Genomic DNA, 55,840 nt, shown 5'->3' with positions numbered 1-55,840 from the left:
CAACCAGATCGGTCGAGAACTGGGCGGTGTGCTCGACGGTTTCCATGTTCATCACGCTGCCCACGTAGAACGTGCCGTACTTGCCCTGTAGGGCGTCCATTGCGTCAGGAGTGTTTGGCCAACTGGCTGTAGGCGGTGGTGAATGCTGCCGCGCCGCGCAGGAGCTGCTCTCGCTCTCGGTTGCTCATCTGTTCGGTGACGCGACGGAACTGTTCAGCGCGCTTGGCGACGACCTCGTCGAGGATCGCCTGTCCGGCGTCGGTCAGTTCGAGGACGGTGGCGCGCCGATTGTGGGGCGCCACAGTGCGGGTGATGAGGCCGGCCTCGGCGAGTCGGTCGCTGAGGCGGCTGGCGCTGGACGGAACGAGGTCGAGATCCTCGCCGAGTTCGGTAACCAGGCTGGGGCCGAGCCGCTCGAGTGATTGCAGCGCGCGAAGCGTGGGCAACCCGACGCGTTTCTCGATCTCCTCGAGCACGACAACGTTGAGCGCCAACAGCCCGCGCGTCGCTCGTTCGAGTTCGACGGCGTATCGGGTGTCGGGTGGCGCGTTACCCACGTTTGTCACCCCTGTCCTCGGGCACCCAATAGTTTGTCCAGCCTACATCTGCGACGCATGACATGCGGTGTGCATAAATCACCCGTTTGCACATCATCCAAACTGGATATGTTGTCTTTAGGCAACTAAATGGCGCTGGAGTTGCTCAGATTCCCGGGAATTGGAGACACAAGTGGCACAAGATACCCGCGGGCCGATGCCGCCCGAGACGGCCGGTATGCGTCGCATCAGCCTGAATGCACCGCACTGGCAGCAGGGCCGCCGGTTGCTGCTGGCCCAGGCGGCGGTCACTGGATTACTGGGCGTGGTGGGTCTGATAGGTGTCCTCGCTCGACCGCAAACGGATGGGTGGCAGCCGCTGGGCGTGCCGCTGACCCCGGCGCTGAGCATCGTTCTGCTCGGCATCGCCGCGGTGACGCTGGTGGTGCTGGCCCATCGGCGAGCGGCGACGGTGTTCACGCTGGTGATGACTGCGGTCGCACTCGCGCTGATGATCATCTGTGCGGTCGCCGCGGCCCACCGCGACCCCGGTCCCTTGGGTTTCACCGCGCCGGCGATCGTGCTGTGGTCGATCCTCTTCTGCTACAACATCGGCTCCGCCATGTGGCTTCTTCCCGATCAGATCGAGGGACCCACCTGGATACCGCAACGGCGGTCGCATCGCTGAGGCTGCGATTCCAATATGGCACAACGACTTACAAGGAGATGACATGTCCGACACCGTCGGTGACGTCCTACTCGCCCGGTTACGCGAATGGGGCGTCAAACAGGTCTTCGGATTTCCCGGAGACGGAATCAACGGGCTGCTCGCCGCCTGGCAGCGAGCAGACGACAACCCGCAGTTCGTTCAAGCCCGTCATGAAGAGATGGCCGCGTTCGAAGCCGTGGGCTTCGCGAAGTTCTCCGGTCAGGCCGGCGTGTGCGTGGCGACCAGCGGACCGGGCGCGGTACACCTGCTCAACGGGTTGTACGACGCGAAGCTGGACCACGTCCCGGTGGTTGCGATCGTCGGTCAGACGGAGCGCTCGGCGATGGGTGGCTCGTACCAGCAGGAGATCGATCTGCTGAGTCTGTTCAAGGACGTCTGCAGCGAGTACGTCCAAATGTGCACGGTCCCCAAGCAGTTACCGAACCTGATCGACCGCGCTATCCGGATCGCGCTCAGCGAAGGTGCGCCGACGGCGATCATCGTGCCGTCCGACGTGTTCGAGCTGCCTTACGAAGCACCGGGCCATGCGTTCAAGCAAGTTCCCTCCAGCCTGGGGATGTCGGAAGCGCGGGTGGTGCCCGACGACGATGCCCTGCGCCGTACCGCCGATCTTCTGAACGCCGGGAAGAAGGTCGCCATGCTGGTCGGGCAGGGCGCCCGCGGGTGTGCTGCCGAGCTGACCGAAGTGGCGGACCTACTGGGTGCGGGTGCGGCAAAAGCCTTGCTCGGCAAAGACGTTCTGCCTGATGACCTGCCCTGGGTGACCGGCTCGATCGGATTGCTCGGCACCACCGCCAGCTGGCATCTCATGCAGGACTGCGACACGCTGCTCACGGTCGGCTCGAATTTTCCCTATACGCAGTTCCTGCCCGAACTCGACCAGGCCCGCGCCGTGCAGATCGACCGGTCGGGAAAGTGGATCGGGATGCGCTACCCGTACGAGATCAATCTCGTCGGTGACGCCAAGAGCACCCTTCGTGCGTTGATCCCGTTGTTGGAACGCAAGACCGATCGATCCTGGCGCGAGAAGGTCGAGAAATGGGTGGACAGTTGGTGGACCACCGTGCAGCGGCGGGCGATGACCGAGGCCGACCCGATCAATCCGATGCGGATCTTCTGGGAACTCTCGGAACGGTTGCCGGACAACGCCATCATCGCCGCCGATTCCGGCTCGTCGGCCAACTGGTATGCCCGCCACCTGAAGTTCCGTGGTGATGTCCGCGGCTCGCTGTCCGGCACACTCGCCACGATGGGGCCCGGGGTGCCCTACGTCATCGGTGCCAAGTGGGCGCACCCCGACCGGCCTACCATCGCGTTCGTCGGCGATGGCGCGATGCAGATGAACGGTATGGCCGAACTGATCACAATCGCCAAGTACTACAAGCAATGGACCGACCCCCGGCTCATCATCGCTGTTCTGCACAACAACGACCTCAACCAGGTCACCTGGGAGATGCGGGCGATGGAGAACTCACCGAAATTCGAAGCGTCGCAGAACCTTCCAGATGTCGACTTCGCCGGCTTCGCGCGTAGCCTCGGACTGCACGGCGACAATATTGATGACCCCGCCGCGCTGGGCGGTGCGTGGGATCGCGCGCTGGCCGCGGATCGGCCCACCGTGCTCGACGTCAGGTGTGACCCCGATGTTCCGCCGATTCCACCGCACGCGACTTTCGACCAGGCCAAGTCCCTTGTCGAGGCGGTTCTCGGCGGCGATGAGGACAGCGCGGGCTTCATCAAGCAGGGCGTCAAACAGAAAGTGCAGCAATACTTTCCCGGCGAGAAGAAGGTCCGCTCATGAATCCCGCGCGCGCCGCGCTGCACGCCATCCGAACCGGACGATTCGAACGCTCGTTGTCCGCGTTGACCGCCGCCGGTGCCGCGGTCACCACCGCCGAGATCTACTTCTCACACGACGGTGCCAGCTTCGGCAACCGGATGATGTACTGGCCTGTTGTCGTGGTTCCCACCGCGATCCCGGCCGGGCTGGCTGCCTTCTTCTCCCGTCGCGCCGCTCATACGGTGTTGCCCGCGGCCAGTGCGCTGATCGTCGCCAACGGCCTACAGGGCACCTACCTGCATTGGCGTGGAATCCAGCAGAGGCCGGGCGGATTCACCAAGTACAACGTGGAATCCGGTCCGCCGGCGTTCGCGCCCCTGCTGGCGTCCCTGGTCGGCGGGATTGGACTGCTGGCCGCCCTGCTGCGTCGCGAGCACCTGCCCGGTGACGGAGTGCGCTGATGTTGTTTCGCCCAACCCATTATCGCGCCGTCACTCCACAGAATCGTGGTCGATTCGACGGTTTCGATGTGCTGGCTCAGGTCGACAAGTGGGACACCGTCACCGCCGGTGTGGTTCTCGCGCGGCTCGCCCTGCCGTCGATGCTGGCGTTCTTCACCGTCGACGAGGTGGCCGTCGCGACGCCGATGCTCGATCTGCTGCTTGCGCAGGACGCCGACCCGAAGATTCCGGTACTGGAGTTGATCGACGCCCGGCTGGCGGCGGGGGAGACGGACGGGTGGCATTACGACGACATGCCCGAGGACGGTCAGGCATGGCGTGAGTCCTTGGCCGCGTTGGATGGTGACGCCCACAATCGCTGTGGCGCCGGTTATGCCGACCTTGCCGGCGAGGATCAGGCACGCGTACTGCAGAACATCCAAGACCTGTCCGACAGCGGTGACGACTGGCACGGCTGGCCGGCCGGACATGTCTGGAGCCTGTGGACCCGGTATGCCTGCACGGCGTTCTACTCGCATCCTTGGGCGTGGAACGAGATGGGGTTTCCCGGGCCGGCCTACCCACGCGGATATCTGAATCCCGGTGTCAACGCCCGGGAATCGTTTGAGATCGCCGATCAACACAGTGCCGATCCGGTCCCCTTCGCCGCGCGCGTAGAACGTGCGCGCCGTGCGGATGCGGCTCTCGTCGAGGGGGCGACGGATGGTTGACGCCGGTGCCGTCCGCGACCGGAACGCCTCTGCCTGGTTACTGCCCAACAACGGGGTCCGCACCAATCACCGGCTGCGGTCGGACATGCGTCGCTATCCCGAGGACGACGAGGTCGACATCGTCATCGTCGGCGCCGGTGCAGGTGGCGCCACTCTCGGGCAGCGACTGGCCCGCGCGGGCTGGAGTGTGGTGCTGCTCGACGCCGGACCGTTCTGGGATCCGGACAGTGACTGGGTCAGCGACGAACGCGGCTCGCACCGGTTGTATTGGACCGAACCCCGTCAGATCGGTGGCGCCGACCCGGTACCCCTGGGCTCCAACAACTCCGGGCGTGGCGTCGGCGGATCCATGGTGCACTATGCCGGCTATACCCCGCGGTTTCATCCGTCCGACTTTCATACCTTCAGTTCCGACGGTGTGGGGGCTGACTGGCCCATCGACTACGCCGACCTTCGCCCCTATTACGAACAGATCGAGGCCGAGTTGCCGGTGGCCGGTCAGGACTGGCCGTGGGGTGACCCGCACAGCTATCCGCACAGTCCGCACCCGGTCAGCGGCAACGGACTGATCGCCCTGCGCGGCGCGAATGCCATGGGCATCGACATGCGCGTCGGGCCGGTCGCAATCCCCAACGGCCGCTTCGGGAACCGGCCGCACTGCATCTATCGAGGCTTCTGTATCCAAGGCTGCAAGGTCAACGCCAAGGCCAGCCCACTGATCACCCACATTCCCGATGCCCTCGCCAACGGTGCCGAGGTGCGTCCCGACGCCCACGTCAGCCGCATCCTCGTCGACGACGACTCCGGGCGCGCCACCGGTGTGGAATATCTGCATGCCGGTGTGTTGCACCGTCAGCGTGCCCATGCCGTCGTGATCGCCGGTTACTCCATCGAGACACCGCGGTTGCTCTTGCTTTCGGCGACCTCCCGATACCCAGGCGGACTCGGCAACGATCACGACCATCTGGGTCGCCACCTGATGGTGCAGGGGGCACCGCAGGTGGCGGGTCGCTTCTCCGACGAGATCCGGATGTACAAGGCTCCGCCACCGGAGGTCAGCACCGAACAATTCTACGAAACGGATCCCGGTAAGCCGTACCGCCGCGGGTTCTCCATCCAGACTGTCAGCCCGCTGCCCATCACCTGGTCTGAACATGTTGCTGCGCAGGGGCATTGGGGCGCGACCTTGCGAGAGTACATGCGCGACTACATCCATTGGGCCACGCTGGGTGCCCTGTGTGAACTGCTGCCGCTGCCTGACAACAGGGTCACGCTGGCCGATGAGAAGGACCGGCACGGCTTGCCCGTCGCACACTTCGCCTACAGCCAGTGCGATAACGACAGGCAGCTCATCGAGGCCGCGGGGACGGTCATGTCGGATCTACTGCTGGCGGCCGGCGCCGAAGAGGTCATGACGGTCAACCGGTACGCGCATCTGGTCGGGGGAGCGCGCATGGCGGCACGGCCACAAGACGGCGTCATCGATGCCGAGCACCGGGTGTTCGGGGTGGACCGCCTCTACGTGGTGGACGGAAGCGTCATGCCCACCCAGGGTGCGGCCAATCCTGCGTTGACGATCATGGCGCTCGCAGGCCGTGCCGCCGACTTGATGAAGAACCACGCCGTCCGATCGTGACATCAGAAGAGTTGATTACCAATGCCTTTGACTGAGATCGACCGTCTCGAGGTAGCTGTCTACACGGTGCCGACCGACGGACCGGAAGCCGACGGCACGCTGCGATGGGATTCGACGACGGCCGTCGTCGTTCACGCCTACGCCGCCGGCGCGGTCGGACTCGGATGGACCTACAGTTCGCCGGCCGCGGCCGCGGTCATCACCCACAACCTGCGCGACGTCGTCGTCGGCCGCGACACCGCCGATGTCCCCGGCACTCTCGACGCGATGACGCGTGCATGCCGCAATTTCGGCAGCCGCGGTCTGGTGGCGCAGGCGGTCAGCGCGGTGGACATCGCCTTATGGGATCTGCTGGGTCATCTCCGTGACCTGCCGCTGTCCACGATGTTCGGGCGCTGCCGGGATGCGGTTCCCATCTACGGATCGGGTGGTTTCACCAACCTCGACGACGACCAGCTCGCCGATCAGATCAGGGTGTGGCGCGCGGCCGGATGTGCGGCGATGAAGATCAAGATAGGCCAGGGTTGGGGTAGCGACACCGAGCGGGACCTGGCCCGGGTCAGGCGATTACGGGAGCTGGCCGGTGACACGGTGGAGCTGATGGTGGACGCCAACGGTGGCTACTCGCCGGGCCAGGCACGCCGGGTCGGCGCCGCCCTCGATCACCTCGGGGTCACCTGGTTCGAGGAACCGGTCAGCAGTGACGACACCGATGGCTTGGCTGCCGTGCGTGGCGCGGTGCGGTGTGATGTCGCCGCCGGCGAGTACATCGCTGATCGCTACGACGCCCGCCGACTCGCGCCGGTGGTGGACTGCCTGCAACTCGACGGCACCCGGTGTGGCGGGTACACCGGCTGGCTCGCCGCCGCGAGCATCGCGGCAGCGCACAACCTCGACGTCTCGGCTCATTGCGCGCCCGCCGTCCATGTCCCCGTCGCGGCCGCGATACCCCGACTGCGCCACCTCGAGTACTTCATCGACCACACCCGCCTCGAGGCTGAATTGTTCGACGGCGTGCCGGTTCCCAGTGGTGGCCAGTTGCCGGTGAGCACGTCGCGCTGCGGACACGGAATGAGCCTGGCGGCAGCCGCCGAACAGTATCGGCAGGCGGCATGAAGCGGTACCGAGTCATCGAAATCCTGCGTGCCGCATGGGGTGTGGCACTTTTGATCGCTCCCGACCGAGTGCTGCGAGTCACCGACAGCGGCCCCGTCGACACCCCGGGCCGCACAGTGACCCGAATCCTCGGTGCGCGGCAGTTGACCCAAGCGACGCTGTCCGGTCTGCGACCCAGCCCCGAGGTGCTGGCTATGGGCGTCTGGGTGGATACCGTGCACGCGCTGACCGCATCGGCGCTGGCGCTCGGTGACCGGCGGCGTGCGCGCGCCGGTTGCACAGACGCCGCGATCGCTGGCGTGTGGGCGGGCGCGGGCTATCACGAACTCAGGAAGGGGCGCGCGACACCGCGCGATCATCAGCGGGTCAGGGACCGATTGGCAGACGTCGTCCTCGACCACGCACCGGGTGGGCGGCGTCTGCGCGGCGAGGTGAACCGGTCCCGGTCTTGACAGCGCGAAGCCGCCGAAAGACATGATGGGGTGATGGTGACCTCAAAGGAGCAGCGCAAGACCGTCGGAGCCCGGTGGGAGTTGTTCACCTGTGCGCGACATGGGCACGTCACCTATGCGCCGGACGATGCCGCCCTCTCCGAGCGGCTGAGCGGCACGACCGGGCTTGGCGAAGTCTGGCGCTGCCTGCGCTGCGGCGCTTTCGTCGTGGGACCGCCGCATGGCCGCGGTCCGGCGGACCACGCGCCACTGGTCCTTCGGGGACGGGCGTTGCGGCAGGCGTTCATCCTGCGGGCCCTGGCCGTCGAACGTTGGATCAGGGCGCTGCTGATCGCGCTCGCCGCGTGGGCGGTGTGGAAGTTCCGCGGCGCGCAGGGGTCGATTCAGGCTGCGGTCGAACGCGACCTGCCGCTGCTGCGGTCCTCGGGTATCAAGGTCGATCAGATGACCGCCGTGCACGAGCTCGAGAAAGCGTTGGCCACCAAGCCCAGCACGCTGATGCTGGTGTTCTTCGCGCTGCTCGTCTACGCCCTGCTGGAGCTCATCGAGGGGGTCGGACTGTGGTTGTTACAGCGCTGGGGCGAATACTTCGCCGTGATAGCGACCTCGATCTTCCTGCCGCTGGAGGTGTACGACCTTGCAGTCAAAGGCAACACGTTCACGCGCGCGGGTGCGTTCGTGATCAACGTGGCCGCCGTCATCTATCTGCTGGTGTCCAAGCGGCTCTTCGGCATTCGCGGCGGGCGCACGGCCTACGACGAGGAACGCCGCGGTGAGCAACTCCTCGATGTCGAGCGGGCCGCGCTGGCCTGACGGTCGGGCTTCGCTGTGCCGGGTCGTATCGCAGATGCTGCAGTTTCAGATCCGATTTAATAGGGCTAGCTGAGAGACAGCAGGGCCACTTGCCGGAATGGGGGAGCACATGTCGGAGGCCGGATTTCCGATACCCGCCAACGAGCGCGAACGGCTGAATGTTCTTGCGGATTACAACATCATGGACTCGCTGCCGGAACAGGCCTACAACGACTTCGCGAAGCTGGCGTCGGCGATCTGCGGTACACCAATTGCGCTCATCACGTTGTTGGACGAGCAGCGTCAATGGTTCAAAGCCAACATCGGCCTCGGCGTCAGCGAAACTCCGCGCTCGCAGGCATTCTGCGCACACGCGATCATGAATCCCGACGAGGTGATGACCGTCGAGGATGCCCGCGCTGACGAACGCTTCGTGAGCAACCCGCTGGTGACCGGAGATCCGGGCATCCGTTTCTACGCGGGCGCCCCGCTGGTGGCGCCGACAGGGGAAGCGCTGGGCACGATCTGCGTGATCGACCGCCAGCCGCGAACTCTCACCGAGACCCAGCGCGAAGCCCTTGAGATCCTCTCTCGCGAGATCATCGTCCAGCTCGAGCTACGCCGCAGCATCGAAACTCTTGAGCAGGCGGTCCTCGATCAGGAAAAGTACGTGGAATTGCTGCAGGAGTATCAGCGAGATATCGAGAAGGTGCGGGTGCACCTGGAGTCTCAATCGGTCACCGATGTATTGACCGGGGTGAAGAACCGGCGTTCATTCGACATCACCCTCGAAGAGGAGTGCATGCGGGCGCAGAGCCGCGGCAACACCGTGTCGCTGGTCATGATCGACGTCGATCACTTCAAGGCGTTCAACGACGACTTCGGGCACCCGGCGGGCGATGAGGTGTTACGCGGGGTTGCCCATCTGCTGCAGTCCGAACTCAGGGTGTCCGATTCGCTGTTCCGTTACGGCGGTGAGGAATTCGCAGTCGTACTGCCCGAAACCACCTGCAAGGGTGCCTTCGTGCTCGGCGAGAGATTCCGCCGCGCCATCCAGCGGGCGCCGTGGCCCAAGCGTCCGATATCGATCAGCATCGGCGTCGCGGCGGCGGGTGGTGACGTCAGCACGCCCAGTGAACTTCTTCAGGCCGCGGACCGCGCGCTCTATCAAGCCAAACAGAGCGGACGGAACCGGGTAGTCATGGCGTCCGACGACGCCTAGAACGTCTGGCCATTGGCGTATCGCTGCCTGCGGTAGAACCGGCCCCTTGCCGCGGTTGCGGCTCTTGTACGTCGGCAGCTGCGAATCGCAGTTCGGGCACACGAGTCGCAGGTTCTCTCGCTGATTGTTGGTCGGGTCGCCGTCTATGTGGTCGAGGACGAAGGCCAGGTGCAAACCAAGCCACAAATTGGACCCTCCGCAAATCGCGCAACAACCCGACTGCGCGGTATTGAGGTAGTTCCGAATGTAGTGATTGCGAGTAGTGCCTACGAATGCATCGCCGGATTCGAGCCAAATTCGTGTGCTGGCTTCCTGACGGGCCAACTGCTGACATGCATTGCTGCAGTAGATCTTCTGGCTGCGCTTGGTGAGCTCGGATCCAAAACGGCGACACTGCCTCATGCGCATGACGCTACGACGTGCTACCGACAAACCGGCCGCCGCTTCGAGGCGGTATGGAGCCCCCTATCGGGATTGAACCGATGCCATCCCGCTTACAAGGCGGGTGCTCTAGCCACTGAGCTAAGGGGGCATGGCGGACCCGTGAGCCCGAACCGTCTAACAGAGTAGCGAAGTCACTGCTCGTCGTCGTCGATGACCAACCGCTCGCTGCGCACCCGTTCGGACCCGACCGGGCGCGGCGGTGTGTAACTGCGTCGGCGACCCGGGATCGGGATGCGGTCGGCGATATTGCTCAGCGGGTTGACCACGAGGCTCAGGGTGGTGACCGCCTCGCGCAGGGTCTCGATCGTCGGCGCAAGGGCTTCGAGCCCCGGAGCCAACCGGTTCAGCGTGTCGGCGACATCGGCCAGCTGCTCGAGCGGCCCGTTGCGCGCCGTCAGCTTCTCCACCAGACCACCCTCGGCCATCAGCCGATCGGCCAGCCCCTCCTCACCGAGGATCCGCTCGACAAGACCGTCCTCGTCGAGCAGCTGGTCCACCAAACCGCCCGGGGCCAGCGCCCGCTCCAGTCCGCCGCCTTCGGCGGTCAACCGGTCCAAGACACCGTCGGGTGCGGTCACCCGGTCGATCAGACCGCCCGGGCGCATGAGCCGGTCCAGCGGACCGTCCGGCGCCAGCGCACGCCCCAGTGGCGCGTCATCATCGAGCAGCTGGGCGAGCTTGTTCGCCCGCGCGATGGTGTCCTCCAGGCCGAACATCTGTGCCACCGAGCTCGGCGACGGCGACACCCCGGCCTCGCCCAGAGCCTGTTTGGTCAGGTCAAGGCCGGCTTTCGCGACGTCGAGCCCGGTCTCGGCGGCCGCCAACCCGACTCGCACCGGCGCGCTCGCGATCCCCACCAAGGTCTTCGCCAGGTCCATTTCACAAGTGTAGGAGCGCGGAAAGTTTGTAACCGGAGGTATCGGCTAACCCATCGGAAAACTCAACTCACAGGAATCTCACAGCGCCCATGCAGCGTGGGTTCACCAATGTGAGAGGAAATTGTCAGCATGGCCGCACCCGTAGTACCCGAATCCAAGCCCGAGGCACGAGTCCTCGTCGTCGACGACGAGACCAACATCGTGGAACTCCTGTCGGTAAGTCTGAAGTTCCAGGGCTTCGAGGTCCACACCGCATCCAGCGGCCCGGCGGCCCTCGATCGAGCTCGGGAGGTCCGTCCCGACGCCGTCATCCTCGACGTGATGATGCCCGGTATGGACGGCTTCGGTGTGCTGCGCCGGCTGCGTGCCGATGGCATCGACGCGCCCGCGTTGTTTCTGACCGCGCGCGACAGCCTGCAGGACAAGATCGCCGGCCTCACCCTGGGCGGCGACGACTACGTCACCAAGCCGTTCAGCCTTGAAGAGGTCGTCGCCCGGCTCCGCGTCATCCTGCGCCGCGCCGGCAAGGGTGTCGAGGAGCCGCGCAATTCGCGGCTGAGCTTCGCCGACATCGAACTCGACGAGGACACCCACGAGGTGTGGAAGGCCGGCGAGCCGGTCTCGCTCTCACCGACCGAGTTCACCCTGCTGCGGTACTTCGTCATCAACGCAGGCACCGTGCTGAGCAAGCCCAAGATCCTCGACCACGTCTGGCGCTACGACTTCGGCGGTGACGTCAACGTCGTCGAGTCCTACGTGTCCTACCTGCGCCGCAAGATCGACACCGGCGAAAAGCGGCTCCTGCACACCCTGCGCGGAGTCGGATACGTGCTGCGGGAGCCGCGGTAATCCGGCGCGTCGCGCCACTCGGCGCGAACAATGGGGGAATGCCGCATCCGTACCGCCGAGCGCTGCCGCTGAGAGTCGGCCTGGTGGCCGCGATGCTGCTGCTCGTGGGTTGCGGCTTGCTCGCCTCGGGGATCGCGGTCACCTCGACGCTTCAGCACGACCTCGTCAACCGCGCCGACCAAACCCTGCTCGACGCCTCCCGCGGCTGGGCGCAGGCGCCGCGCCGCATGCCCCCGCCCGACGAGGAACCCAACCCGGCCCGCCCGCCGTCGAACTTCTACGTGCGCGGCGTCGACGCCGACGGCCACATCTGGATGGCCGTCAACGACCGCGACGCAGAACCGGCGCTGCCCGACGACAACGATGTCGGCCCTGTGCCGGTGACCGTCGGCTCGCTGGAGCACTCCCCGGTCGAGTGGCGCGCGGTGTCGGTGCGCGGCCCCGGCGGCGAGCTGACGACCGTCGCCATCGACATGTCCGACATCCAATCGACCGTCCGTAGCCTGGCTTGGTCGCAGGTCGCGATCGGCGCCGCCGTCCTGGTGATCCTCGGCGTCGCCGGCTACTGGGTGGTGCATCGCAGCCTGCGGCCCCTCGTCGAAGTGGAGAAGACCGCGGCCGCGATCGCCGCCGGACAGTTGGATCGCCGTGTGCCGGAACGAGATCCGCGCACCGAGGTCGGCCGGCTGTCGCTGGCGCTCAACGGCATGCTCGCTCAGATCCAGACCGCGATGGCCTCATCGGTGGAAAGCGCTGAACAGGCCCGCACCTCCGAGGAACGGATGCGGCGGTTCATCACCGACGCCAGCCACGAGTTGCGCACCCCGCTGACCACCATCCGCGGCTTCGCCGAGCTCTACCGCCAAGGTGCGGCCCGCGACGTCGAGATGCTGATGTCCCGCATCGAAAGCGAGTCGCGCCGGATGGGCCTCTTGGTCGACGATCTGCTGCTGCTGGCCCGCCTCGACGCGCAGCGCCCGCTCGAACAGCGCCGTGTCGACCTGCTGGCCTTGGCCACCGACGCCGTGCACGACGCCCAGTCGATCGCCCCGAAGCGCACCATCACCATGGAGGTCCTCGACGGACCGGGCACCCCGGAAGTCATCGGCGACGAGGCGCGGTTGCGTCAGGTGCTGGGCAACCTGGTGGCCAACGCCCTGCAGCACACCCCCGAGACCGCGCGCATCACCGTCCGCGTGGGCACCTCGTCCGACGACGCGGTGCTCGAGGTCGCCGACGAGGGTCCGGGCATGACGCCCGAAGATGCCCGGCGGGTGTTCGAGCGGTTCTACCGCACCGACTCCTCCCGCGCCCGCGCCAGCGGCGGCACCGGGCTGGGGTTGTCCATCGTCGACTCGCTGGTCTACGCCCACGGCGGCCGGGTTACGGTGACCACCGCTCCCGGCCAGGGCTGCTGCTTCCGGGTCAGCCTGCCGCGCATCGCCGACGTGCCCGCCGCGGTGAGTCCCGAAGCTAGCCCAGTTCGGCCAGTGCGGCTTTGATTTTGGCCTGAGCTTCGTCGAGCGCCTCCGGCGAGGGATTGCGGTCGACGTTGGCGAAGCCGAAGTCCGACAGGTTGCGTGCCGGGAACACGTGCACGTGCAAGTGCGGCACCTCGAGCCCGGCGATGATCAGCCCGGACCGCTCGGCGCCGAAGGCGGCGCATACCGCCTTGCCGATCTTCTGCGACACGGCCATCACCTTGTTGAACACGGCCGGCTCGACGTCCTGCCAGTTGTCGACCTCGGCGCGCGGAACGACCAGCGTGTGTCCGGGCGTCATCGGCTCGATGGTCAGGAACGCCACGACCTCGTCGTCTTCGTAGACGAATCGTCCCGGCAGTTCGCGGTTGATGATCTTGGAGAAGACGGAGGCCATGCGCCCAAGCATATGAGTAGCCGTCCGCGACCCGATACGAAGCTGGCCCACAGCAACTCTTCAGATCCGGCCCAGTGCCACGGCAGCTTGGGACGCGAACATCAATGTCATGACCGACACCCTGCCGGCCGAGCAGCGCACTGCGCCGACCGGTGTCGGGGGTCGCTATGTTCTCGACATCGTCATCCCGGTGTACAACGAGGAACGCGATGTTGACCCCTGCGTACGACGACTTCACCAGTTCCTGCTCGACGAGGTGCCGTACCGGACTCGAATCGTGGTCGCGGACAATGCAAGTACTGATGGCACGCTGGCGGTGGCGCGCGAACTGGCGGAGGAGCTGTCCGATGTCGAGGTGATCCACCTCGACGCCAAGGGCCGTGGCGGGGCGCTGGCCGCCGCGTGGTCATCATCACCGGCCGATGTGGTCGCCTACATGGACGTTGACTTGTCGACGCATCTGTCGGCGCTGATGCCGTTGGTCGCGCCGCTGGTCTCCGGGCACTCCGACATCGCGATCGGGTCGCGGCTGGCCGCCTCGTCGCGGGTGGTGCGCGGCATCAAGCGCGAAGTGGTGTCCCGCGGATACAACCTGCTGCTGCGGGGCTTCCTCGGCGCCCGGTTCTCCGACGCCCAGTGTGGTTTCAAGGCAGTGCGCGCCGACGTCGCCCGCCGGCTGCTGCCGCTGGTCGCCGACACCGGCTGGTTTTTCGACACCGAACTGCTGGTGCTGGCCGAGAAGGCCGGGCTGCGCATCCATGAGGTGCCGGTCGACTGGATCGACGATCCCGACTCCCGCGTCGACGTCCTCGCCACCGCCATCGAAGACCTCAAGGGCTGCTGGCGTGTGGGCCGGGCGTTGACCACCGGCGCGCTGCCCCTGCGCGACCTGCAGGCGGCGCTGGGTCGCGAGCCACTGGTGCCCGGCGTTCCCCGCGGCATGGTCGGCCAGATGGTGCGCTTCGGCCTGATCGGCATTGCCAGCACCATTGCCTTGGCGCTGCTGTATCTTTCGCTGCATCCCGCGATGGGGGCGCAGGCTGCGAACCTGACCGCACTGCTGGTGACCGCGTTGGCCAATACGGCCGCCAATCGAGCTTTCACCTTCGGCATCCGCGGCCGCGCCGGCGCCGCTCGCCACCACGTTCACGGCCTGCTGATCTTCGGGTTCGGCCTCGCCATCACCAGTGGCTCGCTGTATCTGCTTCACCGGTTCGATCCGACGGTCGGCAAGGGTGTCGAACTGTCGGTCCTGGTCGTGGCCAACCTGGTGGCCACCCTCGTGCGTTTCGTGGCGTTGCGGCGGGTGTTCGGCGCTTCGACTCGCTGATATGACGGCGACCGTCGATGTGCCGGAAATCGTTGTGGCGCAGCCCCGTACCCGGGCCAGGCCGCAGCGGTGGGCTTTGGTGGTATTGCTGACGGCGACCGCACTGCTCTACCTGTGGGACTTGGACCGGTCGGGCTGGGCGAACGCCTTCTACTCCGCGGCGGCCCAGGCCGGCTCCCAATCTCCGAAGGCGTTCCTGTTCGGCTCGTCGGATGCCGGCAATTCCATCACTGTCGACAAACCCCCACTGTCGCTGTGGCTGCCGGCCCTGAGCATCCGGCTCTTCGGGCTGAACGCCTGGAGCATCCTGGTGCCCCAGGCCATGATCGGAGTCGCCGCGGTGGCGGTGCTGTGGGACGCGGTGCGGCGGCCGTTCGGCGAGACCGCCGCGTTGATCGCGGGCACGGTTCTGGCGGTGACCCCGATGGCGGTCACGATCTTCCGATTCAACAATCCTGACGCGCTTCTGGTGCTGCTGATGCTCGCGGCGGTGTGGGCTATGGTGCGCGCGATCGACGACGGCCGACTGCGTTGGCTGGTGGTGTCTGGGTGTTTCGTCGGTCTGGGGTACCTGACCAAGCAGCTCGAAGTGGCGCTGGTAATGCCCGCGTTGGCGATCCCATATCTGATCGCAGGGCCGCGATCGCTGCTCGTGCGGGCGGGGCAACTGCTGCTCGGGTGGGTGGCCGCGGCGGCCGCGGCAGGGTGGTGGGTGTTGCTGGTGCAGCTGTGGCCACCGGGCAGGCGCCCGTGGATCGGTGGTACGCAGACCAATTCGATTCTCGAGTTGACGTTGCGTTACAACGGCTTCGGCCGGCTCAACGGCGACGAGCCGGGCAGCACGGGGTCCCCGGGCTTCGTCTCGCCGGTCCATCTCGGCGGTGGGACATCGCCGCATCCGTGGGGCCAGCCAGGCATCGGCAGGCTGTTCGAACCCCAGCAGATCGGCGGTATCGGGTGGTTGCTGCCCGCGGCATTGGTTTTCGGGGTCGCGCTGTTGGTGTGGCGGGCCCGGGCGCAACGGTGCGATCTCCAGAGGGCCGCGACCTCGGTGTGGGTCATCTGGTTGGTGACGACCGCGTGGGTGTTCAGCTACATGGCCGGCATCTTCCACCCGTACTACACCGTGGCCTTGGCGCCGGCCATCGCCGCATTGGTCGGCATCGGTGTCACCACATGCTGGCAGGAGCGTCACAATCGTTGGGCGCAAGCGCTATTGGTGGTTGTCGTGGCGCTGACGGCGACGACGGCGGTGCTCGTGCTGCGCCACGATCCCGGTTTCTATCCGTGGCTGCGCTGGGCCGTCCCGATCGCCGCGGTGCTGCTGGTGGTCGGCGTGATCGCTGCCGTACTACCAACCCCTGTGATCGTGGCCCTCGCCGCGCTGGTCGCACTCGGCGGGCCGGTTGCGTTCAGCATCACCACCGTGGCGCGGGGTAACTCCGGTGCGCTGCCGATCGCCGGGCCGGTTCCGCGCATCGTGACCGCGATGACCAAAGGCGTCGTGCCGGTGTCGCGGGCCGAGATCACTTCGGTCAGCGGTCCCGGATTTCTGCTTCCCACAGCAGCTTCGGGGATACATCTCGTCGGGTGCAGCCTGATGGACTCGGGTAACCCCGATCGGCAGCTCGTCGGCCTGCTCGATGCCGACGCCAAGCGCTACACCTGGGTGGCCGCCACGATCGGATCGATGTGTGCGGCCGGCTATCAACTGGCCAGCGGGCACCCCGTAATGCCGGTCGGCGGTTTCAACGGCACCGACCCGTCGCCGACACCCGATGAGTTTCTCCGTCTCGTGCTGTCCAAGCGGATCCACTACTTCATCGTCACCAATCCGGTCCACGAGGACAGGTGGGGGCACCTGGACACCAATGCGCTGATCCAGCAATGGGTTCAACGCAACTTCACGCCCCAGCGGGTCGGCCGGATGCTGATCTACGACCTGACGACCTAGCTCAGCTCAGCATCGCCCCGATCTCACTCACGGTCCACGGCGGCGAGTCGTGGTGATCCCGGTAGTTGATGAACGCGGGGGAGGGCTTGTCGAAGCGGCCGACGAAACCTCCGGCGGCGATGAAGATCTGGCCGGTGATCGTGCGGGCGAGGTCGCTGACCAGGTAGGCGTAGAGTGGGGCCACGTATTCCGGTGGTGCGACGTCCAGGGCGCCCTGTGCGCTGACGTCGTCGAGGATGCCCCGCCGCCGCAGCGATTCGATCTGCTCCTCGAAATCGGTTCCGGTGGACAACCGGGTCTTGGCGCCCGGGCACACCACATTGGCGCGCACGCCGTGCTCCGCGAGCTCCGCCGCAATGGCCATCGTCAGTCCGTTCACCGCACCCTTGCCGGCCGGATAGCCGGTGCCGCCGTAATCACCAAGGAAGGCAAAGGAACTGGTGTTGACGATCGCTCCACGGCCCCGGGCGACCATTCGGGGCGCAGCAGCCCGGCAGGTCGCGAACGTGGTGCCGAGGTGGATGTCGAGCAGATCGCGAAACTCGGCGGCTGTGACGGTGAGGATCGACGAGCCCGGCGGCTCGGGTGCACCCGCGCAGTTGACCAACGCGTCCACCGCGCCGAACTCGTTCTCGCACAGAGCGATCAGCTCTTCGGCGACCGATTCGTCTGCGGCCGAACCGGCGTGCGCGATAGCGCGCCCACCGGCCTGCGTGATCGCGGCCGCGGTGGCGTCGGCGGCCGCCTCGTCGCGACCGTTGACCACCACGCTCGCGCCGCATCGGGCCAGCAATGCCGAGACGGCGGCACCAATACCCCGCGAGCCGCCGACGACGACGGCGCCGAACCCGTCCAGCGGCCGGTCACTCACCGTCGGCGGCAGTTTGGGCAAACTGCATACCGTCCATGTTCCAGTAGCCGCGCATGTTGGCGATCAGGCCGGCGTCGTTGACGTGGTAGGTGAACACGCCGCGCACGGTGCTGGTGATGCCACCTTCGAACTGGCTGCGCAGCACCAGGATGTGTGCGACTTCGTTGGGAGAACTCGACGGGAAGGTCTCTTCGCAGGTGACGCGGAGGTTGTTGATCGCGATGTTGGCGTCGTAGAAGTCTGCGACAGCGGCCTTGCCCCGCACGCCGTTGCCGTCGGGGTTGGTGATGGCCGGCCCGATCGGGTCCTCGATCACCACGTCGTCGGCCATCAGGGCAAGCCAGCCCTCGCGGTCGTGCGACATCACGCAGCGCCATGATGCCTGCGATGCGGCCAGTGCCGGGGTCTGCTCGGTGGTCGTGGACATCGTTATCTCCTTTGTTGTCAGATACTGCAGGCGGCGCGAGCGCCATCGTCGGTGGCTTTGCGGATGAGCCCGGAGCCAGTGCAGTCGCCCACCGCGTGCACCTTGGCGCCGGGCAGCCGGTCCGTCAGGTCGTCGAACAGCGCGGTGTCCGCCTCCGGGCGTCCTGCGACGATCACACTGTCGGCGGCGAGTTCGCGGCTGGTGCCGCCGTGCGGGGTGAACACCACCCCGGTGTCGGTGATCCGGTGCACCTCAGTGCGCACGTGCAGGGGAACGCCCAACCGGTCGAGCCGGTCCATGTGCTCGGTCCGGCGTTTGAGCCCGACCTCCGGTGCGATGGTGCGGCCCGATTCCAGCACGGTGACGAATCGACCTCGGGCACTGAGGTATTCGGCAAGCTGAATCGCGGCGAGGCCGCCACCGACGATGACGACGCGTCGGCCCACCGACGGGCCGTTCGGGTTGGCGAGTAACTCGGGCAGGGCAGGGCTGGTGTTCACGTTGGCGCCGGTGGCCACGATCACGGCTTCGGGTTCCAGTGCCGCGATCTCGTCGGCGCCGACCGGGTACGACATCTCGACGGAAACGGTGCTGGCGGCGATTTCATTGCGTAGGTAGTGCAGGAACGGTTCGTTCTCCGGGTGGACGATCGACGCCCACACCAGCGCGCCGCCGAGTTGGGCGGTGCGCTCGAACAGCGTGACGCGGTGGCCGCGTTCGGCAGCCACCCGGGCGGCCTCCAGGCCACCGGGTCCGCCACCGACGACCACCACGCGTTTGCCGTGGGTGACAGGGTGTACCGCAAGTTCGCGTTCCTTGCCGGTACGCGGGTTGACCGCACAGTCGACCGAGAAACGCTGCTCCATCGCGTCGATGCAGTTCTCGCATGAGATGCAACGACGGATCCGATCGGCCTGGCCAGCTTGGACTTTCGCGACGAGGTCGGGATCGGCCAACATCGGGCGGCCCATCGCGATGAAGTCGGCCTGACCGTCGGCGAGGATCTGTTCGGCGCGCACCGGATCGTGAATGCGGCCCACCGCGATCACCGGAACGTCGACCACCTGCTTGACCGCGGCGGCAGCACCGACGTTGAGCGCATCACCGTCGTCGGCGGCGTTGACCATTCCGGTGACGAGGCGGTCGATCACCCCGCCGCTGACGTGGAACGCGTCCACGCCCGCCGCCACCAGTTGCGGTGCCATCTGCGCTGTTTCGTAGCTCGGGCGACCACCTGCCACGCGTTCGTAGCCCGAGATCCGCAGCGTGATCGGAAGGGCATCACCGATTTCGGAGCGAATCGCCTCGAGCGTCCGCAGTACCACCTGGATCCGGCCTTCCGCGGTGTCGCCGCGGTAGTCGTCGGTGCGCCGGTTGCGCTGTGGGGCAAGGAAAGACCCGAGGAACATGTAGCCGTGGGCGGCGTGCAGTTCGATACCGTCGTAACCCGCTTCGGCGGCGCGCCGCACCGCGGCCTTGAACAGGTCGATGATCTGCGTCAGCTGGGCCTCGGTGACCTCGGCCGACGGTCGTCCGGTGAGATAGGACGGAATCACCGACGGGCCGAGCGAGGTGACGCCGAACATCTCGGGTCCGAGCCCATCGGGACCCGCGTGGACGATCTGCGGCTGAATCTTCGCGCCGTGCTCGTGCACCGCCTCGACCAGCGCCCGGTGCGCGTTCACTCCCTCGTCGGTGCCGAGGTGAAGCCCACCCGGGGTTTCCGGATGGTGGTGGTCAATCCCGGTGGCGCCCACCGTGATCAGCCCGACGCCGCCCTTCGCGCGGGCGGCGAAATAGTCCCGGGTGCGTTCGGACGGGAGGCCGTCGGAGGTGCCGTACATGGTCTCCATCGGAGACATCACGAACCTGTTGCGTAGTTCCATCCGGCCGATTTGGCCGGGGCGCAACAGGTTCGGGAAGCTGCTCATGCTCGCAGCTCAATGAATTCCGGGCCGTGCCCGCGCCATAGGGCAAGGCGGGCACGGCCCGGAAGGTCCGCACATGACACGTGCAGGTCAGCGGTCCTCGTCGGTGTAGCGGATCACGCCACGGATGTTGCGGCCTTCGAGCATGTCCGCGTAGCCCTCGTTGACCTGCTCGAGGCGGTACTGGCGCGTCACCATGTCATCGAGGTTCAGCTTGCCCGCCTTGTACATCGACAGCAGCTGAGGGATGTCGTAGTGCGGGTTGCCGCCGCCGAAGATGGTGCCCTGCAGGCGCTTCTGCATCAGCGTGAGCATCGCCAGGTTCAGCGTGACGTTGGTGTCGGCCATGTTCGCCACGGCGGTAGCCACCACGGTGCCGCCCTTGGCGGTGATGTTCATGTAGTGGTCGATGTCCTCGCCCTTGAGTTCGCCCACGGTCACGATGGTCTTGTGCGCCATGCGGCCCTGGGTGACCTCGGCGACGCCCGCCATCGCGCTGAAGATGTCGGGGTAGGCGTGGGTGGCACCGAACTTCAGTGCATTGTCGCGCTTGAACTCGACCGGGTCGACGGCGAAGATGTTCCGCGCGCCGGCGTTGAGCGCACCCTGCAGGGCGCCGGTGCCCACACCGCCGACGCCGACGATCACGACGTCGTCACCGGGACGGATGTCGCCGCTGCGGACGGCCGAGCCGTATCCGGTCGTGACGCCGCAGCCCACCAGGCAGGCGACCTCGAACGGGATGGACGGATCGATCTTCACCACCGAGCTCTTGTGCACGACCATGTACGGGCTGAAGGTGCCCAGCAGCGTCATCGGGATGACCGGCTGACCGTTCTTGACGGCGTGGATGCGATGCGTGCCGTCGGAGACCGCGGTGCCAGCGAGCAGGCCCGCGCCCAGGTCGCACAGGTTGCGCAGACCCTCCTGGCAGGCGGGACACTCGCCACACGACGGGATGAACGAGAGCACCACGTGATCGCCGGGCGCCAGGTGTTCGACGCCGGGGCCGACCTCGGTCACGATGCCGGCGCCCTCATGGCCGCCGAGCACCGGGAAGCCGGCCATCGGGATGTCGCCGGTGACCAGGTGATGGTCGCTGTGGCACATGCCCGAAGCTTCCATCTGGATCTTGACTTCGTCTTTGACCGGATCGCCGATCTCGATTTCCTCGATCGACCACGGTTGGTTGAACTCCCAGATGAGAGCACCTTTTGTCTTCACAGCGAACCTCCACTCGCAAAACCCGACCCCGGGGTTCTCCAGGGCGGCCGGCCACGCCGGATGGTCAATCTAGGCAAGAATTAGAACGTGTTCCTGTCCTACTGACCATTATGACCTCCGTCACTTCCTAAGTCACTGCCGGGGGCCGGTTACTTGACGCCTGTCGAGTATTCACCAGATCGGAACTGGAGCCTCACCGAGGGGGTAGTAACCGGGGAGCTTCTCGCCGGCGACGCTGCGCTCGATGCGCTTCTGCATCGTCGGGGTCAGATCACCCGAGGAGATGAGCTTGACGAACGCCTTCTGCACATGGCCGAAATCGAAGAAGTCCCGCTGCCACTCGATCAGCAGATCGTCGTTCAGGCGGAACCAGCTGCCGCCGATACCGTAGATCTCGTCGCGTGTGCCGTCGGACTTGTTCGCGATCTGCTTCCAGAAGCCAACGATCTCGTTCTGCTTCTCGTCGACGAGAACCTTCTGGTACTCGTAGACCCAGTTCTCCAGGCCTTCCATCTCCAGGCCGAGTGCGACCTCGCGGATCTGGTCCTTACCGACGCACATCACGTCTTCCTTGGGGCCGATGTTCCAGCCGTAGGTGGCGTCGTCGGTGTAGAACTCCGCCAGGTTCGTCCAGTCACCGGCCGCTTCGGAGTCCTTGTTGGCCTGAAGCCAGCGCTCGACCCAATCGTCCAGTTGCTCTCGTGACGCCATTGTCAGTCTTCCTTTTCTACGATGGATAGTGCTCGGGTAGGACACATTTCGACGGCACGCTCGACGTCGTCGCGCATCTCGTCGGGTGGTTCGGGGTCGACGATCTCGACGACGCCGCGCTTGGGCACCTTGAAGACGTCGGGTGCCTCCAGTTCGCACATGGCGTGCCCCTGGCAGAGGTCCTCGTCGAGTTCGATTCGGTAGCAACCCATGTCAGGCCTTGACACGCTTGCGGTAGCGGACCTTCGCCGGCCGGGCCAGCTGGACCACCATTTTCGAGTGGTCGTTCTGGTAGGACTCCGGCGGCTGTGCCATCTCGAACTCGTACTCGCGCAACAGCACCGAGAAGATCGCCTTGATCTGCATCTGTGCGAAAGCGGCTCCGACACAACGGTGCCGTCCGGCACCGAAGGGAATCCAGGTCCAGCGGTTGACGATGTCCTCTTGCCGGGGCTTCTCGTAGCGGTCCGGATCGAACGCGTCCGGATTGGGGAAGTCTTCAGGGATCCGGTTGGAGATCGCCGGTGAGGCGGCGACCATTTGACCCTTGTGGATCGGGTAACCCTCGACCTCGAACTCGTCCTGGGCGACCCGCATCAGGATGATCAGCGGCGGGTGCAGGCGCAGAGTCTCTTTGAGCGCATTGTCGAAGTTCGGGATCTGGCGCAGCGCATGGAAACTCACCTCCTGCCCGTCGGAGTAGAGATCGTCGAGCTCCTGCTGCACCTTGGCATAGAACTCGGGGTTGCGTAGCAGCTCGATGAGAGTCCACGACGAGGTGCCCGAACTCGTGTGGTGCCCGGCGAACATCAGCGAGATGAACATGCCGGTGACCTCGTTGGCCGAGAACCGTGGATTGCCGTCCTCGTCCTTGATCGACACCAGGACGTCGAGCAGGTCGCGATCGCTCTTGTCGGTGGGCGGGTTGGCGATTCGGCCGTTCATGACCTCTTGCACCAGCGCCACCAGGCTGGTCCTGGCCTCGTCGCGGATGCGGAAGCTCTCGATCGGCAGGTAGGGGTCGACGTAGCAGAGCGGATCGGTGCCGCGCTCGAGCAGGTGGTAGTAATTCGCGAACCGCGAGTCGAGCTGGTTGCGGAACTTCAGACCGATCAGGCAGGCCGTCGAGGTGTAGATGGTCAGCTCGGCGAAGAACTCCAGCAGGTCGATTTCGCCTTCGTCGCCCCAGTTTTCGATCATCCGGCGGACTTCGTTCTCGATGGTCGCCGCGTGACCCTTCATCTGCTCACCGCGAAGTGCGGTGTTGTGCAGCATCTCCGCGCGGCGCTCGGGGTCGGCGTCGAACACCACGCCCTCGCCGAAGATCGGCGTCATGAACGGGTAGGCCTCGGCCTGGTTCAGGTCGGCATCGGGGGAACGGAAGAAAAACTCGTTGGCCTCGGAACCCGTGAGCAGGATGACCTGCTTGTCGGCCAGTTGGAACCAGCCGAGGTCGCCGCATTCATCCCGGATGCGCTGCATCAACCCGATCGGGTCGGTGCGGAACTCCTCGAGATGGCCGTGCTCTTCTTCGCCACCGGAGACGCGCTGAACTTCTTTGGTGATCGTCATGACGGCATCCCTTCCTCACCCAGGGCAAGCTTCTGGCGTTCCTTGTTGTCGGCCAGCGGAGCTTCGGGTTGGAGCTCCATGTTGGCGATGAACCCGCCGCGGGGTGTCTCCGCGACGAACGTGATGGCCCGCGCCAGGTCGGCTGCGCGCAGGAAGTAGTCGTGTCGGGCCTGTCCCCACTTGGCCCAATCCTCAAGTGCAGGACCAATTTTCTCGGCAGGCAGGCTCCAGCCCATCGAGGTCTTGGTGGGGCCGGGATGCACGATCGAGGCGCGCACACCGGTGCCCTCGAGCTCCATCTGGAAGTTGGTCACCATCGCGACCAGCGCTGCCTTGGCGGCGCCGTAGGCGCCCATGTGCGGGCGCTGCCGCAGTGAGACGTCCGAGCCGACGAAGATCAGATCGCCGCGCTGGCGTTCCATCATGCCCGGCAGCACGGCGTTGGCCAGCCGGAAGGCGCCGACCAAGTGGATCTGCAGCTGTGAGTCGAATTCGTCGCTGGTGATCTCGTCGAGCTTGCCGAAGTAGGTGTCACCGGCACCGGCCACCAGCACTTCGATGTCGCCCAAGGCCTCGGTCGACTGGGCGACAAACGATTTCACTGAATTGGGGTCGGTCACATCCAGGTGAAAGCCGACCGCCTCACCGCCGTCGGCGTTGATCTTGCCGACGATGTCGGTGAGCTTCTCCACACGGCGTGCACCCAGCGCGACCGGGAACCCGCGTGCGGCGAGCTCGATGGCGGTGGCCTCACCGATACCGGACGAGGCGCCGGCGACAATGGCGGGCCTGCGGTCGGGAAGGGGAGCGAAACGGGGCAATTCAACAGCTCCTTCTAGCGAGACTGCACGGTGATGGGCAGATGGGCGAAACCGCGGACGTTGCTGGAGTGGACGCGCACCGAGTTGGCCTCGTCGACTTCATAGCCGCGAATACGTTTGAACAACTCTTCCAAGGCAACTCGTGCCTCCATGCGGGCCAGGTGGGCGCCGAGGCAGAAGTGCGCGCCGCTGCCGAAGCTCTGCAGCTTCGCGCCGATATCGCGGCCGATGAGGTAGTCGTCGGGGCGCTCGAACGCGCGCTCGTCGCGGTGCGCCGATCCCGGAAGCAGAAGAACCACGTCACCGTCGGGGATCACGGTGTCGTAGAGCGTCAGCTCACCGGCGACCGTGCGGGCCAGGATCTGGCTCGACGTGTCGTAGCGCAGCGTCTCCTCCACCCACAGCGGAACCCGGGACAGGTCGTCGTAGACCTCCGCCAGCTGATCGGGGTTCTTGTGACCCCAAAAGGCGGCGTTGGCAAGCAGTTTGGTGGTCGTCTCGTTGCCGGCAATGACCATCAGGAACATGAAGCCCAGCACCTCGTCGTCGGTGAGCCGGTCACCGTCGATCTCCGCGTCCAGCAGCGCCGAGGTCAGGTCATCGGTCGGGTCCTTGCGTCGCTCCTCGACCATCGCCTGGTAGTAGACGATCAGGTTCAGTGATGCCTCGACGGCTTCCGGCGGCACGTCGGTGACGCCTTCCTCGCGGTGCATCACGCCGTCGGCCCAGGCCCGGACCTGGACGCGGTCGGCCTCGGGCACCCCCATGAGTTCGGAGATCACGTCCATCGGCAGTTTGCCGGCGAACTCGTCGACGTAATCCACGGTCTCACCGGCGGCGGCCTTGTCCAGCATGGCATCGAGATGCTTGGTGGCGATCTCGGTGACGCGGGGTTCCAGTTCGCGAATTCGCCTGGGGGTGAAGCCCTTCGAGACCAAGGTCCGCAGGCGCAGATGTGCGGGGTCGTCCATCGCCAGGAACGACATGGTCTTCGAGGCGTGTGGTCCGCGCGATGCCGGGTCCAGCGAGACGCCGTACTTGTTCGACAGCGTCGTGCTGTTGCGGAAACCAGCCAGCACGTCCGCATGCCGCGACAACGCCCAGAACTTCAGTTCCTCGTTGTAATAGAGCGGGGCTTCGTCGCGCAACCGCTTGTAGTACGGGTAGGGATCCTCGTGAAAGTCATAGTTGTAGGGGTCCAGGACGATATCCGGACTCTGCACGTTCATCGATTCTCTCCCAAAATAAGGCTGACGACGTATTCCAGCCGGTCGGCGACCTCGCGGTAACTCAAGGTGCCGCTGCCGGCGTGTACGAGCGCGCCGAAGTACGTCATCTCCAGAGCGGACACGATTTTCGGGTCGGCGTCCGGCCCCAGCGCCGACTTGATCCGCTTGTGGATCTCGGCGCCGATGCGATCGCGAACCCGGACCACCCCGGCGTCGTTGCTCAGCACCGCGGTGGTGCAGGCCGCGGCGAACTCGGGCTCATCGGCGATCACCAGGGCGAGACTGCGCAATGACTGCTGGACCCGATGCAGCCGGGTGTCGTTGACGTCGGTGAAGTACGGCACCTGGCGCATCAGATCGAGGTACACCTCGGCGATCAGGTGGTTCTTCGACGAGAAGTAGGTGTACGCGGTCGCCGGTGCCACCTTGGCGCGGGCTGCGACGGCCCGGACGGTGAGATCGGCGTACGACGACTCCCGCATCATCTCCATACCCGCGCGCAGCACCTTGCGGAAGGTTTCTTCCTGGCGGCGATTGCGCGGCACGTCATCGCCCCCGGAAGTGACGGCTAACGCGGCATCGCTGGACACATGTCCAAGTTATCGGATCGATGGCGGGCTAGGCAAGAGAAGGTCCTGAATTAGCAGCTCATCGCGGTCTTTGTCCCGGCTGCCGGCAGATCCTTGCACCCTGCCCACATCTGCGGCTATGGTGCGAATGACGAAATCTCGGACACGTGTCCAATGAAGCAGACGGGAATCGGGATGGCGATTGCGGCCGATAAGAACAGCGATCTCTTCATCGACGGGAAGCTGGTGCCGGGCGGCAACGGCAGATACCCGACGATCAATCCGGCGACCGAAGAGGTGCTGGGCACGGCCGCCGACGGCGATGCCGAGGACATGAGCCGGGCGATCGACGCCGCGCGCCGCGCGTTCGACACCACCGACTGGTCCACCAACACCGAACTGCGGGTCCGCGGTATCCGCCAATTGCGCGACGCGATGAAAGAACACGTCGAGGAACTGCGCGAGATGACGATGGCGGAGGTGGGTGCCCCCCGCATGCTGACCTCGGCCGCGCAGTTGGAGGGCCCGGTTGAAGACCTGTCGTTCTGCGCCGACACCGCCGAGAACTATTCGTGGCGACAGGATCTCGGGGTCGCGGCTCCGATGGGCATCAAGACCCAGCGCACCATCGCCCGCGAGGCCGTCGGCGTCGTCGGCGCCATCACACCGTGGAACTTCCCGCACCAGATCAACCTGGCCAAGCTCGGCCCCGCGCTGGCGGCCGGCAACACCATCGTGCTGAAGCCCGCCCCCGATACGCCTTGGTGCGCAGCGGTTCTCGGTGAGCTGATCGCCGAGCACACCGACATCCCGCCGGGTGTGGTCAACATCGTGACGTCGAACGACCACGCGGTCGGTGCGCTGCTGTCCAGCGACCCGCGCGTCGACATGGTGTCGTTCACCGGCTCGACCAACACCGGCCGTGCGGTGATGGCGGCCGGTGCGGCCACCATCAAGAAGGTCTTCCTCGAGCTCGGCGGCAAGTCCGCGTTCCTGGTGCTCGACGACGCCGACCTCGCCGGTGCCTGCTCCATGGCGGCGTTCACCGCATCGATGCACGCCGGTCAGGGTTGCGCGATCACCACCCGCCTGGTGGTGCCGCGGGCCCGCTATGACGAAGCCGTCGAGGCGGCCGCGGCGACCATGGGTGGCATCAAGCCCGGTGACCCGACCAACCCCGGAACCATCTGCGGGCCGGTCATTTCCGAGCGTCAGCGCGACCGGGTGCAGTCCTACCTCGACCTGGCCATCACCGAAGGCGGTCGGTTCGCCTGCGGCGGTGGACGTCCGGCCGACCGCGACACCGGCTTCTTCATCGAGCCCACGGTGATCGCCGGCCTGGACAACTCCGCGCGGGTGGCACGTGAGGAGATCTTCGGCCCGGTGCTGACCGTGATCGCCCATGATGGTGACGAAGACGCGATCCGAATCGCCAACGATTCGCCGTATGGCTTGTCGGGCACCGTCTTCGGAGCGGATCCGGATCGTGCACAGTCCGTCGCCGATCGGCTGCGCGTCGGCACCGTCAACGTCAACGGCGGAGTGTGGTACTCCGCGGACGCGCCGTTCGGCGGCTACAAGCAATCCGGTGTCGGCCGCGAAATGGGTCTGGCCGGCTTCGAGGAATACCTCGAGCTCAAAGTCATTGCCACAGCGGTCTAATCGCGCCACAGACAGAGAGGAACACCATGGGACAGTTCGACGAGAAGGTGGCCATCGTCACCGGCGCGGGCGGCGGCATCGGCCAGGCCTACGCCGAGGCGCTCGCCCGCGAGGGTGCTGCCGTCGTGGTCGCCGACATCAACGTCGACGGCGCGCAGAAGGTCGCCGATGCCATCAAGGGTGAGGGCGGCACCGCGCTGGCACTGCCGGTGGACGTCAGCGACCCGACGTCGGCGAAGGCGATGGCCGATGCGACCCTGGCCGAGTTCGGTGGCATCGACTACCTGGTGAACAACGCCGCGATCTTCGGCGGGATGAAGCTGGACTTCCTGATCACCGTCGACTGGGACTACTACAAGAAGTTCATGAGCGTGAACCTCGACGGTGCGCTGGTGTGCACCCGGGCGGTGTACAAGAAGATGGCCAAGCGCGGCGGCGGGGCGATCATCAACCAGTCGTCGACCGCGGCGTGGCTGTACTCGAACTTCTACGGCCTCGCCAAGGCCGGGGTGAACAGCCTCACCCAGCAGCTGGCCACCGAGCTCGGCGGCCAGAACATCCGCATCAACGCGATCGCGCCGGGCCCGATCAACACCGAGGCCAACCGCACCACCACCCCGCAGGAGATGGTTGCCGACATCGTGAAGGGAATTCCGTTGTCGCGCATGGGTGAAGTCGACGATCTGGTCGGCATGTGCCTGTTCCTGCTCTCCGATCAGGCCAAGTGGATCACCGGCCAGATCTTCAATGTCGACGGTGGACAGATCTTCCGCTCATGAGTGACCTCAAGGTCGGCTACATCGGGCTGGGCAATCAAGGCTTGCCGATGGCCAAGCGCCTGGCCGAGTGGCCCGGCGGGCTGATCGTCTTCGACGTACGGACCGAGGCCATGACGCCGCTCGCCGAGCTGGGCGCCGAATTGGCGGATTCCGTCGCCGATGTCGCGAAAGCCGACGTCATCGAAGTGACCGTCCTCAACGACGAGCAGGTACGCGATGTGGTGAGCCAGCTTGCTGAGCATGCCAAGGCAGGCACGGTGATCGCGATCCACTCCACGATCGAGCCGGACACCGCCGCTGAGCTGGCCGATCAATTGCGCCCCAAGGGTATTCACGTCGTCGATGCCCCGGTCAGCGGCGGCGCCGGTGCCGCCGACAAGGGTGAGCTGGCCGTCATGGTCGGCGCCGACGACGAGGCATACGAGATCGTCAAGCCGGTGTTCAAGCAGTGGGCGTCGATGGTGGTTCGCGCCGGAGAGCCCGGCGCAGGGACCCGGATGAAGCTGGCCCGGAACATGTTGACCTTCATCGGTTTTGCCGCCGCGTGTGAGGCATCGAGGCTGGCTGAGGCCGCCGGGATCGACCTGCAGAAGCTGGGCCGCGTAGTCCGCCACAGCGACGCGCAGAGCGGTGGCCCCGGTGCGATCATGGTTCGCGACGACACCAAACCGCTTGAGCCCGACCACTTCGTCTACAACATGTTCATCCATACCCGTGGGTTGGCGGAGAAAGATCTGAAGCTGGCGCTCGGGATGGGCGAGGCCAACGGCGTCGAGTTGCCGTTGGCGGAGATCGCGCTGCGTGATCTGGCCGCCGGCCTCGGCGTGCCCTATACGAAGGAGTGACGATGGACGAATTGCGCCGCAAGGGCCTGGACAAGATGAACGAGGTCTACGGCTGGGAGATGCCGGACTCGCCCGGTGACTACTTCGCCCTGACCGCCGATCACCTGTTCGGCACCATCTGGACGCGTCCCGGATTATCCATGCGGGACAAGCGAATCATGACGCTGACCGTCGTCACCGCGCTCGGCATCTCCGACCTCGCCGAGATCCAGGCCAACGCCGCCCTGCACAACGAGGAACTCACGGCTGAGGAGCTCAAGGAGATGGCGATCTTCTTGACGCACTACCTCGGTTTCCCGTTGGGCTCGAAGCTGGACGGCGTCGTCACCAAGGTGGTGTCCAAGCGCAAGAAGGCCGCCGAGGCCGGCCAGGGCGAGGACAAGAAGGCCAATGTCAACGACGCCCTCAAGATGCACAGCGGTAAGACGCTCGACGACTGATATCCGCTCGAGTCAGAATCCGGAGCGACGAGGGCTGGTTCGCGACGACGAAGTGGCCGGACCGCCCTTCCTGCGTCACACGGGCTTTGTCTTCATGCCCACCTCATCAGAAGGGATGACGGCCGGCGAAGGCGACGACCCGCTGGGTCGGGGTGGCCCCGCCATCGGTGGGCACCGCTGGTCCGAATAGATCCTGCGGGCGCAGAGCCGGCACGAGTGCCGACCCCACCTGCTCGGCGAGTGTCGCTTCGGCTTCATCGAATTCGACCGCCCGGTTGATCGCTACCGCCAGGTCCCAGCCGTGGATCAGCGTCGAGTAGGTGACGATCCCGACGGCCTGGCCGGCCGGCATCTCGCCGAGCACGGATGTCACCGGACGCTCCCAGTCGGTGATCGTCGACCACGCCCGCTGTGAGCGCTCGATGGAACCCCGCACCACGGCCAGCGGGTCGGCGCCGAGAATGTCGGCGCCGCTGAACAACTCCTGCTCGGTGGGACCCTCACCGCCATCCACGGCGGCGGCGAAGGCATCGATCGAGGCCACGGTATGGCTCAGCAGTGATCGCACATCCCAGCCACTACAGGGGCTGGGCAGGTCCAGATCGGTGGTGTCGAGAGTGGTGACCAAATCCACCAGGCGGTGATCAGCCCGGCGCAACACGTCCAGCGGGTCCATCGACAGTTCCTCATCTCTAACGGTTATTTATTGAGTTTGACGTTAGTCTTCTTACTGCACTAGACCTAACGCTATCAACACGCTGCTAGCATTAGTCGGATGGAGGCAGGGGCTCTGCTGCACAAGGCGCAAGCGGCGGGCTTCGTCGTGGCCGGAGAACCGCTGGCCGTCGACCTGGCGGACACTCTCATCACCACTCGAGACCCGGCTGTCGACCTGCTCCCGGACGAGAAGACAAGCCGGCTGTGGTGGCGCCTGCAACAGGATCGGCTACCCGGCGGTCCACCCCCACCGCTCGAACCCACCGTCGAATTGCGTCGGGCGATCCGGCACATTCTGGACGCGCGACTGGCAGGGGTGATGCCCCACGAAGCTGCGATCGGCCATGTCAATGACGTCGCCGCCAGCGCGCCCTCGACCCGCTCGCTGGTGCAGACCCCGGCCGGGTGGGCTGCCATCAGCACGCGCCATGCGCCCACCGATCGCCCTTATCAACTCTCGCTCGCCGCAGCCGCCGAAAGCCTGATCGATGTGCTCACCGGGCCGGCCCAGGACCGTTTGCGCAGGTGCCAAAACCCCTCGTGCAGCATGCTTTTCGTCGCCTCCGACGCGCGGCGGAAGTTCTGCACCCAGAACATCTGTGCCAACAGGACGCGGGTGGCTCGCCACTATCAGCGTCATCGCCCGGACTGATCGCCGGCTGCTTCTTGTCGGAGGGGCGCGGTAGTCTGTCGAACATGCGTTCGATTGACTCGGTGTTGGAGGCGCTCGACGACGTCGTCGAGGCCTTGGCCGCGGTCGATCTCGATGTGCTGACGCCTCCCGATCGTCTTGTGGTCGTGGAGCGGCTGGAGAACGCCAGACGTCGCCAGGTGGCGGTATCGCACGCTGTGGTCGCGCGGTTGGAGCAGTTCGATGGTTGCCCACCAGTGCCGATCACGCTGGCCGATGTGTTGCGGGTCAGTCCGCGGGAAGCCAAGCGGCGGATCCGGGACGCCAAGCAGCTGGCGCCGCGACGGGCGTTGACGGGCGAGCCGCTGCCGCCGGTACTGCCCGAGACTTCCGTGGCGTGGGAGGCGGGCGAGTTGGATGGCGAACACCTGCGGGTGATTCAGAAGTTCTTTCGCGAGCTGCCCGACCATGTGCCAGCGGTGGAGGTGGAGAAAGCCGAACGCACCCTGGCGCATAAGGCGGCGGCGTTGCGGCCCGACCAGCTGGAGAGAGTTGCTGACCGGCTGGCTTTGCATCTGAACCCCGACGGGAGGTTCTCCGATGAGGACCGCGCCCGCAAGCGGGGATTCGTCTGGTGCGGCGGGCAGGGCGTCGACGGCATGAGTGTGGGCCGACTCGTCGCGGACCCGGAGTTGCGTGCGCACCTCGACGCGTGGATGGCGAAGTTCGCCGCTCCCGGGATGTGCAATCCGGCTGATGACATGCCGACGATGACTCCTGATGATGCAGCGGCTGAGCGGGATTCGCGTAGCTACGCCCAACGCCAACACGATGCAGTGAAGGCGTTGGTGCGCGGACAGCTTGGGGATCCGAAACTGGGCCGGCACAATGGTCTACCGGTCACGGTGATCGCCACCGCCACCGTGCAGGACCTCCAAGCCCGTGCTGGGCATGCGGTCACTGCGGGCGGCACCTTGATACCGATCCCGGACCTGATTCGGATGAGCGTGCACGCCAATCAACTTGTTGAATCAGGAGCAGAAGAGCTTGGCCAATGGTCATGCTTTTCGAGGCGGTGGCCGGTTGTGCTCGATGCTTACCTGTCGCCAGTCGAGGTTGACTCAGTAGTGACCTGCAACCGGTTACCGCCGCAACGGGGAGTGGCTTGAGAGAGGCGTGCCTAGCCGAAAGTTGATGTGCCCTCTTCGTTTTCACCGAATTCGAAGTGAGGAGTGAAACGTGGCAACAATCTCAAGTACTGATCGGCCGGTGGTGATCGCCATCGATCCCCATAAGGCGTCATGGACCGCTGTGGCAGTAGGTGACTCCCGGCAGCCTCTAGCGACCTTGCGAGTCTCAGTCAGCCGCGAGGGTTACCGGTCGCTGCGTCGATTCGCCCGCACCTGGCATGGCAATATCTGGGCCGTCGAGGGAGCCCACGGCGTGGGCGCCCCGCTGACCGCGCGGCTAGCCGATGACGGGATCCAGGTCGTCGATGTTCCCGCCAAACTCGCTGCGCGCGTGCGTCTCCTATCTGTCGGGCACGGACGCAAGAACGATGATGCTGATGCCCTGTCGGTCGGCATCGCTGCACTCAATGCGACCCACCTAAACACAGTCAGTGTCGACGCCGCCATCACGGCGCTGCGAGCGATCGTCGAGCATCGCGAAGACCTCATCACCACACGCACCCAGACCATCAACCGCCTACACGTACTGCTCACCAGGCTCACACCCGGTGGATTGGCCGGCACACTGACCGCCAACCGTGCCGCGCAGCTTCTACGCTCGATCCGGCCCCGCGACGCGGCCACCAAAGTTCTACGAGGGCTTGCCGTCGACATGGTCGTCGAATTACGCCACCTCGACCGCCGAATCTGTAAGACAGACAGCGATATCGAATCCGCAGTCAAAGACTCAGGCACCCAATTGACCACACTGCACGGTATCGGCATCACCTCAGCAGCCAAGATCCTCAGCCGCGTCGGGCCCATTCACCGGTTCCGCTCCGCAGCGGCATTTGCGACCTACACCGGCACCGCACCCATCGAAGTCTCCTCCGGCGAGGTCACCCGCCACCGGCTCTCCCGCGCGGGTGATCGCCAACTCAACGCCTGCCTCCACATTATGGCGCTGACCCAAATCCGATCCGACACTCCAGGCCGCGCCTACTACCAGCGCAAACGATCCGAAGGCAAAAGCAAGCGTGAAGCCATGCGCTGCCTAAAACGGCGTCTCTCCGATGTCATCTATCGCCAACTAGTCCGCGACGCACGCCTGCACGGGGCGGACCCGGGAGGACACTCGGGGGCGACTCTGTTGTCTCGCGCGGCCAGCTGAACCCCGTACACCGGCACTTCAGACAAGTCACTTCCCGGGCCCGCCCCCTCACGCTACAACCGCAGGGTCTTGACACAGAGAGGCGTCACTACCTTGCGCTGTTCGATGGGGTCGACGGGCGTGCGTTGTGGTTGGGTCGCACCAAGCGCATCGCCTCCGCAGACCAACGGATCATGCTGCACGCCAAGGACCGTGGCTGCACCCGACCCGGCTGCACCGCACCTGGCTACCACAGCGGCGTGCACCACGCCGTCAAAGATTGGGCCAAAGGCGGCAACACCGACATCGACGAACTCACCCTTGCCTGCCCGCCCGACAACCAACTCGTCGAAACCGGCGGCTGGACCACTCGGCGACGTCCGGATGGCAACACCGAATGGATCCCGCCACCGCAGCTGCCGATGCTGCGTGGCGGCATCAATGACTTCCACCACCCAGAGCGACTGCTGAGCGATACGGATCCACCGTCCGATGGCGCCGGAAACGACGCGGCCTAGCAGGGTTTCGCCGCGACGACGAAGTAGCCACGCGCAGCGTCGGGTACCTCCGCTGGCGTCACCGGGGCGTACCAGCGGCCCCAGCGGTTGCCGGGCTCGGCGATGTCGGTCACGGTCGCAGACCAGCCCGGGACCAGCTCCTCGGGGTGATCGGTGCCGAACAGCCACGGAGAACCGTTGTCCGCCATGGACTTCAGCAGTCCGGCCATGAACGGCGCCTCCAGCAGCGACTTGCCGACGACGTCGTAGCACAGCACCGAACCTGGAGCAGCCAATGCGTCGATGCGCTCGAAGAGCCGGTGCACGGCGGCCTCGTCGAGGTACTGCAACAGTCCTTCGATCAGCCATGCGGTCGGGGTCGCCGAGTCGAAGCCGGCGGCCGTCAGAGCAGCGGGCCAGTCGTCGGCGAGGTCCACCCCGATCGCTACCCGAGAGCAGGTCGGGCTGTCGTCGGCGAGTAGGGCGTTCTTCGCGGCGACGACCGACGGCTGATCCAGTTCGAAGACCGTGGTGCCCGCAGGCCAGGTGAGGCGGTACGCACGAGCGTCCATGCCTGCAGCCACCAGAACGATCTGCTGGCATGACGCGGCAGCACCGAGCAGGGCGTCGTCCCAGAACCGGGTGCGCACCACGATCTGCATGGTGGTGCGCTCACCCGAGGTGGCCAGTGCGGCGTCGAGGATGCGGTGGCCGGCCTCGCCGGCGAGCTTGTCGGCGAACGGGTCGGTGAAAAGCCGGTCGTCCCGGGCCGATTCGCGGGCCCGGATCGCCGCCACCAACAATCCGGTGCCGGCGACCGCATCAGGTCTGGTCTGCATCCCTCGATCGTCTCAGCCGCCGGGCGCCTCCGGCTTGTACATTTGCGCCCTAGGTGACGACCTCGAGGTGGCTGGGCAGACGCGAGCGCCGGCGCGGGTACTGGCTCGGCGTGATCGCGGCAAAGCTGCGGAAGTCGCGGACGAAGTGGGCCTGATCGAAGTAGCCGAGGTCGGCTGCGATCTCCGCACCGAGCTGCATGCCGTCGTCCAGGCGGCGCAGTGCGGCCTGCAGTCGTCGCAACCGAAGGTAGGTCTTCGGGCTCAGGCCCACCTCGGAGTTGAACATGGTGGTCAACCGCTTCGGTGAAACCCCCATCAGTGCAGCCGCTTCGGCCACGGTCATCGACGGTTTAGCCTCGAGATGGGGCAGGAGAGCACCTAGCGGGTGGTCGCGAAGCTGCATGCAGTCCAAGAGGAACCGCTCCAGCAGGCCCAATCGGGCTGCGGCTGAGGGTGTTTCGATGAGCCGCTCGCGCAAGATCCGCCCCTGCGTGCCCCACACGTCGTCGATGCCGATGCAACGGTCCTGCAGTTCGCCGAGCGGGAATCCGAGGAACGACCGCGCGCCGGCCGGTCGGAAGTGCACCGTCATCACCGTCTGTCCCGGGTCGACTCGCGTGACGTAGGAGGTGGTGCCCGCACCGGTGACGAAGGCCGACGGTGTCTGCACCGGCGCGGATCCGACCGGTGCGAACGGCACCTCGTCGCGCCCGCTGAGTTCGAGCACTACGGTCACCGCGCCGCGAGGCAGGGCGGTGCTGCGGTGCGGTACATCTCCGTCGTGACGCCAATAGCCGATGTAGTCGATGTGCGCGCACAGCGGAGCACCCGGACGGTGCAGGTAGGGACCCGCTGGTTCCACCTCGACCAGAGTAGTGCCGAGCCGATGTCGGATTCCCGGAGCGCCGTTCGTCGCAGCAGTAGAGAGTGAGACCAGCAGGGTTTCACGCCCTACCGTGAGAGGACGTCGCCATGTACTACTTCACACTGCTCCAAACCCCCGAACGTGACCTCACCGCTGCAGAAGCGAGCGAGGAAATGCAGGCCTATGCCGACTTTCATGCCCGCGAATCGGCGGCCATCCGTGAGGGCGATGCGCTGAGCTCGGCCGCGGAGGCGATCCGCATCACCGGCGGGCCGGACGCGCCGGTGATCACTGACGGTCCGTATGCCGAGGGCGCCGAGGTGGCCGGTGGCTACTACATGTTCGAGGCCGACAACCTCGACGAGGCTCTGCAGTTGGCTCGCCAGATTCCAGCAGCCAGATATGGGGCGATCGAGGTATGGCCGGCGGTCCACTGGACCGCCGTGGGGCGGCCGACGACAGATTCGGACTGGCTGGCGTTGCTGCTCGAGCCCGCCGACGCGGTGAACGTGCCCGGCAGTCCCGAGTGGGACCGCAGCCTGGCCGAGCACGCCGAGTTCGGCAAGGCGGCCGGATCCCACATTCTCGGCGGGGCACCGCTGCATCCGCCGGCGACGGCCACCACGGTGCGCGTCCGCGACGGCGAGATCGTGCTGACCGACGGCCCGTACGCGGAGGCCGCCGAGGTGGCCAACGGGTACTACGTCCTGTCGGCCGCCGACCGCGATGAGGCGACGAAGATCGCTTCGATGATCCCGGCCTCGGTGGTCGAGCTGCGCCGGATGGCGGGTGTGTCCGGGCTGTAGATGAGTTCCCTGGACGGCGTCTTCAGACGGGAGTGGGGCCCTGTGGTGGCCGCGCTCGCGCGGTGGTCGGGCGACCTCGGCGTGGCAGAGGACGCCGTCCAGGAGGCCTGCGCGGACGCGTTGCGAAGCTGGCCGCGCGACGGAATCCCCGATAATCCCGGCGCGTGGCTGATGACGGCGGCGCGAAATCGGGCGAGGGACCGCCTGCGCCGCGAATCAGCGCGCCCAGGAAAGGAATTGGCGGCAGTGCAGGACGACGGATGGACCGATGACCGCGAGGTGCATCGGGTCCGCGACGACGAGCTGCGGATGATGTTCACGTGTGCGCACCCGGCCCTCGAACGCACCTCGCAGCTGGCGTTGACGTTGCGGCTGGTGTCCGGCCTGACGGTCCCGGAGATAGCCCGCGCACTCCTGGTCACCGAAGCGGCTGTCGGACAACGCATCACCCGAGCCAAGACCAAGATCCGGCACGCCAACATCCCCCTTCGGGTGCCGCCCCCGGAGCTGCTGGACGAACGCACCCCGCACGTGCTGTCGTGCATCTACTCGGTGTTCACTGAGGGGTACTGGTCCACCGCCGGTCCGTCGGCAATTCGTGACGAGCTGTGCGACGAGGGGGTCCGCCTGGCTGGTGAACTGCGCTCGCTGATGCCTGCCGATCAGGATGCCGGTGCGTTGTATGCACTTGTGCTGCTGCATGATTCGCGGCGATCCACCCGTGTTGATGCCGACGGTGCCCTGGTGCCACTCGATGAGCAGGACCGGTCCCGATGGAACCGGGGCCGAATAGCGCGTGGGCTCGACGCGTTGCGACGGGCCGAGGGTGCGGGTGGGCCCTACCTGCCACAAGCGGTGATCGCCGCCGCCCACGCGACGGCCCCGAGCTGGGAGCAGACGAACTGGCGGACCATCTGCCGGGCCTACGACCAGCTGATGCGGCAAACGGACTCTCCAGTGGTGGGTGTGAACCGCGCATTGGCAATCGGCTTCCGGGACGGGCCACAGGTGGGCCTGGCTGCGCTCGAGAAGGTCGCGCACGATCCACGGCTGGGCCGGTCGGCCTTGGTGCCCACCGTGCGTGCCGACTTGTTGCGCCGGGCCGGCGAGCTCGACGAGGCGGTGCGGTACTACCGGGAAGCGCTGAGCCTCAACGGTTCGGAACCCGGCCGTGCCTTCCTGCGTCGGCGCATCGCGGAATGTGGTGGGTGACGAAGGGCGGCTCCATAACAAAGAGATCGGTAAGACAACGGTAAGGAAACGCGCAGATCGCAAACGGTTATCGCGCCGTGTCACAAATGTGACATTTGTGCACCAGTGTTACCGAAGTGAAATCGAGCGCCGCGGGCGTCGATCACAGTGTGCGGTTAGGAGTGGTGATGACTTCTATGACCATGTACGACCAGTCATGGACTGCCCCGACCATGCTCAGCATGTGGACGGAGCCGGCGACCAAGCGCAGCAAGGTCGTTCGTCATGCATCCAAATGGGTGGGCGCCATCGACACGACCGTGACCGTGCTCTGCCCGCCGGTGGTGTCGGCGTGCGCGATCTTTGCCGCCGTCGTGTGGCCTGCCCACGACCCGAGCGACATGGTCGGCCACTCGGCGATCTCCGCGCCGATCAACGCCCAGGTGCAGCAGAGCGCTCCGGCGCCGTAGCGGACGTCAGCAACGCCGCGCCGACCCAGCGGCGCAGATACTGACGCAGCCCGGTCCCTTGCCGGGGTGGGCGGCCCGGATCCAGCATGAACGACTGGATGATGCGGAGAATGTGCTCGGCGAGTTCGATCAGTTCGTCATCGCTGAATCCCGCTGCGGCCCAATCAACATCGAAGCGACGCAACATCGACCCGGCGAAAGACAGCGCGACGTCCGAGGTGACCTCCGCGCTGAATGCACCGAGCCGTTCCGGTCCGAGCAGCAGACCCATGTGCTTGTCGTTGGGCAGCGCTTCCACTGCGGCCGCAATGCCTTCGGTCACCGCCTCGGCCGGGTCGGTGATGCCGGCCAGGTGCTCGGCCATCCGGTCGAGGAATCCGCTCGCCGCCGCCATGGCCGCGGCCTGCAGCAGCGCGTCAGTGCTGGGGAAGTAGCGATAGACCGTTTGGCGGGTGACGCCCAACGTGCGGGCCACGTCGGCGATGCTCAGATCGGCGCCGCGGGCGTCGATCGCCTGGTTGGCCGCCGCCAGAATCCGAGCGACTGCTTCCTCGTCGGTGGCGGGTGCCGACCCCGACCAGCCGTGGGTGCGCATGTCAGCCGCCCACTGCCGCGGAATACGCCATGCCGCCGAAGAACAGCATGACCAAGCACAGCGCCAGGCCCCCAACAGCGAAGGGCCACGCCGTTTTGCGCCGGACCAGTTGCACGATCGCGATAACGATGCCGATCAGGCCGATCAGCGCCGCGATGGCCACCGACGTCATCACCGCGGTCACCGCGCCGTCGACGCTGCATGTCGCCGGCGGGCAGTAGTCGAGGAAGGCCAGCGAGAAGAGTCCGAGGAACCCGGCGCCCACGCCGACCACCACCGTCAGGACCATGACGACGATCGAGATCGTCAGGTCGGCCGCCGAACGCGTCGGCGTGGCCGGCGGCGGCGGATAGCCGGGGTAGGGCGGATAGTCCGGGTAGCCCATGACCCGGGATGTTATCGCGCTAGCGATAGGAGACCGGCAAATGCTTGACGCCGTTGAGCCAGCCCGACCGCAGCCGCTGCGGGTCGCCGAGCTTGCTGATGTCGGGGATCTGGTTGGCGATCTCGTTGAAGATCAACTTGATCTCCATTCGGGCGAGGTTGGCGCCGATGCAGAAGTGCGCCCCGTTGCCGCCGAAACCCAGGTGCGGGTTCGGGTCACGCAAGATGTTGAACTGGAACGGGTTGTCGAAGACTTCCTCGTCGTAGTTGGCCGAGCTGTAGAACAGCCCGGCCCGCTGCCCCTCGCGAATGGTGACACCGCCGATTTCGGTGTCTCTGGTCGCGGTGCGCTGGAAGCAGTGCACGGGCGTGGCCCAGCGGACGATCTCGTCGGCCGTCGTCTCCGGACGCTCACGCTTGAAAAGGTCCCACTGGTCCGGATTTTCGAAGAACGCGTTCATTCCATGGGTCATCGCATTGCGGGTGGTTTCGTTGCCGGCCACCGCCAGCAGGATGACGAAGAACGCGAACTCGACCTCGCTCAGCGACTCGCCATCGATATCGGCTTCCACCAACCGGGTCACGATGTCATCGGCCGGACACTTCCGGCGGTCCTCGGCCATCGAGTACGCGTAGCCCATCAGCTCGGCGTTCGCCTCGATCGGGTCGACGTCGTTGAACTCCGGGTCATCGGTATTCATGATGCTGTTGGTCCAGTGAAAGAGCTTCTGGCGGTCCGCTTCTGGGACACCCAGCAGATCGGCGATGGCCAGCAGCGGCAGCTGCATCGCGATGTCGTCGACGAAATCGCCGGTGTCTTTCGCGGCGGCCGCGGCCACGATGTCGCGAGCGGCGTCGGCGAGCTTCTCCTCGAGCTTGGCCACGGCGCGGGGGGTGAACAGCCGCGAGACGAGCTTGCGCAGCCGGGTGTGCTCGGGCGCGTCGTGGTTGATCAGCAGCGCCTTGGTGATGTCGACCTGGTCTTTGGTCATGTCGTCGGCGAACCGCATCACCACGCCCTGGGCGTTGGTCGACCACAGGTCGCCGTCGCGGGAGATGTCCCGGATATCGCGATGCTTGCTGATCACCCAATAGCCACCGTCGTCGAAGACGGTGCTGCCCAGCGGCTGCTCGTTCCACCAGACCGGGGCGGTCTTGCGCAACTGCGCGAATTGCGCGACGGGCATGCCCTCTTTGATCAGGTCGGGGTCGGTGAAGTCAAAGCCCGCTCCGAACGGACACACGCTGGCGGTGGTCATGGTCTACCTCGCTGTCGTTGTGATGTAGCGCACCTTTGCAACGACCATACACCTTCGAGCTATGTGTATGCCCGTTAGGTTCGGTGGATGACCGACCGCCCCGATCTCGCCGAACTTCTGCGCCGCCGGGCGTTGACCGAGGACGCGGCGCGACCCGATGCGGTGGAGCGCCGGCATGCCGCGGGCGGGCGCACGGCCCGGGAGAACATCGCTGACCTGGTGGACGCCGATTCCTTCGTCGAATACGGGCGATTCGCGATCGCGGCTCAGCGCCGCCGCCGCGACCTCGACGACCTGATCGCCCGTACCCCCGCGGACGGGCTGATCGCCGGGACCGCCCAGGTCAACGGTCACCCGTGCGCGGTCCTGTCCTACGACTACACCGTGCTCGCCGGCACCCAGGGCTTCGTCGGGCACCGCAAGAAGGACCGGCTCTTCGAGCTCATCGAACGGATGCGATTGCCCACGATCTTCTTCGCCGAGGGCGGTGGCGGCCGGCCCGGTGACACCGACGTCCCCACCGTGTCGTCGCTGGAGACCCGAGCCTTCAAGCTGTGGGCGGCGTTGTCCGGTGTGGTGCCGCGCATCGCGATCGTCAAGGGCCGCTGTTTCGCGGGCAACGCGGTGATCGCCGGCTGCTCGGATCTCATCGTCGCCACCGCCGACACGTCGATCGGCATGGGCGGCCCGGCGATGATCGCCGGCGGCGGGCTCGGTGACGTCGCGCCCGATGCCGTCGGTCCCATTTCGGTGCAGTCACCCAACGGTGTCGTCGACGTCGTCGTCGCCGACGAAGCCGAGGCCGTCGCAGTGGCCAAGCGACTACTCGGATACTTCCAAGGCGCCACGGAACCCGGCGATGTCGCCGACCAAACCTCTTTGCGCACAGTCATTCCCGAGCGCGCCCGGCGGGCCTATCCGATCAAGCCCGTCATCGAGACGATCGCCGACCACGGGTCGGTGACGTTCCTGCGGGAGAAGTTCGCCGCGGAGATGGTGACCGCGCTGGCCCGGATCGACGGCCGCCCAGTCGGGGTGATCGCCAACAACACGATGGTGATGGCCGGGGCGATCACCGCCGCGGCGGCCGACAAGGCGGCACGCTTCCTGCAACTGTGCGACACGTTCGGGCTGCCGGTCGTCTCGCTCATCGACTGCCCGGGCTACATGGTCGGCCCGGCCGCCGAGGCCGAGGCACTGGTGCGGCGTGCCTCGCGCATGCTGGTCGCCGGCGCCGCACTGCGGGTGCCGTTGGTGGCGGTGATCCTGCGCCGCGGTTACGGGCTGGGTGCGCAGGCGATGACCGGCGGCAGCCTGCACGAGCCGCTGCTGACCGTGGCGTGGGGAGGTGCCCATCTCGGCCCGATGGGGCTGGAGGGCGCGGTGCGCCTGGGCATGCGCAAGGAGCTGGAGGCCATCTCCGACGACGCCGAGCGGGAACAGCGGGTTGCCGAGGCCACCGCGGCGATGGAGGAGAACGCCAAAGCGCTCAACGCCGCTCAGATCTTCGAGGTCGACGACGTCATCGACCCAGCGGAGACCCGCGGTCTGATCATCGCGACGCTGGCCGCCGCAGCGGCGCGCGGCGAACTCCCGCCACCGAGGCGGTTCGTCGACACCTGGTAACCGATGCGGGCGATAGGGTGCTCTCGTGCGCGTCCTCGTGATCGGATCCGGTGCCCGCGAACATGCCCTGTTGCTGGGCCTTCGCAAAGATCCCCAAGTCGACTTCCTGGCCGTCGCGCCCGGTAACGCGGGCACCGCGGCGGTGGCCGAACAGCACGACGTCGACGTGACCTCCGCCGAGGCGGTCACCGCCCTGGCCAAGAAGGTGCAGGCCGATCTGGTGATCATCGGTCCCGAGGTGCCGCTGGTTCTCGGTGTCGCCGACGCGGTGCGGGCCGCTGGGATCGCGTGCTTCGGGCCGTCGAAAGACGCCGCGCGGATCGAAGGTTCCAAGGCGTTCGCCAAAGATGTGATGGCCGCGGCAGGGGTGCGCACCGCGGGCAGCGAGACCGTCGACAACCCCGCCCATCTCGATGCCGCTCTCGATCGGTTCGGGCCCGCCGCCGGCCAGCCCGCCTGGGTGGTCAAGGATGACGGGCTGGCTGCGGGCAAGGGTGTCGTGGTCACCGACGACCGCGATGTCGCCCGCGCGCATGCCGCGTCGCTGCTCGACTCCGGGCATCCGGTGCTGCTCGAGTCCTTCCTCGACGGGCCCGAGGTGTCACTGTTCTGCCTGGTCGACGGAGCGACGGTGGTTCCGCTGCTACCCGCGCAGGACTTCAAGCGGGTCGCCGACTTCGACGCCGGACCCAATACCGGTGGGATGGGCGCATATTCACCACTGCCCTGGCTATCCGCCGAAACAACGTCCGCGATCGTCAGCGGAGTCGTGGAACCCGTTGCGGCCGAACTGGTTCGCCGCGGCTCGGCATTCTCCGGGTTGCTGTACGCGGGCCTGGCGATGACCAGCAGCGGACCCGCGGTGGTCGAATTCAACTGCCGCTTCGGCGATCCCGAGACCCAGGCCGTCCTGGCCCTGCTGGAATCACCACTCGGGCAGTTGCTGCATGCCACCGCGACCGGAACGCTGGCCGACGCCGGCCCACTGCAGTGGCGCGACGGATACGCCGTCACGGTCGTGGTGGCCGCCGAGAACTATCCGGGCCGTCCGCGGGTCGGCGATGTGATCACCGGGTCCGAGGCCGACGGCGTCCTCCATGCCGGCACCGCGCGGCGCGACGACGGCACCATCGTGTCCTCCGGTGGACGCGTAGTCTCGGTCGTCGGCACCGGAGCCGACCTGGTGGCGGCGCGCGAGGAGGCCTACCGGATCGTGAACTCGATTCGCTTGCCGGGCAGCCACTTCCGCAGCGATATCGCGTTGGCAGCCGCCGAAGGACGCATCACACCAGCTTGACCGGCAACCGCTTGACGCCGTGGATCACATTGCTGTGCAGGTATTCCGGCTCGCCGACCTGAACCTCCGGTAGCCGGGTGAGCAGCTGGTGAAACAGTTGCCGCAGTTCGGTCCTGGCAAGGTTGGCGCCCAGGCAGAAGTGCGGGCCGCCGCCACCGAAACCGAAGTGCGGGTTGGGCGAGCGGGTGATGTCGAACTCTCCGGGGCGGTCGAACACCGCGTCGTCGCGGTTGGCAGAGCAGTAGAACAACGCCACCTTCTCGCCGGCCTTGATCTGCGTGCCGGCCAGCTCGGTGTCGACCGTCGCATGCCGGGCGAAGTTCAGCACCGGAGTGGCCCACCGGATGAACTCCTCTGCGGCCGGCCCGATCCGCGCGTCGAAATCGTCCATCAGCCAAGCGCGTTGGCCTGGATTGTCGGCGAGCGCCTTGAACGCGTGGGACGTGGTCTGCTTGGTGGTGTCATTGCCTGCGGAGGCGAGCAGCACCATGAACGAGCCGATCTGGATGTCGGTGAGCTGGTGGCCGTCGACCTCGGCGTTGACGATGTTGGCCATCAGGTCGTCGTGGGGCTCGCGACGCCGCAGCTGAGCCAGCTCGATACCGGAACTGGTCAGGATGCCAATCTGGGTCAGCGCGTGCGTGGCGCGCTCCTCGAAGCTGGCGTAGTCGTCATCGGTGGCGCTGAACAGGCTTTCGGCCGCGTACGCCACCGCTTCCTGGTCGGCGGGAGCGATGCCGATCATGTCCGAGACGGTCCGCATCGGGAGCTTCGCCGAGCATTCGGTGACGAAGTCGATCTCCTCGCCGTCGCGCAGCCGCTCGATCAGCCGGTCCACGATGTCGGCGGCGTTGGCTTGAATCTGGGCCTCGATGCGACGAACCTGTTTCGGGGTGAACGTCGCGCTGATCAACCGCCGATACAGTGTGTGCTCCGGCGGATCCATGGCCAGGAAGAAACTCGTGGCCTGCTGAACCTCGGCCGGGAGGGGGTCGACGCTCATGCCCAACGCCGAACTGAAGATGTCCGTGTGCTGACTGACGTACTTGATGTCGGCATGGCGGGTGATCGCCCAATATCCGGTCTCCGAATGGGGGAAGACCGACGACACCGGCGCATGCCAGGACAACCCGTCAGCGGCCCGCAGCTGCGCGAACGTGCGGTCGCGGGTGGCGAAGTCGGCCGTCCAGAAGTCCGGCGCGGAGATGTCGAGCGGGTGGTACGGCCGCGGGGAGAGCGGTGGGCTTTCGACGGTCATGATCTCCTCGCGAAGGGCTGCCGGAAGGCTTATCGAATGGTTGACAGTAACTGCGACTGTAGACAATTCCAGAACGGGAGACAATCATGGCGCACGTGACCCTGGACCGCGGCGCGGCGTTCAAGGCCGAACGAGCTGACGTGCTGGCGTTCTGCGCCGGTCTCGAGCCCGCGCAGTGGCGGATGGACAGCCGCTGCCAAGGCTGGCGGATTCAGGACGTCGTCGCGCACATGGGCACCGGCTGCCGCGCAATGTTCAGCCCTGCCGCGGCAAAACTGATGCGTACCAACGACATCGAAGCCGCCAACGATCTGATGGTGGACAGCCGACGAGATCGCTCCGGGCCTGACGTCCTGGCCGAGTATCGACGGTGGAGCGGGGTGGCAGCCGCGGTCTTTCCCCTGATGGGTCGTCGTCCCCTCGGTGGCGTGCCGATGGCGCTGGGGGAGCTCGGCCGCTTTCCGTTGCGGGTGCTCACCGGCGCGATGGTCTTCGACCACCACACCCACCTGCGTCATGACATGGCGCCGGCATTGGACCGCCCCGCGCCGGGTACCGACGCCAACCGGATGGCCGTCGTTCTGGAGTGGATGATGGCGGTGTTGTCCAACCAGACCCGGGCGGCCACTCCGGCATGGCTGGATCGGCCGCTGGACATCACGTTGACCGGACCGGGCGGTGGCACGTGGCGCGTCGGCGCCGACGGTGGCGTCGCGGCGGGTCCGGGCGGCGGCGCAGCCGCGGAGATCACCGGGCTAGCGCTGGAGTTTCCGGAATGGGGAACCCGGCGGGCCGCCTGGCGTGACCGAGATGTGCGGATCAGCGGGGACGTCGACTACGCGACGGCGTTCCTCGACACCGTCAACATCGTCTAGGCCGTGAGTAGTGGTGCCATCCAGGCGATCTCACCGGGCAGCTGCGAACTCCAATACCCGCCGTCATGGCCGCCGGGGGAGAAGCCGCCGGCCGGCGGATTGGGCAGCTGGGCGATGAACTGCTTGGTTGCTGCGTAGAACGGGTCGCTGTTGCCGCAGTCGATCCGGATCGGGATCGAGGCCAGCGCGGGAAGCCCGAACACGCTGTTGGCGGCGAAGTCGTCGGGACCGTCGAAGGCGCCCGGCGCGGCTGCGCCGGAGGACAGCCACAGCGCCGGGCTGACAGCGGTGATCGCCGCCGTGCGCGCCGGTCCGAGGCGCGCGCCAAGCAGCAGCGCCCCGTAGCCGCCCATCGACCATCCCAGGAATGCCACCCGGGAGGTGTCCAGCCCCTGACCGGACAGCATCGGGATCAGCTCGTCGAGCACCATTTTCCCGGAGTCCTCGCCCGATGCACGCTGGTGCCAGTAGCTGCCGCCACCGTCGACCGCGACCACTGCGAACGGCGGCAGCCCGGCCGCCACCGCCTGAGCCAAACCTTGTTCGACGCCACCGGCCATCACGCCCGCCGCGTCCTGGCCCTTGCCGTGCAACGCGATGACCGGCCGTAATGGGGTGGTCTGCCCCGGCGGGCGGGCGATCGCCCAGTTGGTGCTGACGCCGCCGCGCGCGGCCGACACGAACGAGCCGGTGACCATTGTGGGCGCGGCGACACCGGATGCCGGCGGCTCCAGCGGCGCAGGCGGTGACAGGGGAGCGCCGACACCGGTCATCGCGACGTCACGGCCGGCATGAGTGGCCGCGGAATCCAGCATGCGGCCGGCGGCGACGGCGCCCGCGGCACCTGCGACGGCTCCGGCGCCGAGTCGCAGAACTGCGCGACGGCTCAGGTTCGCCATGCGGGCCATCTTGCCATCGTGGCCGGATGCGGGCGATCGAGCCTAGTGCCGCGTCAAAGCGAGGTTAATGATTCTTCGCCAAAGAGCGATGTCCCGCTGACGCTGCTGGCAGCATTGCTGAACGTGACGGCAGCGATGACCCCGAAGGGGGAACGACGACGGTATGCGCTGATCAGCGCGGCCGCCGAGCTGCTGCGCGAAGGCGGCTTCGAGGCGGTGCGCCATCGGGCCGTCGCGCGCCGCGCAGGTCTGCCGCTGGCGTCGACCACCTACTACTTCTCGTCGCTGGACGATCTGGTGCTCAAAGCCGTCGAGTACATCTGTGCGGTGGAAACCGCCCAGCTGCGTGCCCGGGTCGACGCGCTGCCGCGCCGGCGACGCGGCGCGGAGGCCACCGCCGATGTGCTCGTGGAGATGCTGGTCGGTGCTCCGGACGGCGAGGCGAGCAGCGAAGAGTTGATCTCGCGGTACGAGCGCTACATCGCGTGCGCCCGCCATCCCGAACTGCGTGAGATCCAGTATCGGCTGTCTCGGCAGCGGGTGGATGCGGTGGCCGAAGCGGTCGCACGCTCGCGGCGCACCCTGCGGATCGATCTGGTGCGGGCGCTGATCCACGCCGTCGACGGCGCGGTGGTCTCGGCTCTGGTCAGCGACGGTGACGGTCCGCGTGAGGTCGCCAGGGCGACCGTGATGGACGTGATCGACGTGTTGGCGCCGATCGATGAGCGCACCGTCCGGGTCTGAGCGATTACGTTCGTAGACATGGATTTCTCCGGTCTCGCCCGGCCGGCCGCGGAGCTGCTCGACGGCGTGATGGACCGAGCGTTGATCGTCGGCTACACGAAGATCGGCTCCGGCCTGCGCCGGCATTGGTGGGCCGCCGACGCCGGGCCGCGGGCGCTGCTGGGCAAGCGAGTGTTGATCTCAGGGGCGACCGCCGGAATCGGCCTGGCCATGGCGCGCTCGTTCGCGGAGCTGGGCGCAACCGTGCACCTGCTGGGCCGCAATGCCGACAAGGTCGACAGGTCATGCGCGGGGATCCGGGAGTCGGTGCCTGGTGCCCACGTGATCGCCGAGGTCTGCGACGTCTCGGACCTCGATGCGGTACGGGAGTGGACCGCCGACTTCGCCAACCGGGTGCCCGCGCTGAACGGGTTGGTGCACAACGCCGGTCTGATGCCCAAGGAACGCACCCTCACCCGGCAGGGTCATGAGGTGCAGCTGGCCACCCACGTGCTGGGCCCGCATCTGATGACCGAGCGGCTGCTGCCGCTGCTGCGGGCGGCGGGCGGGGCGTCGGTGGTGTGGGTGTCCTCGGGCGGCATGTATGGCTCACCGCTGGTGGTCGACGATCTGGAATTCCGGCGCGGCTACAACGGGGTGCGCGCCTACGCCCGCACCAAGAAGATGCAGGTGGTACTGGCCGACTCGTGGGCGCGCCGGCTGGCAGGCACCGACATCCGCGTCGAGAGCATGCATCCCGGCTGGGTGGACACCCCCGGCGTGGCCGAATACTTGCCGCGGTTCCGGGCGGTCACCCGGCCGCTGCTGCGCGATGTGGCCGACGGTGCCGACACCGCGGTGTGGCTGGTCGCGACCCGGCCCGAGTCCAAGCCCGGCCATTTCTGGCATGACCGAAGCCAGCGGCCGACCACGTTCGGGTGGCAGCGTCACGAGAACCCCGCCAAGGTGCGGCGCCTGCTGGAACAAGTCAGCCGGCTGACCGGCACGTCGGAAACGTGGCCCGGCCTGCGGGCATGAAAATGCTTCTGCCGCAGCCTAGTTCGACGGCGGTGTCGGGGTGACGATGCAACCGGTGCTGGGGTCGCCGTAGATCGTCACGTCGTCGGGTCGCCTGGTGGCGAACAGCGCGACGTAGGCGCACAGCACCGCGTCGATCGGGTCTTCGGCCTTGCGCAACTGCGACTTGCGGGTCGCGGCGCGCACCGACTCGGTGAGCTGACACCAGCCGTCGTCACTGTCAACGCGCAGCGGTGGGCTGGCGTTGCGCAGGCCTTCGATGTAGCCGATCAACCGCAGCAGCTCGGTCTGCAGCTGCGGGAAATCACGACGGGTCTTGTGCTTGTACTTCAGGGTGCGCTCCAGGCCGAACAACACGACACCGGCCGCGTGCGGAAACACCTCCAACGCTTTGCGTGGCGAGGCGGAGCGCGGGTCGAGGTCCAGGTCCATCGCCCGGCACAGCCGGGCGCCGCGGCCGCCGTCGGCGAACCACGCCAGCCCGGTATTGGCGGGATACGCCCCGGCGTGGAAGCGGCGGAAGTCCCGGTTCAGCAGCGTCTCGCCCGGCCTGGTGCCGGTCGGATTGGTCACGACCAGCGGGGCGTCGACCGCGACCACACAGGGACCGGTGACGTACGGGGCCAGTTGAGCCAGGATGTCGGCGTCGTCCCCGGCCGCCGCGACATGCCGCAGCGACCCTCCTGTGTCGACGACCGCGACCCCGGTGGGGTTGCGCTCACCCCACGCGAGGTCGACGCCGGCGAAGTACACGCAGGCCAGCTTGCCCGACGACCGTAAGCTAGTGCGTTGTGACAATCCCTAATGTCCTGGCCGGACGGTATGCCAGCGCGGAGATGGTCGCGATCTGGTCGCCGGAAGCGAAGATCGTCGCCGAACGCAGGCTGTGGCTGGCGGTGCTGCGCGCCCAGTCCGAGCTCGGCGTCTCGTTGCCCGAGGGTGTGGTCGAGGACTACGAGAAGGTGCTCGAGCAGGTCGACCTCGCGTCGATCGCCGCCCGCGAGCGGGTCACCCGCCACGACGTCAAGGCCCGCATCGAGGAATTCAACGCCCTCGCCGGACACGAGCACGTGCACAAGGGCATGACGAGCCGCGACCTCACCGAGAATGTCGAGCAGCTGCAGATTCGCCGCTCGCTGGAACTCGTGCATGCGCATGGGGTTGCGGTCGTCGCCCGCCTGGCCGAGAGCGCGCTGCTCTACCGCGATCTGGTGATGGCCGGCCGCAGCCACAACGTCGCCGCGCAGGCCACCACGTTGGGCAAGCGGTTCGCGTCGGCCGCTGAGGAGACACTGGTCGCGCTGACGCGGATTCGCGAGCTGATCGACCGCTACCCGCTGCGCGGCATCAAGGGCCCGATGGGCACCGCCCAGGACATGCTCGACCTGTTCGACGGTGACGCCGTCCGGCTGGCCGAACTGGAACGCCGCGTCGCCGAATTCCTCGGCTTCAATGCGGTTTTCACCAGCGTCGGCCAGGTCTATCCCCGCTCCCTGGATCACGACGTGCTCTCGTCGCTGGTCCAGCTCGGCGCAGGTCCGTCGTCGTTCGCCCACACCGTGCGGCTGATGGCAGGCCACGAGTTGGTCACGGAGGGGTTCGCGCCGGGACAGGTCGGTTCGTCGGCGATGCCCCACAAGATGAACACCCGCAGCTGCGAACGGGTCAACGGACTGCAGGTCATTCTGCGCGGCTATGCCTCGATGGCCGCGGAACTGGCTGGCGCGCAATGGAATGAAGGTGACGTCTTCTGTTCGGTGGTGCGCCGCGTCGCGCTGCCGGATGCGTTCTTCGCCATAGACGGGCAGATCGAGACGTTCCTGACGGTGCTCGACGAGTTCGGTGCCTACCCCGCAGTGATCAAGCGGGAACTGGATCGCTACCTGCCGTTCCTGGCCACCACCAAGGTGTTGATCGCGGCGGTCCGGGCCGGCGTGGGCCGCGAAACCGCGCACGAGGTCATCAAGGAGCATGCGGTCGCCGTCGCACTGGCGATGCGCGAGAAGGGCGCCGAACCGGATCTGTTGGACCGGTTGGCCGCCGACGACCGGTTGCCGCTCGACCGGGCCGCATTGGACGCCGCGCTGGCCGACAGGACGGCGTTCACCGGGGCGGCCGGCAGTCAGGTCGACCAGGTGATCGCGGCGGTCGACGAGGTGGTCAGCGCCTACCCTGACGCAGCCAAATACACTCCCGGCGCGATCCTGTAGACGCCAGTGTTGCTGCGCGACATCGACTTCACCGACCTCGATAATTTCGCCGAGGGCTTCCCGCATCATCTGTTCGCGATCCATCGCCGCGACGCGCCGGTGTACTGGCACGAGCCCACCGAGAACACCCCGGACAATGAGGGCTTCTGGTCGGTGGCCACCCACCCGGAAACCCTTGCGGTGCTTCGGGATCAGGACACCTATTCGTCGGTGACCGGCGGCGAGCGTCCGTTCGGCGGCACGCTTCTGCAGGATCTGTCGATCGCCGGTCAGGTGCTCAACATGATGGACGATCCGCGCCACACCCACATCCGGCGGCTGGTCAGCTCGGGGCTGACCCCGCGGATGATCAGCCGGGTGGAAGACGATCTCCGCCGTCGCACCAGGGTTCTGCTGGACGCCGTACAGCCCGGAGTGCCCTTCGATTTCCTGGTCGACGTCGCTGCCGAACTGCCCATGCAGATGATCTGCATCCTGCTGGGAGTGCCGGAAAGCGAACGGCATTGGTTGTTCCGCGCGATCGAGCCGAGCTTTGACTTCGGGGACTCCCGCAAGGGTGAGGTCGGCACGATGTCGATCGAGGAGGCCGGCTCACGGATCTTCGCCTACGGCACCGAGCTGATCGCGAAGAAGCGTGCCGAGCCCGGTGACGACATGCTCTCCGTCGTGGCCAACGCCACCGTCGACGACCCGGATGCGCCGTCGCTGACCGACATCGAGCTCTACCTGTTCTTCAACCTGCTGTTCAGCGCCGGTGCGGAAACCACGCGTAACGCGGTGGCCGGTGGCCTGCTGGCGCTGGCCCAACATCCCGATCAACGCGCCCGGTTGGGGGACGATCCCGAGCTGCTGCCGACCGCCGTGGAAGAGATCATCCGCTGGACCTCGCCGTCACCGTCGAAGCGGCGCACCGCAACCCGGGACACCGAACTCGGTGGCTGCGCGATCCGCGCCGGTGACAAGGTACTGGTCTGGGAGGGTTCGGCCAACCGCGACGGGTCGGTGTTCGACGATCCGGACTGTTTCGATGTCGGCCGTAAACGTAACCCGCACCTGGGGTTCGGTCAGGGCGTGCACTACTGCCTCGGCGCCAACCTGGCCCGCCTCGAGCTCCGCGTCCTCTACGAAGAACTGCTGAGCCGCTTCTCTGAGATCCGCGTGGTCAAGCCGGTTGAGTGGGCCCGGAGCAACCGGCACACCGGCATCCGGCACATGTTCGTCGAACTTGGCTGATATGCGGCCACCGCCCGACGTGTTCGCGGCGGTGATGGCCACGGGCATCGTCTCGATCTCCGCGGCCGACCACGGGTATCGCTGGATCAGCTTGGCGCTGGCCGTGATTGCGGCTTGTGCGCTGCCGGTGCTCGTTGTGGCGTGTGCGCTGTCCTGGCGGCGATCACCACCGGATTTTCGCGACCCTGACGTTCTGCTGCGGATGTTCACCTACGTGGCGGCGTGCGCGGTGTTGGGAGCGCGGCTGGCCGAGTATCGGATCGCGCTGTGGATACTGGCCGCGCTGGCACTGCAGTTTTGGCTCACACTGACGCCGGTGGTGATCCGCCGAATGTGGCGGATTCGCTGGATCGGATTGCGCGACTGTTCGCACGGCGCATGGGAATTGGCCAGTGTGGCGACGTCGGGCGTGGCGATCCTGGCCGCCGACCTGCACTGGCTGTTCGGCGCGCTGGTGTTCTGGGCGCTGGCGCTCGTGGTGTACGCCGTGATGACGGCGCTGATCTTGTGGCGGGCGTTCCACGAACGGCTGGATCCCGGCGGGTTCGAACCGGACGGCTGGATCCTGATGGGTGGCCTGGCGATCGCGACCCTGGCCGGTGATCGTATTCATCGGGTGTGGCCCGCGGATGCGGTGGTGGCGATCACCGTGGTCACCTGGGTGCTTGCGACACTGTGGATTCCGGTGCTGGTCTACTTCGCGATCCGGCGCCTGAATCTTCCCGGCGCGTGGGGGTTTCGGGGTGTGTGGTGGGCGATGGTGTTCCCGCTGGGCATGTACTCGGCGGCGACGTTCGCGATGTCGCGCGAAACCGGAGTGGCTGCGTTCGTCACCACGTCGCTGGTGTTCTTCTGGGTGGCGTTCGCGGCGTGGCTGATCGTGACCGTCAGCGGATTGCTGTACCTGCGTTCACATCACCGCGTGTCCGGCATCGACCGGTAAAGCGACACCGGTGATATAGCGGGCCTTCGGGCTTGCCAGGAACACCACGACGTTCGTGACGTCCTCGGCCTCGACGAAGGGGACCGGCAACAGATTCGCCGACAGTGCGGCACCGTTGGGGTTCTCCTGGAACGTCTTGAGCGTGTGGTCGTTGAGGATCATCGGGGTGCCGACACCGCTGGGGTGCACGGTGTTGACCCGGATGTTGTGCTGTGCATAGGCATTGGCCGCCGAGCGCATCAGCCCGACGACACCGTGCTTGGCGGCGGCGTAGGCGAACATCGCCGCGCTGCCGTCGCCGCCCTTGCCGACGAGTCCCTGCGCGGAGCTCGTCAAGATGATGGCGCCGCCGCGGCCCTTGCGGATGATCGAGGGCACCGTGGCCGCGATGGTGTGCCAGACCCCGTTCAGGTTGGTCTCGACGATGTCGCGGTACACGTCGGTGTCGAGCGGATCCTTCAGCCCGATCGCCACCACCCCGGCGTTGGCCACAACGATGTCGACGTCACCGAGAGCGTCCACGCCGCTCTGCACGCCGGCCTGCAACGCGGCCAGGTCGCGGACGTCGGCGACGACGGGAACGACCCGGCGCCCCTGGGCCTCGACCAGGCGGACGGTCTCGTCGAGGTCCTCCTTGGAGGCCAGCGGGTAGGGGATCGAGTCGATATCGGCGCAGCGGTCGATGGCGATGATGTCCGCGCCTTCGGCGGCCAGCGCCACGGCATGACTGCGGCCCTGGCCGCGGGCCGCGCCGGTGACGACGGCGACGTTGTCGATGAGGTCTCCCACGACGCGGACTCTAACCGATCGCATCGCGACTGTGAGAAGCTTCTGGAAGCGATGGCGAAACCCAAAGGTGCAGCGTCGGCCAATTCCTCGCTCCTCGGCCGGCCGGTGGGCGCCAACAGCGAGGAGACGAGGCGGCGGATCCTCGAGGCGACGATGCGCTGCGTCGCCGAGGTCGGTTACTCCCGAACGACGATCCGCGAGATCGCCCGCGAGGCGAACATGACCAGCGGCAGCCTCTATCACTACTTTCCGAACAAGGCCGAGCTGGTCAAGGCGACGTTCGACGAGGTCGCGACCATCGCGGTGCCGAGGCTCGAACAGGCCGCCGAGGAGAACGCCGCGACGCTGGACAAGCTGATGGCCGTCCTGGACGAGAGTGTGCGGGTGATGCAGGACTACCCGCTTGCCGTCGCCTTCGACCGGGCCATCCGGGCCGAGAGCCCGCAGCACCTGCATCTCGCCGAGAACAGCGACTCTCGATTCGTGGCGCTGCGCAACCTGATCCGCGACATCCTCGAACAGGGGGCCCGCGAGAAGGTGTTGGGGCGCGGCGTGGAGGTGGAGAGCGCGGCCGACGCGGTGTACCTGGTCTTCCGAGGCCTGAACGAATACGCCGCCAGCGCACCACCTCCCGCGGAATACCACGCGACGGTCGCCGCGCTCAAACAGCTGCTGCGCGGCCAGTTGTTTTCTCAGAGCCGGTAGAAGGCTCGCGCGTTGGCGCCAAGCACCGCATCGACATGGTCGGCGCCGACGGCATCGGCAATGCGCTCGATATCGCTGTCCTGGAACGGGATCGCCGCGCGGGTCGAGGGTAGGTCGCTGCCGAAGATCAGGGCAGCGGGATTCGTGGTCACGATGGCGCGCATCAGGGCATCGGGATCGGTGACGCTGATCCGGCCGAATCCTGTTGCCTTGACCACGGTTCCGGACTCGACCAGACGCAGCAGCGTCCCGCGCGTATCGTCCGACATGGCCAGGTGGTCGATGCTGATCTGTGGCAAGGGTGCCAGGATGGGTTCGAGTTCGGCGAAGTCGGCGGCGTCGAGGTAGAACTCGGAATGCCAGCCGGCCACGTCGTGCACGCGCCGGGCGAGGGTGTCCACGTCGTCGAGTGTTGCCGAGCCGCCGCGGTACAGATTGAACCGAACTGCCCGGACACCGGCGCGGTGCAACGCGAGAATGTCGTCGTCCGTCGTATCGACCGGGAGCTGGGTGACGCCGACGAATCCTGAACCGAGCTGCACCAGAGCATCTTTCAGATAACTCTGGTCGAAGGCCTGGAAGGACCCGCTGACCACCGCACCGCCGGTCACGTGCAGCGGTTCGACCCGCCTGCGGTAGTCGGCAACGCTGAACGCCTCCGGCAGGTAGCCGTTGTTGGGCACCAAGGGAAAACGTGGATCGATGATGTGGAAGTGAGCGTCAAAGAGGCTCACTGGTCGGCCTTGACGAAGTCGGCGCACCGCTCACCGACCATGATGGCCGGCGCGTTGGTGTTGGCCCGCGGAATGCACGGGAACACCGATGCGTCGGCCACCCGAAGCCCGTGGACACCGCGCACTCTGAGTCTCTCGTCGAGCACACTGTGGGGATCGCTGCCCATGGCTGCCGAGCAGGCGGGGTGCCCGGTGGTCGCGACTGAACCGCGCAGCCAGGCCTCGATCTGAGCGTCGGTGACGACATCCGGTCCGGGGTGCAGTTCGGTGGTGATCACCGAGGCGAACGGCTCGGCGGCGACGATCTCACGGGTGCGCCGCACAATGCGGATGAACGCCGCGACATCAGCGGGATCGGCCAGCGTGTTGAGCCGGATCTCCGGTGGCGCATGCGGATCCGCCGATTGCGCCATCACCGTACCGCGACTCTTTGGCGTCCAGAAGGACTGCAGGACCGAGGAGGCGCGACGCAGCTCGCGTTCCATTGCCACCAGGTTGACGTAGCTGGGGGAGTGGATCAGCTGGAAGTCCGGCGCGGGCAAGCCGGGATCGGATCGGACCTGCGCGATGGCCTCCATCGCGTTGCTGGTGAACTTCCCGGTGCGGCGAAGGATCCAGCGCAGCAACCACTGTGGCTTCTGCGCATCCGACAGTCCGACGAACCCGAGCCGCACATCCCAACTCATCGCCGCCGCAGGATGATCGGTGAGATTGGACCCGACCTTGGGGCTTTCGACGGCGGGTGTGATTCCGACGGTCCGGAGGTGGTCGGCGGCGCCGATTCCGGAGAGCTGCAAGAGGTGCGGCGTGCCGTAGGCGCCGGCCGACAGAATGATCTCGCGGTTGGCGTTGACGATGTGCCGCTGTCCCTTGCGCTCGTACTCGACACCCACCGCACGGCCGTCGCGCAACACCACGCGATGCACCAGGGCACCGGTCACGACCGCGAAGTTCGAACGTCGGCGTGCCGCAGAAAGATACGCCCGCGCGGTGTTCCACCGCTGGCCCTTCCAGACCGTCACCGGCGCGATGGACGATCCATCGAGATCGGGTCCGCCGATGTCCTCGTTGGCGCTGACACCGGCGGCCCG

The 55,840-nt window shown here is 66.6% G+C and carries 57 protein-coding genes, 1 tRNA gene and 2 pseudogenes (1 of these 60 running past the window's edge); 33 read left to right on the top strand and 27 right to left on the bottom strand.

Annotated elements, in window-relative coordinates:
- Positions 1-104: 104 nt before the first annotated feature.
- Positions 105-557, bottom strand: a complete 453-nt coding sequence (locus tag K0O64_RS25555; protein ID WP_071949043.1) for a MarR family winged helix-turn-helix transcriptional regulator — start codon at positions 555-557, stop codon at positions 105-107.
- Between the two features lie 172 nt (positions 558-729).
- Here K0O64_RS25555 and K0O64_RS25550 point away from each other — a divergent pair, with 172 nt between their 5' ends.
- From K0O64_RS25550 to K0O64_RS25510, 9 genes are all read left to right on the top strand, one after another.
- A complete protein-coding gene (locus K0O64_RS25550) occupies positions 730-1,224 on the top strand; it encodes a hypothetical protein (RefSeq protein WP_071949044.1) in 495 nt (164 codons plus the stop codon).
- 43 nt (positions 1,225-1,267) lie between these two features.
- Positions 1,268-3,067, top strand: coding sequence for a thiamine pyrophosphate-requiring protein (locus tag K0O64_RS25545; RefSeq protein WP_071949045.1), 1,800 nt, complete (start codon positions 1,268-1,270; stop codon positions 3,065-3,067).
- Positions 3,064-3,507, top strand: a complete 444-nt coding sequence (locus tag K0O64_RS25540; protein ID WP_096312343.1) for a hypothetical protein — start codon at positions 3,064-3,066, stop codon at positions 3,505-3,507. Before K0O64_RS25545 ends, K0O64_RS25540 begins: the two co-directional genes overlap by 4 nt.
- A complete protein-coding gene (locus K0O64_RS25535) occupies positions 3,507-4,217 on the top strand; it encodes a gluconate 2-dehydrogenase subunit 3 family protein (RefSeq protein WP_071949047.1) in 711 nt (236 codons plus the stop codon). Before K0O64_RS25540 ends, K0O64_RS25535 begins: the two co-directional genes overlap by 1 nt.
- Before the next feature lie 85 nt (positions 4,218-4,302).
- Entirely contained in the window at positions 4,303-5,853 is a 1,551-nt protein-coding gene (locus K0O64_RS25530) for a GMC family oxidoreductase (protein ID WP_425574811.1), read from the top strand.
- A 21-nt stretch (positions 5,854-5,874) separates the two neighbouring features.
- A complete protein-coding gene (locus tag K0O64_RS25525) occupies positions 5,875-6,969 on the top strand; it encodes an enolase C-terminal domain-like protein (RefSeq protein ID WP_071949049.1) in 1,095 nt (364 codons plus the stop codon).
- Positions 6,966-7,421: a hypothetical protein gene (locus K0O64_RS25520; RefSeq protein WP_071949050.1), complete on the top strand. Its 456-nt coding sequence runs from the start codon at positions 6,966-6,968 to the stop codon at positions 7,419-7,421. The genes K0O64_RS25525 and K0O64_RS25520 overlap by 4 nt, the downstream gene beginning before the upstream one ends.
- Positions 7,422-7,454: 33 nt before the next feature.
- The gene (locus K0O64_RS25515; protein WP_071949051.1) at positions 7,455-8,234 is read left to right on the top strand and encodes a DUF2127 domain-containing protein; all 780 of its coding nucleotides are present in this window, start codon (positions 7,455-7,457) and stop codon (positions 8,232-8,234) included.
- Positions 8,235-8,343: 109 nt separating this feature from the next.
- Positions 8,344-9,435, top strand: coding sequence for a sensor domain-containing diguanylate cyclase (locus K0O64_RS25510; RefSeq protein WP_071949052.1), 1,092 nt, complete (start codon positions 8,344-8,346; stop codon positions 9,433-9,435).
- Here K0O64_RS25510 and K0O64_RS29995 read toward each other — a convergent pair.
- The 3 genes and pseudogenes from K0O64_RS29995 to K0O64_RS25500 form a co-directional block, all read right to left on the bottom strand.
- Positions 9,432-9,837 (bottom strand): annotated as a pseudogene (locus tag K0O64_RS29995) (HNH endonuclease). The gene K0O64_RS25510 and the pseudogene K0O64_RS29995 overlap by 4 nt on opposite strands.
- 54 nt (positions 9,838-9,891) lie before the next feature.
- Positions 9,892-9,967 (bottom strand) — tRNA-Thr (locus K0O64_RS25505).
- 43 nt (positions 9,968-10,010) lie between these two features.
- Complete coding sequence (locus tag K0O64_RS25500) at positions 10,011-10,757, bottom strand: hypothetical protein (protein WP_071949053.1); 747 nt, start codon at positions 10,755-10,757, stop codon at positions 10,011-10,013.
- A 129-nt stretch (positions 10,758-10,886) separates the two neighbouring features.
- Here K0O64_RS25500 and phoP point away from each other — a divergent pair, with 129 nt between their 5' ends.
- Complete coding sequence (phoP, locus tag K0O64_RS25495) at positions 10,887-11,606, top strand: two-component system response regulator PhoP (RefSeq protein WP_071949054.1); 720 nt, start codon at positions 10,887-10,889, stop codon at positions 11,604-11,606.
- Positions 11,607-11,644: 38 nt separating this feature from the next.
- On the top strand, positions 11,645-13,108 hold the full coding sequence (locus K0O64_RS25490) for a sensor histidine kinase (RefSeq protein ID WP_071949055.1): 1,464 nt from the start codon (positions 11,645-11,647) through the stop codon (positions 13,106-13,108).
- Here K0O64_RS25490 and K0O64_RS25485 read toward each other — a convergent pair.
- On the bottom strand, positions 13,080-13,484 hold the full coding sequence (locus K0O64_RS25485) for an HIT family protein (RefSeq protein WP_071949056.1): 405 nt from the start codon (positions 13,482-13,484) through the stop codon (positions 13,080-13,082). The two genes, K0O64_RS25490 and K0O64_RS25485, sit on opposite strands and share 29 nt — an antisense overlap.
- Positions 13,485-13,593: 109 nt before the next feature.
- Here K0O64_RS25485 and K0O64_RS25480 point away from each other — a divergent pair, with 109 nt between their 5' ends.
- Both K0O64_RS25480 and K0O64_RS25475 read left to right on the top strand, forming a co-directional pair.
- Entirely contained in the window at positions 13,594-14,814 is a 1,221-nt protein-coding gene (locus K0O64_RS25480; protein WP_071949057.1) for a bifunctional glycosyltransferase family 2/GtrA family protein, read from the top strand.
- A 1-nt stretch (position 14,815) separates the two neighbouring features.
- Positions 14,816-16,768, top strand: a complete 1,953-nt coding sequence (locus K0O64_RS25475) for a glycosyltransferase family 39 protein (protein ID WP_071949058.1) — start codon at positions 14,816-14,818, stop codon at positions 16,766-16,768.
- Between the two features lies 1 nt (position 16,769).
- Here the strand turns inward: K0O64_RS25475 and K0O64_RS25470 are convergent, their stop codons facing one another.
- From K0O64_RS25470 to K0O64_RS25425, 10 genes are all read right to left on the bottom strand, one after another.
- Positions 16,770-17,639 carry an SDR family NAD(P)-dependent oxidoreductase gene (locus K0O64_RS25470; protein ID WP_096312341.1) on the bottom strand — a complete coding sequence of 290 codons (870 nt, stop codon included), beginning with the start codon at positions 17,637-17,639 and terminating at the stop codon, positions 16,770-16,772.
- Complete coding sequence (locus K0O64_RS25465) at positions 17,632-18,066, bottom strand: nuclear transport factor 2 family protein (protein WP_071949059.1); 435 nt, start codon at positions 18,064-18,066, stop codon at positions 17,632-17,634. Before K0O64_RS25465 ends, K0O64_RS25470 begins: the two co-directional genes overlap by 8 nt.
- 17 nt (positions 18,067-18,083) lie before the next feature.
- The gene (locus tag K0O64_RS25460; RefSeq protein WP_071949060.1) at positions 18,084-19,997 is read right to left on the bottom strand and encodes an oxidoreductase; all 1,914 of its coding nucleotides are present in this window, start codon (positions 19,995-19,997) and stop codon (positions 18,084-18,086) included.
- A gap of 87 nt (positions 19,998-20,084) precedes the next feature.
- Entirely contained in the window at positions 20,085-21,218 is a 1,134-nt protein-coding gene (locus tag K0O64_RS25455; RefSeq protein ID WP_071949061.1) for an NDMA-dependent alcohol dehydrogenase, read from the bottom strand.
- Positions 21,219-21,389: 171 nt separating this feature from the next.
- Positions 21,390-21,929, bottom strand: a complete 540-nt coding sequence (locus tag K0O64_RS25450; protein ID WP_071949062.1) for a nuclear transport factor 2 family protein — start codon at positions 21,927-21,929, stop codon at positions 21,390-21,392.
- Positions 21,930-21,931: 2 nt separating this feature from the next.
- Entirely contained in the window at positions 21,932-22,141 is a 210-nt protein-coding gene (locus tag K0O64_RS25445; RefSeq protein WP_071949063.1) for a ferredoxin, read from the bottom strand.
- Between the two features lies 1 nt (position 22,142).
- Positions 22,143-23,501, bottom strand: coding sequence for a lanosterol 14-alpha demethylase (locus K0O64_RS25440; protein WP_071949064.1), 1,359 nt, complete (start codon positions 23,499-23,501; stop codon positions 22,143-22,145).
- Positions 23,498-24,322 carry an SDR family oxidoreductase gene (locus K0O64_RS25435; RefSeq protein WP_071949065.1) on the bottom strand — a complete coding sequence of 275 codons (825 nt, stop codon included), beginning with the start codon at positions 24,320-24,322 and terminating at the stop codon, positions 23,498-23,500. The genes K0O64_RS25440 and K0O64_RS25435 overlap by 4 nt, the downstream gene beginning before the upstream one ends.
- Before the next feature lie 14 nt (positions 24,323-24,336).
- Positions 24,337-25,551 carry a cytochrome P450 gene (locus tag K0O64_RS25430; protein ID WP_071949066.1) on the bottom strand — a complete coding sequence of 405 codons (1,215 nt, stop codon included), beginning with the start codon at positions 25,549-25,551 and terminating at the stop codon, positions 24,337-24,339.
- Positions 25,548-26,141 (bottom strand): TetR family transcriptional regulator, encoded by a 594-nt coding sequence (locus K0O64_RS25425; protein ID WP_071949067.1) that lies wholly within the window; start codon positions 26,139-26,141, stop codon positions 25,548-25,550. The genes K0O64_RS25430 and K0O64_RS25425 overlap by 4 nt, the downstream gene beginning before the upstream one ends.
- 174 nt (positions 26,142-26,315) lie before the next feature.
- Between K0O64_RS25425 and K0O64_RS25420 the strand changes: the two genes are divergently transcribed.
- Genes K0O64_RS25420 through K0O64_RS25405 form a run of 4 tightly spaced genes read left to right on the top strand, consistent with a single transcriptional unit; the run spans position 26,316 to position 29,846 of the window.
- Positions 26,316-27,782 carry an aldehyde dehydrogenase gene (locus K0O64_RS25420; protein ID WP_096313023.1) on the top strand — a complete coding sequence of 489 codons (1,467 nt, stop codon included), beginning with the start codon at positions 26,316-26,318 and terminating at the stop codon, positions 27,780-27,782.
- A 26-nt stretch (positions 27,783-27,808) separates the two neighbouring features.
- Positions 27,809-28,561 carry an SDR family oxidoreductase gene (locus tag K0O64_RS25415; RefSeq protein ID WP_096312340.1) on the top strand — a complete coding sequence of 251 codons (753 nt, stop codon included), beginning with the start codon at positions 27,809-27,811 and terminating at the stop codon, positions 28,559-28,561.
- Positions 28,558-29,406 (top strand): NAD(P)-dependent oxidoreductase, encoded by an 849-nt coding sequence (locus K0O64_RS25410; protein WP_096312339.1) that lies wholly within the window; start codon positions 28,558-28,560, stop codon positions 29,404-29,406. Before K0O64_RS25415 ends, K0O64_RS25410 begins: the two co-directional genes overlap by 4 nt.
- Before the next feature lie 2 nt (positions 29,407-29,408).
- Positions 29,409-29,846, top strand: a complete 438-nt coding sequence (locus K0O64_RS25405; RefSeq protein WP_071949070.1) for a carboxymuconolactone decarboxylase family protein — start codon at positions 29,409-29,411, stop codon at positions 29,844-29,846.
- A gap of 106 nt (positions 29,847-29,952) precedes the next feature.
- Here K0O64_RS25405 and K0O64_RS25400 read toward each other — a convergent pair whose 3' ends face one another.
- Entirely contained in the window at positions 29,953-30,522 is a 570-nt protein-coding gene (locus tag K0O64_RS25400) for a TIGR03086 family metal-binding protein (protein ID WP_096312338.1), read from the bottom strand.
- Between the two features lie 99 nt (positions 30,523-30,621).
- On the opposite strand from K0O64_RS25400, the gene K0O64_RS25395 reads away from it, so the two are divergent.
- The 4 genes and pseudogenes from K0O64_RS25395 to K0O64_RS25380 all read left to right on the top strand — a co-directional run.
- The gene (locus tag K0O64_RS25395; protein ID WP_096312337.1) at positions 30,622-31,215 is read left to right on the top strand and encodes a CGNR zinc finger domain-containing protein; all 594 of its coding nucleotides are present in this window, start codon (positions 30,622-30,624) and stop codon (positions 31,213-31,215) included.
- A 44-nt stretch (positions 31,216-31,259) separates the two neighbouring features.
- Entirely contained in the window at positions 31,260-32,363 is a 1,104-nt protein-coding gene (locus tag K0O64_RS25390) for a 13E12 repeat family protein (RefSeq protein ID WP_096312336.1), read from the top strand.
- Positions 32,364-32,463: 100 nt separating this feature from the next.
- Positions 32,464-33,534: an IS110 family RNA-guided transposase gene (locus tag K0O64_RS25385; protein WP_225933545.1), complete on the top strand. Its 1,071-nt coding sequence runs from the start codon at positions 32,464-32,466 to the stop codon at positions 33,532-33,534.
- An 86-nt stretch (positions 33,535-33,620) separates the two neighbouring features.
- A pseudogene (locus tag K0O64_RS25380) lies at positions 33,621-34,031 on the top strand (HNH endonuclease signature motif containing protein); the annotation flags it as partial.
- Here K0O64_RS25380 and K0O64_RS25375 read toward each other — a convergent pair.
- Together K0O64_RS25375 and K0O64_RS25370 are read right to left on the bottom strand one after the other, a co-directional pair.
- Positions 34,028-34,849, bottom strand: a complete 822-nt coding sequence (locus K0O64_RS25375; RefSeq protein WP_096312334.1) for an SAM-dependent methyltransferase — start codon at positions 34,847-34,849, stop codon at positions 34,028-34,030. The pseudogene K0O64_RS25380 and the gene K0O64_RS25375 overlap by 4 nt on opposite strands.
- A gap of 49 nt (positions 34,850-34,898) precedes the next feature.
- Positions 34,899-35,711 (bottom strand): helix-turn-helix domain-containing protein, encoded by an 813-nt coding sequence (locus K0O64_RS25370; RefSeq protein WP_225933544.1) that lies wholly within the window; start codon positions 35,709-35,711, stop codon positions 34,899-34,901.
- Positions 35,712-35,821: 110 nt separating this feature from the next.
- On the opposite strand from K0O64_RS25370, the gene K0O64_RS25365 reads away from it, so the two are divergent.
- From K0O64_RS25365 to K0O64_RS25355, 3 genes are all read left to right on the top strand, one after another.
- Positions 35,822-36,520: a YciI family protein gene (locus tag K0O64_RS25365; RefSeq protein WP_096312333.1), complete on the top strand. Its 699-nt coding sequence runs from the start codon at positions 35,822-35,824 to the stop codon at positions 36,518-36,520.
- On the top strand, positions 36,521-37,732 hold the full coding sequence (locus K0O64_RS25360) for an RNA polymerase sigma factor (RefSeq protein ID WP_096312332.1): 1,212 nt from the start codon (positions 36,521-36,523) through the stop codon (positions 37,730-37,732).
- Between the two features lie 167 nt (positions 37,733-37,899).
- The gene (locus tag K0O64_RS25355) at positions 37,900-38,181 is read left to right on the top strand and encodes a hypothetical protein (protein WP_125477500.1); all 282 of its coding nucleotides are present in this window, start codon (positions 37,900-37,902) and stop codon (positions 38,179-38,181) included.
- Here the strand turns inward: K0O64_RS25355 and K0O64_RS25350 are convergent.
- Genes K0O64_RS25350 through K0O64_RS25340 form a run of 3 tightly spaced genes read right to left on the bottom strand, consistent with a single transcriptional unit; the run spans position 38,144 to position 40,419 of the window.
- Complete coding sequence (locus K0O64_RS25350; RefSeq protein ID WP_071949076.1) at positions 38,144-38,776, bottom strand: TetR/AcrR family transcriptional regulator; 633 nt, start codon at positions 38,774-38,776, stop codon at positions 38,144-38,146. The genes K0O64_RS25355 and K0O64_RS25350 overlap by 38 nt on opposite strands.
- Position 38,777: 1 nt before the next feature.
- Positions 38,778-39,161, bottom strand: a complete 384-nt coding sequence (locus tag K0O64_RS25345) for a hypothetical protein (protein ID WP_096312330.1) — start codon at positions 39,159-39,161, stop codon at positions 38,778-38,780.
- Between the two features lie 19 nt (positions 39,162-39,180).
- Positions 39,181-40,419 (bottom strand): cytochrome P450, encoded by a 1,239-nt coding sequence (locus K0O64_RS25340; protein WP_096312329.1) that lies wholly within the window; start codon positions 40,417-40,419, stop codon positions 39,181-39,183.
- Positions 40,420-40,506: 87 nt separating this feature from the next.
- Here K0O64_RS25340 and K0O64_RS25335 point away from each other — a divergent pair, with 87 nt between their 5' ends.
- Together K0O64_RS25335 and purD are read left to right on the top strand one after the other, a co-directional pair.
- Complete coding sequence (locus K0O64_RS25335; RefSeq protein ID WP_096312328.1) at positions 40,507-42,045, top strand: acyl-CoA carboxylase subunit beta; 1,539 nt, start codon at positions 40,507-40,509, stop codon at positions 42,043-42,045.
- A 25-nt stretch (positions 42,046-42,070) separates the two neighbouring features.
- Positions 42,071-43,342, top strand: a complete 1,272-nt coding sequence (gene purD, locus K0O64_RS25330; protein ID WP_096312327.1) for a phosphoribosylamine--glycine ligase — start codon at positions 42,071-42,073, stop codon at positions 43,340-43,342.
- Here purD and K0O64_RS25325 read toward each other — a convergent pair.
- Entirely contained in the window at positions 43,329-44,600 is a 1,272-nt protein-coding gene (locus K0O64_RS25325) for a cytochrome P450 (protein WP_096312326.1), read from the bottom strand. The genes purD and K0O64_RS25325 overlap by 14 nt on opposite strands.
- Positions 44,601-44,686: 86 nt before the next feature.
- Between K0O64_RS25325 and K0O64_RS25320 the strand changes: the two genes are divergently transcribed.
- Positions 44,687-45,475: a maleylpyruvate isomerase family mycothiol-dependent enzyme gene (locus tag K0O64_RS25320; protein WP_071949082.1), complete on the top strand. Its 789-nt coding sequence runs from the start codon at positions 44,687-44,689 to the stop codon at positions 45,473-45,475.
- On the opposite strand, the gene K0O64_RS25315 is transcribed toward K0O64_RS25320, so the two are convergent.
- Positions 45,472-46,383, bottom strand: a complete 912-nt coding sequence (locus tag K0O64_RS25315) for an alpha/beta hydrolase (RefSeq protein WP_071949083.1) — start codon at positions 46,381-46,383, stop codon at positions 45,472-45,474. The genes K0O64_RS25320 and K0O64_RS25315 overlap by 4 nt on opposite strands.
- A gap of 105 nt (positions 46,384-46,488) precedes the next feature.
- On the opposite strand from K0O64_RS25315, the gene K0O64_RS25310 reads away from it, so the two are divergent.
- Together K0O64_RS25310 and K0O64_RS25305 are read left to right on the top strand one after the other, a co-directional pair.
- On the top strand, positions 46,489-47,118 hold the full coding sequence (locus K0O64_RS25310) for a TetR/AcrR family transcriptional regulator (protein ID WP_071949084.1): 630 nt from the start codon (positions 46,489-46,491) through the stop codon (positions 47,116-47,118).
- Positions 47,119-47,136: 18 nt separating this feature from the next.
- Entirely contained in the window at positions 47,137-48,135 is a 999-nt protein-coding gene (locus tag K0O64_RS25305; RefSeq protein ID WP_071949085.1) for an SDR family NAD(P)-dependent oxidoreductase, read from the top strand.
- 18 nt (positions 48,136-48,153) lie between these two features.
- Here the strand turns inward: K0O64_RS25305 and K0O64_RS25300 are convergent, their stop codons facing one another.
- A complete protein-coding gene (locus K0O64_RS25300) occupies positions 48,154-48,888 on the bottom strand; it encodes a DUF429 domain-containing protein (protein WP_096312324.1) in 735 nt (244 codons plus the stop codon).
- Between the two features lie 38 nt (positions 48,889-48,926).
- On the opposite strand from K0O64_RS25300, the gene purB reads away from it, so the two are divergent.
- The 3 genes from purB to K0O64_RS25285 are packed head-to-tail and all read left to right on the top strand — an operon-like array spanning position 48,927 to position 52,521.
- Positions 48,927-50,345, top strand: a complete 1,419-nt coding sequence (purB, locus tag K0O64_RS25295) for an adenylosuccinate lyase (RefSeq protein WP_071949087.1) — start codon at positions 48,927-48,929, stop codon at positions 50,343-50,345.
- 6 nt (positions 50,346-50,351) lie between these two features.
- On the top strand, positions 50,352-51,578 hold the full coding sequence (locus tag K0O64_RS25290) for a cytochrome P450 (protein WP_164520142.1): 1,227 nt from the start codon (positions 50,352-50,354) through the stop codon (positions 51,576-51,578).
- Position 51,579: 1 nt separating this feature from the next.
- Positions 51,580-52,521 (top strand): tellurite resistance/C4-dicarboxylate transporter family protein, encoded by a 942-nt coding sequence (locus K0O64_RS25285; RefSeq protein WP_096312323.1) that lies wholly within the window; start codon positions 51,580-51,582, stop codon positions 52,519-52,521.
- Here the strand turns inward: K0O64_RS25285 and K0O64_RS25280 are convergent.
- Complete coding sequence (locus tag K0O64_RS25280; RefSeq protein WP_164520141.1) at positions 52,489-53,334, bottom strand: mycofactocin-coupled SDR family oxidoreductase; 846 nt, start codon at positions 53,332-53,334, stop codon at positions 52,489-52,491. The genes K0O64_RS25285 and K0O64_RS25280 overlap by 33 nt on opposite strands.
- Before the next feature lie 27 nt (positions 53,335-53,361).
- Here K0O64_RS25280 and K0O64_RS25275 point away from each other — a divergent pair, with 27 nt between their 5' ends.
- Positions 53,362-54,015: a TetR/AcrR family transcriptional regulator gene (locus tag K0O64_RS25275; protein WP_071950289.1), complete on the top strand. Its 654-nt coding sequence runs from the start codon at positions 53,362-53,364 to the stop codon at positions 54,013-54,015.
- Here the strand turns inward: K0O64_RS25275 and K0O64_RS25270 are convergent.
- Complete coding sequence (locus tag K0O64_RS25270) at positions 54,003-54,749, bottom strand: amidohydrolase family protein (protein ID WP_071949091.1); 747 nt, start codon at positions 54,747-54,749, stop codon at positions 54,003-54,005. The genes K0O64_RS25275 and K0O64_RS25270 overlap by 13 nt on opposite strands.
- Positions 54,746-55,840, bottom strand: partial view of a GMC family oxidoreductase gene (locus K0O64_RS25265; RefSeq protein WP_096312322.1) — the 3' portion only. The gene runs 468 nt beyond the window's last position; only the last 1,095 of its 1,563 coding nucleotides appear in the window; the start codon falls outside the window, past its right edge; its stop codon occupies positions 54,746-54,748. Before K0O64_RS25265 ends, K0O64_RS25270 begins: the two co-directional genes overlap by 4 nt.

Origin of the sequence: Mycolicibacterium pallens, assembly GCF_019456675.1 — a bacterium.
GTDB lineage: Bacteria > Actinomycetota > Actinomycetes > Mycobacteriales > Mycobacteriaceae > Mycobacterium > Mycobacterium crocinum.
The sequence above is the reverse complement of the archived record's forward strand: the minus strand, read 5'-3'. Positions and strand labels throughout refer to the sequence as shown.

Bases quoted from the DNA above. Each gene is read 5' to 3' on its own strand.
- K0O64_RS25325 (WP_096312326.1), bottom strand. From the start codon at position 44,600: ATGACCGTCGAAAGCCCACCGCTCTCCCCGCGGCCGTACCACCCGCTC.
- phoP (WP_071949054.1), top strand. From the start codon at position 10,887: ATGGCCGCACCCGTAGTACCCGAATCCAAGCCCGAGGCACGAGTCCTC.
- K0O64_RS25275 (WP_071950289.1), top strand. From the start codon at position 53,362: ATGGCGAAACCCAAAGGTGCAGCGTCGGCCAATTCCTCGCTCCTCGGC.
- K0O64_RS25485 (WP_071949056.1), bottom strand. From the start codon at position 13,484: ATGGCCTCCGTCTTCTCCAAGATCATCAACCGCGAACTGCCGGGACGA.
- K0O64_RS25360 (WP_096312332.1), top strand. From the start codon at position 36,521: ATGAGTTCCCTGGACGGCGTCTTCAGACGGGAGTGGGGCCCTGTGGTG.
- K0O64_RS25545 (WP_071949045.1), top strand. From the start codon at position 1,268: ATGTCCGACACCGTCGGTGACGTCCTACTCGCCCGGTTACGCGAATGG.
- K0O64_RS25540 (WP_096312343.1), top strand. From the start codon at position 3,064: ATGAATCCCGCGCGCGCCGCGCTGCACGCCATCCGAACCGGACGATTC.
- K0O64_RS25430 (WP_071949066.1), bottom strand. From the start codon at position 25,551: ATGAACGTGCAGAGTCCGGATATCGTCCTGGACCCCTACAACTATGAC.
- K0O64_RS25410 (WP_096312339.1), top strand. From the start codon at position 28,558: ATGAGTGACCTCAAGGTCGGCTACATCGGGCTGGGCAATCAAGGCTTG.
- K0O64_RS25280 (WP_164520141.1), bottom strand. From the start codon at position 53,334: ATGCGATCGGTTAGAGTCCGCGTCGTGGGAGACCTCATCGACAACGTC.
- K0O64_RS25510 (WP_071949052.1), top strand. From the start codon at position 8,344: ATGTCGGAGGCCGGATTTCCGATACCCGCCAACGAGCGCGAACGGCTG.
- K0O64_RS25475 (WP_071949058.1), top strand. From the start codon at position 14,816: ATGACGGCGACCGTCGATGTGCCGGAAATCGTTGTGGCGCAGCCCCGT.
- K0O64_RS25530 (WP_425574811.1), top strand. From the start codon at position 4,303: ATGCGTCGCTATCCCGAGGACGACGAGGTCGACATCGTCATCGTCGGC.
- K0O64_RS25500 (WP_071949053.1), bottom strand. From the start codon at position 10,757: ATGGACCTGGCGAAGACCTTGGTGGGGATCGCGAGCGCGCCGGTGCGA.
- K0O64_RS25365 (WP_096312333.1), top strand. From the start codon at position 35,822: ATGTACTACTTCACACTGCTCCAAACCCCCGAACGTGACCTCACCGCT.
- K0O64_RS25350 (WP_071949076.1), bottom strand. From the start codon at position 38,776: ATGCGCACCCACGGCTGGTCGGGGTCGGCACCCGCCACCGACGAGGAA.
- K0O64_RS25490 (WP_071949055.1), top strand. From the start codon at position 11,645: ATGCCGCATCCGTACCGCCGAGCGCTGCCGCTGAGAGTCGGCCTGGTG.
- K0O64_RS25405 (WP_071949070.1), top strand. From the start codon at position 29,409: ATGGACGAATTGCGCCGCAAGGGCCTGGACAAGATGAACGAGGTCTAC.
- K0O64_RS25465 (WP_071949059.1), bottom strand. From the start codon at position 18,066: ATGTCCACGACCACCGAGCAGACCCCGGCACTGGCCGCATCGCAGGCA.
- K0O64_RS25450 (WP_071949062.1), bottom strand. From the start codon at position 21,929: ATGGCGTCACGAGAGCAACTGGACGATTGGGTCGAGCGCTGGCTTCAG.
- K0O64_RS25335 (WP_096312328.1), top strand. From the start codon at position 40,507: ATGACCGACCGCCCCGATCTCGCCGAACTTCTGCGCCGCCGGGCGTTG.
- K0O64_RS25375 (WP_096312334.1), bottom strand. From the start codon at position 34,849: ATGCAGACCAGACCTGATGCGGTCGCCGGCACCGGATTGTTGGTGGCG.
- K0O64_RS25460 (WP_071949060.1), bottom strand. From the start codon at position 19,997: ATGAGCAGCTTCCCGAACCTGTTGCGCCCCGGCCAAATCGGCCGGATG.
- K0O64_RS25445 (WP_071949063.1), bottom strand. From the start codon at position 22,141: ATGGGTTGCTACCGAATCGAACTCGACGAGGACCTCTGCCAGGGGCAC.
- K0O64_RS25395 (WP_096312337.1), top strand. From the start codon at position 30,622: ATGGAGGCAGGGGCTCTGCTGCACAAGGCGCAAGCGGCGGGCTTCGTC.
- K0O64_RS25525 (WP_071949049.1), top strand. From the start codon at position 5,875: ATGCCTTTGACTGAGATCGACCGTCTCGAGGTAGCTGTCTACACGGTG.
- K0O64_RS25355 (WP_125477500.1), top strand. From the start codon at position 37,900: ATGACTTCTATGACCATGTACGACCAGTCATGGACTGCCCCGACCATG.
- K0O64_RS25390 (WP_096312336.1), top strand. From the start codon at position 31,260: ATGCGTTCGATTGACTCGGTGTTGGAGGCGCTCGACGACGTCGTCGAG.
- K0O64_RS25480 (WP_071949057.1), top strand. From the start codon at position 13,594: ATGACCGACACCCTGCCGGCCGAGCAGCGCACTGCGCCGACCGGTGTC.
- K0O64_RS25345 (WP_096312330.1), bottom strand. From the start codon at position 39,161: ATGGGCTACCCGGACTATCCGCCCTACCCCGGCTATCCGCCGCCGCCG.
- K0O64_RS25515 (WP_071949051.1), top strand. From the start codon at position 7,455: ATGGTGACCTCAAAGGAGCAGCGCAAGACCGTCGGAGCCCGGTGGGAG.
- K0O64_RS25400 (WP_096312338.1), bottom strand. From the start codon at position 30,522: ATGGACCCGCTGGACGTGTTGCGCCGGGCTGATCACCGCCTGGTGGAT.
- K0O64_RS25285 (WP_096312323.1), top strand. From the start codon at position 51,580: ATGCGGCCACCGCCCGACGTGTTCGCGGCGGTGATGGCCACGGGCATC.
- K0O64_RS25420 (WP_096313023.1), top strand. From the start codon at position 26,316: ATGGCGATTGCGGCCGATAAGAACAGCGATCTCTTCATCGACGGGAAG.
- K0O64_RS25415 (WP_096312340.1), top strand. From the start codon at position 27,809: ATGGGACAGTTCGACGAGAAGGTGGCCATCGTCACCGGCGCGGGCGGC.
- K0O64_RS25520 (WP_071949050.1), top strand. From the start codon at position 6,966: ATGAAGCGGTACCGAGTCATCGAAATCCTGCGTGCCGCATGGGGTGTG.
- K0O64_RS25340 (WP_096312329.1), bottom strand. From the start codon at position 40,419: ATGACCACCGCCAGCGTGTGTCCGTTCGGAGCGGGCTTTGACTTCACC.
- K0O64_RS25305 (WP_071949085.1), top strand. From the start codon at position 47,137: ATGGATTTCTCCGGTCTCGCCCGGCCGGCCGCGGAGCTGCTCGACGGC.
- K0O64_RS25440 (WP_071949064.1), bottom strand. From the start codon at position 23,501: ATGACGATCACCAAAGAAGTTCAGCGCGTCTCCGGTGGCGAAGAAGAG.
- K0O64_RS25320 (WP_071949082.1), top strand. From the start codon at position 44,687: ATGGCGCACGTGACCCTGGACCGCGGCGCGGCGTTCAAGGCCGAACGA.
- K0O64_RS25315 (WP_071949083.1), bottom strand. From the start codon at position 46,383: ATGGCCCGCATGGCGAACCTGAGCCGTCGCGCAGTTCTGCGACTCGGC.
- K0O64_RS25535 (WP_071949047.1), top strand. From the start codon at position 3,507: ATGTTGTTTCGCCCAACCCATTATCGCGCCGTCACTCCACAGAATCGT.